At 69.5% G+C, this 41746-nt stretch carries 35 protein-coding genes; 22 read left to right on the forward strand and 13 right to left on the reverse strand.

Annotated features, from left to right (window positions below; translation table 11 throughout):
- The first annotated feature begins 465 nt into the window (after positions 1-465).
- The 10 genes from ACFWY9_RS27550 (at position 466) to ACFWY9_RS27595 (ending at position 14523) form a co-directional block, all read left to right on the forward strand.
- Positions 466-1014, forward strand: coding sequence for a (2Fe-2S)-binding protein (locus tag ACFWY9_RS27550; protein ID WP_378329108.1), 549 nt, complete (start codon positions 466-468; stop codon positions 1012-1014).
- Positions 1014-3383, forward strand: a complete 2370-nt coding sequence (locus ACFWY9_RS27555) for a xanthine dehydrogenase family protein molybdopterin-binding subunit (RefSeq protein WP_378329109.1) — start codon at positions 1014-1016, stop codon at positions 3381-3383. Before ACFWY9_RS27550 ends, ACFWY9_RS27555 begins: the two co-directional genes overlap by 1 nt.
- Positions 3380-4231, forward strand: coding sequence for an FAD binding domain-containing protein (locus tag ACFWY9_RS27560; protein ID WP_378329110.1), 852 nt, complete (start codon positions 3380-3382; stop codon positions 4229-4231). The genes ACFWY9_RS27555 and ACFWY9_RS27560 overlap by 4 nt, the downstream gene beginning before the upstream one ends.
- Before the next feature lie 79 nt (positions 4232-4310).
- Positions 4311-5057: an SRPBCC domain-containing protein gene (locus tag ACFWY9_RS27565; RefSeq protein ID WP_378329111.1), complete on the forward strand. Its 747-nt coding sequence runs from the start codon at positions 4311-4313 to the stop codon at positions 5055-5057.
- A gap of 175 nt (positions 5058-5232) precedes the next feature.
- A complete protein-coding gene (locus tag ACFWY9_RS27570) occupies positions 5233-6456 on the forward strand; it encodes a diguanylate cyclase (RefSeq protein ID WP_378329142.1) in 1224 nt (407 codons plus the stop codon).
- 56 nt (positions 6457-6512) lie between these two features.
- Positions 6513-7598, forward strand: coding sequence for an NAD(P)-binding domain-containing protein (locus tag ACFWY9_RS27575; protein ID WP_378329112.1), 1086 nt, complete (start codon positions 6513-6515; stop codon positions 7596-7598).
- A 132-nt stretch (positions 7599-7730) separates the two neighbouring features.
- Positions 7731-10409: a beta-N-acetylglucosaminidase domain-containing protein gene (locus ACFWY9_RS27580; protein WP_378329113.1), complete on the forward strand. Its 2679-nt coding sequence runs from the start codon at positions 7731-7733 to the stop codon at positions 10407-10409.
- Positions 10410-10618: 209 nt separating this feature from the next.
- Positions 10619-12238: a discoidin domain-containing protein gene (locus ACFWY9_RS27585; protein ID WP_378329114.1), complete on the forward strand. Its 1620-nt coding sequence runs from the start codon at positions 10619-10621 to the stop codon at positions 12236-12238.
- 12 nt (positions 12239-12250) lie between these two features.
- Positions 12251-13540 carry an MFS transporter gene (locus ACFWY9_RS27590; protein ID WP_378329115.1) on the forward strand — a complete coding sequence of 430 codons (1290 nt, stop codon included), beginning with the start codon at positions 12251-12253 and terminating at the stop codon, positions 13538-13540.
- Positions 13537-14523 carry a hypothetical protein gene (locus ACFWY9_RS27595; RefSeq protein ID WP_378329116.1) on the forward strand — a complete coding sequence of 329 codons (987 nt, stop codon included), beginning with the start codon at positions 13537-13539 and terminating at the stop codon, positions 14521-14523. The genes ACFWY9_RS27590 and ACFWY9_RS27595 overlap by 4 nt, the downstream gene beginning before the upstream one ends.
- Positions 14524-14581: 58 nt before the next feature.
- On the opposite strand, the gene iolD is transcribed toward ACFWY9_RS27595, so the two are convergent.
- From iolD to ACFWY9_RS27635, 8 genes are read right to left on the reverse strand one after another with little or no spacing between them, the layout of a single operon-like run.
- Positions 14582-16423, reverse strand: a complete 1842-nt coding sequence (gene iolD, locus ACFWY9_RS27600; RefSeq protein ID WP_378329117.1) for a 3D-(3,5/4)-trihydroxycyclohexane-1,2-dione acylhydrolase (decyclizing) — start codon at positions 16421-16423, stop codon at positions 14582-14584.
- Positions 16420-17310 (reverse strand): 5-deoxy-glucuronate isomerase, encoded by an 891-nt coding sequence (iolB, locus tag ACFWY9_RS27605; protein WP_378329118.1) that lies wholly within the window; start codon positions 17308-17310, stop codon positions 16420-16422. The genes iolD and iolB overlap by 4 nt, the downstream gene beginning before the upstream one ends.
- On the reverse strand, positions 17307-18197 hold the full coding sequence (locus ACFWY9_RS27610; protein WP_378329143.1) for an aldolase: 891 nt from the start codon (positions 18195-18197) through the stop codon (positions 17307-17309). The genes iolB and ACFWY9_RS27610 overlap by 4 nt, the downstream gene beginning before the upstream one ends.
- Positions 18198-18244: 47 nt before the next feature.
- Positions 18245-19177: a 5-dehydro-2-deoxygluconokinase gene (gene iolC / locus ACFWY9_RS27615; RefSeq protein ID WP_378329119.1), complete on the reverse strand. Its 933-nt coding sequence runs from the start codon at positions 19175-19177 to the stop codon at positions 18245-18247.
- Complete coding sequence (locus ACFWY9_RS27620) at positions 19174-19953, reverse strand: ATP-binding cassette domain-containing protein (protein ID WP_378329120.1); 780 nt, start codon at positions 19951-19953, stop codon at positions 19174-19176. The genes iolC and ACFWY9_RS27620 overlap by 4 nt, the downstream gene beginning before the upstream one ends.
- Positions 19950-20984, reverse strand: a complete 1035-nt coding sequence (locus ACFWY9_RS27625; protein WP_378329121.1) for an ABC transporter permease — start codon at positions 20982-20984, stop codon at positions 19950-19952. The genes ACFWY9_RS27620 and ACFWY9_RS27625 overlap by 4 nt, the downstream gene beginning before the upstream one ends.
- The gene (locus ACFWY9_RS27630) at positions 20981-21964 is read right to left on the reverse strand and encodes a substrate-binding domain-containing protein (protein ID WP_378329122.1); all 984 of its coding nucleotides are present in this window, start codon (positions 21962-21964) and stop codon (positions 20981-20983) included. The genes ACFWY9_RS27625 and ACFWY9_RS27630 overlap by 4 nt, the downstream gene beginning before the upstream one ends.
- 26 nt (positions 21965-21990) lie before the next feature.
- Entirely contained in the window at positions 21991-22902 is a 912-nt protein-coding gene (locus ACFWY9_RS27635) for a sugar phosphate isomerase/epimerase family protein (protein ID WP_378329123.1), read from the reverse strand.
- Positions 22903-23007: 105 nt separating this feature from the next.
- Here ACFWY9_RS27635 and ACFWY9_RS27640 point away from each other — a divergent pair, with 105 nt between their 5' ends.
- From ACFWY9_RS27640 to ACFWY9_RS27655, 4 genes are all read left to right on the forward strand, one after another.
- Entirely contained in the window at positions 23008-24021 is a 1014-nt protein-coding gene (locus ACFWY9_RS27640) for a LacI family DNA-binding transcriptional regulator (protein ID WP_378329124.1), read from the forward strand.
- Positions 24018-25511, forward strand: a complete 1494-nt coding sequence (locus tag ACFWY9_RS27645; RefSeq protein ID WP_378329125.1) for a CoA-acylating methylmalonate-semialdehyde dehydrogenase — start codon at positions 24018-24020, stop codon at positions 25509-25511. Before ACFWY9_RS27640 ends, ACFWY9_RS27645 begins: the two co-directional genes overlap by 4 nt.
- Before the next feature lie 38 nt (positions 25512-25549).
- On the forward strand, positions 25550-26551 hold the full coding sequence (locus tag ACFWY9_RS27650; RefSeq protein WP_378329126.1) for a Gfo/Idh/MocA family oxidoreductase: 1002 nt from the start codon (positions 25550-25552) through the stop codon (positions 26549-26551).
- 70 nt (positions 26552-26621) lie between these two features.
- Entirely contained in the window at positions 26622-27248 is a 627-nt protein-coding gene (locus ACFWY9_RS27655) for a hypothetical protein (RefSeq protein ID WP_378329127.1), read from the forward strand.
- Here ACFWY9_RS27655 and ACFWY9_RS27660 read toward each other — a convergent pair.
- The gene (locus ACFWY9_RS27660) at positions 27245-27826 is read right to left on the reverse strand and encodes a TetR/AcrR family transcriptional regulator (protein ID WP_378329128.1); all 582 of its coding nucleotides are present in this window, start codon (positions 27824-27826) and stop codon (positions 27245-27247) included. The two genes, ACFWY9_RS27655 and ACFWY9_RS27660, sit on opposite strands and share 4 nt — an antisense overlap.
- 61 nt (positions 27827-27887) lie before the next feature.
- Here ACFWY9_RS27660 and ACFWY9_RS27665 point away from each other — a divergent pair, with 61 nt between their 5' ends.
- Both ACFWY9_RS27665 and ACFWY9_RS27670 read left to right on the forward strand, forming a co-directional pair.
- Positions 27888-28421, forward strand: a complete 534-nt coding sequence (locus ACFWY9_RS27665; protein WP_378329129.1) for an SRPBCC family protein — start codon at positions 27888-27890, stop codon at positions 28419-28421.
- Positions 28418-28894, forward strand: coding sequence for a GNAT family N-acetyltransferase (locus tag ACFWY9_RS27670; protein ID WP_378329131.1), 477 nt, complete (start codon positions 28418-28420; stop codon positions 28892-28894). The genes ACFWY9_RS27665 and ACFWY9_RS27670 overlap by 4 nt, the downstream gene beginning before the upstream one ends.
- Here the strand turns inward: ACFWY9_RS27670 and ACFWY9_RS27675 are convergent.
- The 4 genes from ACFWY9_RS27675 to asnB all read right to left on the reverse strand — a co-directional run bounded on the left by ACFWY9_RS27675 (position 28891) and on the right by asnB (position 33520).
- Positions 28891-29181: a hypothetical protein gene (locus ACFWY9_RS27675; protein WP_378329132.1), complete on the reverse strand. Its 291-nt coding sequence runs from the start codon at positions 29179-29181 to the stop codon at positions 28891-28893. The genes ACFWY9_RS27670 and ACFWY9_RS27675 overlap by 4 nt on opposite strands.
- 84 nt (positions 29182-29265) lie before the next feature.
- The gene (locus ACFWY9_RS27680; RefSeq protein ID WP_378329133.1) at positions 29266-29772 is read right to left on the reverse strand and encodes a hypothetical protein; all 507 of its coding nucleotides are present in this window, start codon (positions 29770-29772) and stop codon (positions 29266-29268) included.
- 71 nt (positions 29773-29843) lie between these two features.
- Complete coding sequence (locus tag ACFWY9_RS27685; protein ID WP_378329134.1) at positions 29844-31103, reverse strand: DUF222 domain-containing protein; 1260 nt, start codon at positions 31101-31103, stop codon at positions 29844-29846.
- 575 nt (positions 31104-31678) lie between these two features.
- Positions 31679-33520 carry an asparagine synthase (glutamine-hydrolyzing) gene (asnB, locus tag ACFWY9_RS27690; RefSeq protein WP_378329135.1) on the reverse strand — a complete coding sequence of 614 codons (1842 nt, stop codon included), beginning with the start codon at positions 33518-33520 and terminating at the stop codon, positions 31679-31681.
- A 364-nt stretch (positions 33521-33884) separates the two neighbouring features.
- Here asnB and kdpF point away from each other — a divergent pair, with 364 nt between their 5' ends.
- The 6 genes from kdpF to ACFWY9_RS27720 are packed head-to-tail and all read left to right on the forward strand — an operon-like array spanning position 33885 to position 41695.
- Positions 33885-33986, forward strand: a complete 102-nt coding sequence (kdpF, locus tag ACFWY9_RS27695) for a K(+)-transporting ATPase subunit F (RefSeq protein ID WP_345389302.1) — start codon at positions 33885-33887, stop codon at positions 33984-33986.
- 36 nt (positions 33987-34022) lie between these two features.
- Positions 34023-35684 carry a potassium-transporting ATPase subunit KdpA gene (kdpA, locus tag ACFWY9_RS27700; protein WP_378329136.1) on the forward strand — a complete coding sequence of 554 codons (1662 nt, stop codon included), beginning with the start codon at positions 34023-34025 and terminating at the stop codon, positions 35682-35684.
- On the forward strand, positions 35681-37783 hold the full coding sequence (gene kdpB / locus ACFWY9_RS27705) for a potassium-transporting ATPase subunit KdpB (RefSeq protein ID WP_378329137.1): 2103 nt from the start codon (positions 35681-35683) through the stop codon (positions 37781-37783). The genes kdpA and kdpB overlap by 4 nt, the downstream gene beginning before the upstream one ends.
- A gap of 5 nt (positions 37784-37788) precedes the next feature.
- Positions 37789-38400 carry a potassium-transporting ATPase subunit C gene (locus ACFWY9_RS27710; protein WP_378329138.1) on the forward strand — a complete coding sequence of 204 codons (612 nt, stop codon included), beginning with the start codon at positions 37789-37791 and terminating at the stop codon, positions 38398-38400.
- 5 nt (positions 38401-38405) lie between these two features.
- Entirely contained in the window at positions 38406-41003 is a 2598-nt protein-coding gene (locus ACFWY9_RS27715) for a DUF4118 domain-containing protein (RefSeq protein ID WP_378329139.1), read from the forward strand.
- Positions 41000-41695 (forward strand): response regulator, encoded by a 696-nt coding sequence (locus tag ACFWY9_RS27720; protein WP_378329140.1) that lies wholly within the window; start codon positions 41000-41002, stop codon positions 41693-41695. The genes ACFWY9_RS27715 and ACFWY9_RS27720 overlap by 4 nt, the downstream gene beginning before the upstream one ends.
- Positions 41696-41746: the final 51 nt, after the last annotated feature.

Below are 41746 nucleotides of genomic sequence, written 5' to 3' on the forward strand. Positions count from 1 at the left end.
CGCTCCGATGCCGACGATGAACGTCCCGAACGGAGCGTTCGCGACACGCGCCCCGGGCCCACCGCATGCCGTGAAGGCCCCCTTCACCGCGCTCAACGCCGCGAAGGACCCCTTCACCACACCATCAAGCCCCGGGGAAAAGACCCACCAGCAAAGCCGCACCTCCGCACCTACCGAGAAAACCTCATTAGGGCGCATGAGCCACCCGCGGCCAGTAGCGTCGGGTCCTGACCCTATCCGGCGAACTCGCCCGGATCTTGAGCCGCGAATGCGGTTCTACAGCTTGAGTTTTCGCGCATGTGCGGAAATGGCTTCACTGCTGAAGAGTTCGGGACTTGTCCCCGCGCAGACGGCGTAGCACGCTCACGTGTGAGCCCGATCACCAGCGTGTGTGGCCGGACTTGGCCGTTCCCGAACCGGCCCGCCAGCCTCGCGCCCCGGCGGGCATTTTCTCTTGGAGGCCTGATGCGCATCACCGTCCATGTCGACGGCACGAGCTACACCGACGACGTCGAGCCACGCACCCTGCTCGTACATCACCTGCGTGAACGGCTCGGCAAGGTAGGGACCGTGGTCGGCTGCGACACCAGCAACTGCGGCGCCTGCACCGTCCATCTCGACGGGCACAGCGTGAAGTCCTGTTCGGTGCTCGCGGTCCAGGCGGACGGCTGCGAGGTCACCACCATCGAAGGACTGGCCCGTGACGGGCAGCTGCACCCGGTCCAGCAGGCGTTCCACGACAACCACGCCCTGCAGTGCGGGTTCTGCACGCCCGGCATGATCATGCAGTCGATCGACCTGCTCGCCGACAATCCCGACCCCGACGAGAAAGCCGTCCGCGAAGGCCTCGAAGGCAACCTCTGCCGTTGCACCGGTTACCAGAACATCGTCCGCGCGGTCCGCGACGCCGCCCACCACATGCGGCCCGGTGCCGGGCCGGAGGCCGAGCAGATCGCCGACGAGGCCGCACAGAGCGAAAAGTCCGCTCCGCACGTCGGCGTCGGTGGTGAATGATGACCGCCACGATCGAACCCGAGGTAGGAAAAGCGCGCCGCCGCAAGGAGGACGAGCGGCTCATCACCGGACGTACCCGCTGGACCGACAACATCACGCTGCCCGGCCTGCTGCACCTCGCCGTGCTGCGCAGCCCGCTGGCTCACGCGAGGATCGTCTCCATCGACACGTCCGAGGCGAAGAACTCTTCGGGCGTCATCGCCGTGTACACCGCGAAGGACCTGGACCCGGACGGCACGATCGGCATGCCCTGCGCGTGGCCGATCACCCCGGACATGGCCACTCCGCGGCGTCCGGTCCTGGCCGATGGCCAGGTGAACTTCGCCGGTGAAGGCGTCGCGGTCGTCGTCGCGCGCAGCGCCGCCGAAGCACGCGACGCGCTCGAGAAGATCGACGTCGACTACGACGAATTACCGGTCGTGCTCGACATGGAGGCCGCGCTCGCCGAGGGCGCTCCGCTCGTCCACGAGGATCTCGGCAGCAACCGCAACGCCGTCTGGGTCTTCGACTCGGCCGAGGCCGGCACCGGTGGCGACGTCGAGGAAGCACTGTCCACTTCGGACGTCGTGCTGAAGCGCCGGTTCCGCCAGCAACGCCTCGTCCCGGCGTTCATGGAACCCCGCGCGTGCGTGGTCGACCCGACCGGCCCGCACATCACGATGTGGTCGGCGACCCAGATCCCGCACATCCTCAAGACGATGTCGGCGCTGACGCTGGGCTTGCCCGAGCACAAGCTGCGGGTCATCGCCCCCGACGTCGGCGGCGGGTTCGGCGGCAAGATCGGCGTGCTGCCCGAAGAGATGATGGCCCTGCTCATCGCGAACAAGCTCGGGAAACCGGTGAAGTGGAACGAAACCCGGTCCGAGACGATGCTGGCCGCGCACCACGGCCGCGACCAGATCCAGGACATCACGATCAGCGCGAAGTCCGACGGCACCGTCACCGGGCTCAAGGTCGAGCTGCTCGCCGATCTCGGCGCGTACAACGGGCTCGTCGGGCCCGGCGTGCCGATCCTCGGCGCGTTCATGTTCAACGCGATCTACAAGATCCCGGCCTACCACTTCGCCTGCACCAACGTGTACACGAACACGACGCTGACCGACGCCTACCGCGGTGCCGGGCGGCCGGAGGCGACCTTCGCCATCGAGCGGATGATGGACGAGCTGGCCGCCGAACTGCGCATGGATCCCCTCGCCATCAGGGAAAAGAACTGGATCACCCACGAGGAGTTCCCGTACACCACGGTCGCCGGGCTGACCTACGATTCCGGTGACTACGAGGCCGCCACCGCGAAGGCGAAGGAGCTGTTCGACTACGACGGCCTGCGCGCCGAGCAGGAAAAGCGCCGTGCGGCAGGGGAAACCGTGCAGCTCGGCATCGGGATCTCGACGTTCACCGAGATGTGCGGGCTCGCGCCGTCCCGGGTGCTCGGCTCGCTGTCCTACGGGGCGGGCGGCTGGGAGCACGCGGCCATCCGGATGCTGCCCACCGGCAAGGTCGAGGTCATCACCGGCGCGTCCGCGCACGGCCAGGGGCACGAGACGGCGTGGAGCCAGATCGTCGCCGACCAGCTGGGCGTGGCGTTCGAGGACGTCGAGGTCGTGCACGGGGACACCCAGTCCTCGCACAAGGGTCTCGACACCTACGGTTCGCGGTCGCTGGTCGTCGGCGGGATCGCGATCGTCAAGGCCGCCGAGAAGGTGATCGCCAAGGCCCGGCCGGTCGCGGCGCACCTGCTCGAATGCGCCGAGGACGACCTCGAGTTCGCCGCGGGCAAGTTCACCGTGAAGGGCACGGACACCTCGACGTCCATTCAGGACATCGCGCTCGCCGTGTTCGCCGCGCACAATCTGCCCGACGGTATGGAACCTTCGCTCGACGCGGACGCGACGTTCGATCCGGAGAACTTCTCGTTCCCGCACGGGACCCACCTGTGCGCGGCCGAGGTGGACACCGAGACCGGGCAGGTCCGGCTGCGTTCCTACGTCTGCGTCGACGACGTCGGCGTCGCGGTCAACCCGCTGATCGTCGAAGGCCAGGTGCACGGCGGGCTCGCGCAGGGCATCGCCCAGGCGCTGTTCGAGGAGGCCGTGCACGACGAGGGCGGCACGCTCACCACCGGCACGTTCGCCGACTACCTGCTGCCATCGGCGGCGGACCTGCCCTCGTTCACCACCGCGCGGACCGAAACACCGTCGACGACGAATCCCTTGGGCGCCAAGGGGGTCGGCGAGGCGGGCACGATCGCCTCGACCCCGGCGGTGGTCAACGCCGTGGTCGACGCGGTGCGCCACCTCGGAGTGACCGACGTCGAAATGCCCATGAGCCCGATGCGGGTGTGGAGTGCCATCCAGGGAGGTGCCCAGTGATCCCGGCCCCGTTCGACTACGTCGCTCCGTCCACTGTGGATGAAGCGATCCGTGCCCTGTCCGAAGCGGGCGAGGACGCCAAGGTGCTGGCGGGCGGGCAGAGCCTGCTGCCGGTGCTGCGGATGCGGCTGGCCGCACCGTCCACAGTGGTCGATCTCGGGAAGATCGCCGAGCTCCGGGGAGTCCGTGAGGACGGCGGCTCACTCGTGGTCGGCGCCATGACCACGCACTACGACGTGCAGCGCGATCACCTGATCGCCGAGCACGCCGCGCTGGTCAAGGCCGCGACCGACACCGTCGCCGATCCGCAGATCCGGCACCGCGGCACGTTCGGCGGCGCGATCGCGCACGCCGATCCGGCGGGGGACCTGCTCGCCCCGGTGCTCGCGCTGGACTGCGAACTCGTCATCGCCGGTCCGAACGGGCGGCGGACGGTGCCCGCGGGCGAGTTCTTCCAGGACCTGTTCACCACCGCGCTGGCCCCGGACGAACTGCTCGTCGAGGTCCGCGTGCCCAAGCACACCGGCTGGCACGCGCACTACGCGAAGTTCAACCGGGTCGCGCAGGCCTGGTCGATGGTCGCGGTGGCGGTCACCGTCCGTGTCGACGGCGGCGGCATCGCCGAGGCCAGGGTGGCGCTCACCAACATGGGCGCGACCCCGGTGCGGGCCACCGCGGTCGAAGCGGCGCTCGTCGGCTCTCCGGCGACCGCCGACACGTTCCGGGCGGCGGCCGAGCACGCGGCCGAAGGCACGAACCCGGCATCGGACGGCAACGCCGACGCCGAGTTCCGGCGGCATCTCGCCCGCGTCCTGACCGGCCGGGCACTGGCCGCCGCGGTCGGCTGATGACGCACGTCGGGGCCACCTGCCCGTAAGGTGGCCTCGACGGCTCATCACAGCGGAACACGCAGAAGGAGGTCGGCTCGTGCGGCTCGACCACGAGTTCACCGTCCCGGCACCGATCGGGGAGGTCTGGCAGGCGGTCGTCGACCCGGAGCGGGTCGCCCCGTGCATGCCCGGCGCGACGCTCACGAAGGTCGAAGGGGACACCTTCAGCGGCACGGTGAAGGTCAAGCTCGGCCCGATCTCCTTGCTGTACAAGGGGACCGGCGAGTTCCTGGAGAAGGACGAGGCCGCGCGCAAGGTGGTCATCAAGGCCTCCGGCAAGGACTCCCGCGGCGCGGGCACGGCGGCCGCGACGGTCACGCTCACCCTCACCGAGGCCGAGGGCGGCACACACGGCGCCGTCGCCACCGACCTGGCCATCACCGGGAAGCCCGCGCAGTTCGGCCGCGGCATGATCGCCGAGGTCGGCGGCAAGATCCTGGACACCTTCGCCGGTTGTCTCGCGGAGAAGCTGGCCCCGGCCGCCGGGGACGCGGCCGAGAAGCCCGAAATCAAGGCCGTCCCCGATCCGGTGGCCGACCCCAAGACCGACGGCGCCAAGGCGGAGGCGCCGAAATCCGAGGCCCCGAAGGCCGCCACGGCCACCGCCGAGAAGCCGAAGCTGCACAGCGTCCCGCCCGCCGCCGAGACCGAGGCCATCGACCTGCTCGACTACGCGGGCCAGTCGGTGCTGAAGCGGCTCGCGCCGGTGCTCGCGGCCGTGGTGGCGTTCGTCGGGGTGTTCGCGATCGTGCGGCGCCTGCGGCGAAAGTCATCGTCTCGGTAGGTCTATACCCGCCGCCGATTCGGACACTTCACCCGTACCGGCGACGCTCCCGACATCGACCGGCTACGCTGGGCGACCTCGCCGGCCTATCTTGCGCAGGGGGAGCGTCGCGATGCAGGGAGCCGTCTCCCAGGGAACGCGGTCCGCGTGGCCCGGCTGGCCAGGCCGGTGGGCGATGTGGTCGGCCGCGCGGCCCCGCTGGATCGCCTACGCGGTGACCTGCGAAACCGTGGCCGCGGGCGCGATGGTGCTCGCGCTGGTGACCGGATTCGGCGGTGCGGTCCGGCCGGTGTGGTTCGCGGCGCTGGTGGCGCTCGGGATCGCGCAGGCGGAGATGTCCCGCCGGATCGAGCGGCTGCGCCGGTGGATGAGCGGCCAGACGCACATCAACGTGACCTCCGTCTGGTACCTCGCCGGCGCGGTACTGCTCCCGCCCGGCTGGGTCGCGTTGCTGGCCGTGGCGCTGTACGTGCACTTGTGGCTGCGGGTGTGGCGGCACGTACGCAGCCGCCCGGCGCATCGGTTCGCGGCCAGCACGGCGTGGGCGATGCTGTCGTGCTTCGCCGCCTCCGCCTCGTTGACGGTGACCGGACTCGACAGCGCACCGCTGGAAACCTGGCGAGGCGTCGGCGCGCTCGTGCTCGCGGCCGTGGTGTTCGAGCTCGTCAACATCGCGCTGGTGGCGGCGGGCATCTACCTCTACACCAGCAAACCGTCGCTGGCCGATCTCATCGGCACTCGCGAGGACAACGCCTTCGAGCTCGCGACGCTGTGCCTCGGCGGGCTCGTCGCGCTCGCGCTCGTCGTGCAGCCCGTGCTGATCGTGTGCGCCATCGCCCCGCTGCTGTTGCTGCACCGGTATCTGCTGCTCAAACAACAGCTTCAGGTCGCCGCGGTCACCGACGAGAAGACCGGCCTGCTGAACACGGCGGGCTGGCACAAACGTGCCACCCGTGAGTTCGCCAGGGCCCGGCGGCGCGGGGCGAGCGGGGGTTTCGCGGTCCTCATGATCGATCTGGACCACTTCAAACGGATCAACGACACCTACGGCCACCTCACCGGGGACGACGTCCTCGCCGAGGTGGCCGTCGCGATCACGGGATCGGTGCGGGCGAGCGACACCGTCGGCCGTTTCGGTGGCGAGGAGTTCGTCGTGTTGCTGCCCGCGGTCGGCGGCGTCGACGTGCTCGGCATCGCCGAACGGATACGGGCCACCATTGGCGCGCTGAACGTGGTGATCTCCAGCGGCGCCGGGACGATCCACATCGGCGAGCTGTCCGTCTCCGTCGGCGTCGCCTACTATCCCGGCGCCGGGGACACGCTCGACTGCGTCCTCCGCGCCGCCGACGAAGCGCTCTACCGGGCCAAAGACGCGGGCCGCAACCGCGTCGCCCTCTGACCGCCGGTGTGACCCCCGACTCGAAATACCGCGCGATCCCGGCCGTTGAACCGGATATGACGGAGCACGAGACGGACGTGGTGGTCATCGGGGCCGGACAGGCCGGGCTTTCCGCCGCGTATCACCTCCATCGCTCCGGATTCCGCAACGAGAGCGGGTTCGTCGTCCTCGACCACGGCGACCGCGCGGGCGGTGCCTGGCAGTACCGCTGGCCGTCGCTCGTTCTCGGCAAGGTGCACGGCCTCTACGACCTGCCGGGCATGACGCTCGGCGTCCCGGATCGCTCGCGGCCCGCGTCCGAGGTCGTGTCCGAGTACTTCGAGCGTTTCGAGAAGACCTTCGATCTGCCCGTGCGGCGCCCCGTCGACGTCCAGTCGGTGACCCGGGACCGCGAACGGCTCGTCGTCGCCAGTGCCACCGAGACCTGGGCCGCCCGTGCCGTCATCAACGCGACCGGCACCTGGGACAAGCCGTTCTGGCCGCACTATCCGGGCCAGGAGACGTTCGCCGGGCGTCAGCTGCACACCGCGGACTACACCGGCGCCGAGGACTTCCGTGGCAAGCGGGCGCTCGTCGTCGGCGGTGGGGCCTCGGCCGTCCAGCTGCTCATGGAGATCGCCCCGGTCGCCGCCGCGACGCGCTGGGTTACGCGGCGTCCGCCAGTGTGGCGGGACGAACCGTTCAGCGAGGATTGGGGCCGCAACGCCGTTGCCAAGGTCGAACACCGCGTGCGGGCCGGGTTGCCACCGGAGAGCGTCGTCAGCGTGACCGACCTGGCGCTCACCCCCGAGGTCCGCCAGGCGCAGGCTGACGGAATCCTCGACCGGCATCCGATGTTCGACCATCTCACGCCCGGCGGCGCGGTCTGGGCGGACGGCACCCGCTTCGACGCCGACGTCATCCTCTGGGCCACCGGTTTCCGTGCCGCGCTCGACCATCTCGCCCCGTTGCACCTGCGTGCGCCCGGCGGCGGGATCGAGGTCGAGGGCACCCGCGTGGTCGTGGAACCGCGGCTGCATCTGGTCGGGTACGGGCCGTCGGCGAGCACCGTCGGGGCCAACCGCGCGGGCCGCGCGGCTGTCCGCGAAGTGCGGGCGTTACTCGGCCAATCAGCGGTGCCGTCGTTGACACGCAGTGCGTGAAGCTGCGCGAAGACCACCCGTAATGGTCTGTTCCACTCACTGCATTCGGTGTTAACTGGCTCACACAACGTCGTCGATCGACGCATAGGGGGCCAGATGCCGTCCTTCAGATGGGTTATCAGACTCTTTCCGGTGACATCGCTCGCGGTGGCTGCCGCGATGGTCGTGCCCACCCCGGCGGGCGCCGCCGGGGCCGCCGCGGGCCTGGCGAAGGTGTGGCCGACTCCCCAGCAGGTGACGTCGCGGCCGGGCCAGGTCACCATCCCGCGCACCGTCGTCGAGGTCACCGGCCGGGACACCGATCCTTCCGCGCTCGCGGTGGTGGAACAGGTGCTCCGCTCGGCGGGCGCGAGCACCTTCGTCAAGATCACCGACGGTGACCAGGCCGCCCAGACGGCACGCGAGCGCGGCGGGCTCGTGGTGTTCGTCGGCGGTCCCACCGAGAGCAAGGCGACCGCGCAGGCGCTCGCCGCGCTCAAGGTGGACGGGCCGGAAGGCCTGCCGCGCGGGGGCTACGTCCTCGCCGCGGACCGCGGTGTCATCGCACTGTCCGGTGTGGACACCACTGGAACGTTCTACGCCGCGCAGTCGATGCGTCAGCTCTTCGCCGGTGGCAAGAGCGGCGCGTTCACCATGCGGGACTGGCCGGCGGCGCCACTGCGCGGTGTCATCGAGGGCTTCTACGGCGCGCCGTGGTCGCACAACGATCGCTTGGCACAGCTGGATTTCTACGGCCGCACCAAGCAGAACATCTACGTCTACTCGCCCAAGGACGACCCGTATCTGCGGGCCCGCTGGCGTGACCAGTACCCGCCCGACCAGCTCGCCCTGATCTCGCAGCTGGTCTCCCGCGCCACCGCGAACCACGTCGAGTTCACCTACGCGCTCTCGCCGGGGCTCTCGGTGTGTTACTCCTCGGACGCCGACGCGGCGGCGCTCGTCTCGAAATTCCAGTCCCTGTGGGACATCGGGGTCCGCTCGTTCTCGATCCCGCTCGACGACATCTCCTACACGCGCTGGAACTGCGACGCCGACGCCGCGAAGTTCGGCACCGGCGGCGCGGCCGCGGGCGCCGCGCAGTCGTTCCTGCTCAACCGCGTGCAGAAGGACTTCATCGCCACGCATCCCGGCGTCGAGCGGCTGCAGATGGTCCCGACCGAGTACTACGACGTCGACGACTCGCCGTACAAGACCGCGTTGCGTACCCAGCTCGACCCGGCCGTGCTCGTCGAGTGGACCGGGGTCGGCGTGGTCGCCAGCCAGATCACCGAAAAGCAGGCACAGCAGGCGAAAGCGGTGTTCGGGCACGACATCCTGATCTGGGACAACTACCCGGTCAACGACTACATCACCGAGCGGCTGCTCCTCGGCCCGTACATCGGGCGTGAGCCCGGCGTCGCGAAGCTCATGTCCGGCATCACCGCGAACCCGATGGTGCAGGCGGAGGCCTCGAAGATCGCCGAGTTCACCTCGGGGAACTTCCTGTGGAATCCGGCGAGATACGATCCCGACGCCTCGTGGGCGGCGGCCGTCGCCGATCTCGGCGGAGCGGCGGCACCGGCGCTGAAAGTGTTCGCGGAGAACAACTTCTCGAGCCTGCTGGCCCGTCTCGACACCGGGAAACCGGATCTGGACTCGCCGGTGCTGCGCCCGCTGCTGAGCGCGTTCTGGACGGCGCTGGACAACAAGAACCCGTGGGACGCGGCGGCGAAACTCGACCGCTACCTCGCCCTGATGACGGCCAACCCGGCCGATCTGCGGCGCGGGATGGCGTCGAATCCGAAGTTCCTCGCCGAGGTCGGGCCCTGGCTCGACCAGGTCGGGTTCTACGGCCAGGCAGGGCAGCACGCGGTGAAGATGCTGATGGCGCAGTACGTCGGGGACGGCCAGAAGGCGTGGGCCGAACGCGGCGAGCTGGTCGCGGCGCTGCAGAAGGCGCGGGACATCCGCGTCCAGACCGCGCGCGGCCCGCGGAACCCGAGTTCCTGCACCGCGGTGTGCGTCCCGTTCCTGAACTCCGCGCTGGCCGCCGCGGACCGCTGGTTCGGGCTGCCCGGCGTTCGGCCGCTGCCGGTGACGACGCTCGGTACCTACACCGACAACGGGCCCGAGCGCATGGTCGACGGTGACCCCGACACGTACTACTGGAGTGACGGGCCGCCGGGGCTCAACGACGCGGTCGGCGTCGATCTCGGTGCCGCGCAGCCGGTGTCCCATGTGGACGTTCTGATGGGCAAGCCCACCAGTCCCGCCGACTTCGTCCACAGTGGAGTGCTGGAGTACTCGTCCGACGGTGAGCACTGGACGGTGTTGCAGGTCGTCGCGCAGCCGACGCTCTCGGCCGACTTCCCGGCCGGGGCCAAGGCCCGCTTCGTGCGGGTGCGCTCGACCGGGACGCAGATCAACTGGGTTGTGACCCGGGAGTTCACCGTTTCCGTCCCCGGCACGCCGAAGTACACGGTGTCCGGCACCCCGGCGGGGACGAAACTCGAAGCGGCGGCCGACAACAACGCGGATTCGGTGTACACGGCGGGCTCCGCGCCAGTCGCCGGTGACGCGCTCGTGGTCACCGCCGCCTCGGCGAAACCGCTCGTCAAGGTCGTCGTGCTGGCCGTCGAATCCGGCGCCGGTGCGGACGTGCAGGTCGCCGACGCGGCGGCGCCGGGCGGCTGGCGCACGATCGGCAGGCTCGACGGGCGCTACGCCGAACTGCCCGCCCGTGGTGCCGTGACCGACCGGGTCCGTCTCTTGTGGACACCGGGCACGGTCGCCCCGAAGATCGCGGAGGTGGTTCCCGTCTTCGCACGTTAGCCACTTCTTGGCGCTGCTCCCCGCTCATCGGAACATCGATGGGCGGGGAGTCCTGTATACGGAGCGTATCTGGACCGTTTCACCTTCGTTCGCCGGTTGCCAATGTCCGGTAATGACCATTAAGGTTCCGTTTTAGTTAGGAAACTTTCCTAACAGTAAACGCCGCAGGTCCTATCCGCCCAGCTCGTCCGGTATTCCAGGAGCGCGACGTGTCCTCTTCCCGATCCCGAACCCTGCTCAGGCTGGCGCCCGCGGCTGCCGCGGTCGTGCTCGTGCCCGCCGCCCTGAGCGCCACCACCTCGTCAGCGGCCGCGGCCGACACCCTGCTCACCAAGGGAAAGCCGACAGCCACCTCCACCATCGAGAGTGCGTCGTACTCCGGCGACAAGGCCGTGGACGGCGACACCAAGACCCGGTGGGCGAGCGTCGAGAGCGCCGATCCGCAGTGGCTGCGCATCGACCTCGGTCAGCCGTCCACAGTGCACCGCGTGCGGTTGAACTGGGAGGCCGCGTACGCGAAGAAGTACCGCATCGAGATGTCCGACGACGGTACGAACTTCCGCACCGTGGCCACGATCGACAACGGCGACGGCAAGATCGACGATCTGCCGGGGCTCACCGGGCACGGCCGTTACCTGCGCTTCGTCGGTGTCCAGCGGGCGACCAGCTACGGCTACTCGCTCTGGGAACTCGAGGCCTTCGGCACTCCGGACTCCACCGGTGACACCCAGGCGCCGAGTACCCCGGCCGGGCTGACCGCGGGGGAGGTCACCACCTCCAGTGCGGCGCTGAATTGGACCGCGTCGACCGACAACGTGGGCGTCGCCGGCTACGACATCCTCCGCGACGGCAAGGTCGTCGCCAGCTCGGAGACCACGTCGTACAACGACACCGGCCTGACACCCGACACGTCCTACACCTACTCCGTGCGGGCACGCGACGCCGCGGGCAACACCTCGGCGGCGAGCGCCGGCGTCACGGTGCGGACGAAGACGGGCAGCGCGTCGGGATTCGTCCTCGCCGCGGCGGGCGACATCGCCGAGCAGTGCACCGCGTCGAGTTCGAGCTGTGTGCACCCGAAGACCGCCAAGCTGGTCGAGCAGATGAACCCGGCCGCGGTGATCACCATGGGCGACAACCAGTACGACGACGCGCACCTGTCGGACTTCCAGAACTACTTCGACAAGACCTGGGGCAGGTTCAAGGACAAGATCCACCCGATCCCGGGCAACCACGAGGGCTACGACAGCCCGAAGAACCAGGGCTACAAGGACTACTTCGGCAAGATCGCGACCCCGAACGGCAAGACGTACTACAGCTGGGAAATGGGGAACTGGCACTTCATCGCGCTGGACTCCAACGAGTTCGCCCCGCCGGACGATCTCGCGGCCAACGCGGAGTCCGCGCAGCTGACCTGGCTCAAGCAGGATCTGGCCAAGAACACCAAGGGCTGCGTCGCCGCGTACTACCACCACCCGCGGTTCAGCTCGGGTGACCACGGTGACCAGAAGGGCAGCGCGGAGCTGTGGAAGCTCCTGGCGGCCAACAAGGTCGACCTGGTGCTCAACGGCCACGACCACCACTACGAGCGGTTCAACCCGCAGAACGCGGACGGCAAGGCCGACCCGGCCGGTCCGGTGGAGATCCTCGGCGGCATGGGCGGGGCGCACCTCTACCCGATCCACTCCGCGCACCCGACCACGGCGAAGCTGATCGGCGGCACCTACGGCGTGCTGAAGCTTTCGATGACCGACACCAGCTTCCAGAGCCAGCTTCTTGGCGTGGACGGCAAGGTCCTCGACAGCAGCCCGACCTACACCTGCCACTGATCGGGGCCGCGGATGTACATCGCGACAAGCCGTAGTTCGGACGCCGCTTCGGGTGTCACCGCCGAGGCCGGCCGCACGCCCGCGCTGCGCAGGGTGTCCGCCAACGTGGTGGCGCTCGGCATGGTCAGCCTGGTCACCGACATCTCCTCGGAGATGGTCACCGCGGTGCTGCCGCTGTACCTGGTGCTCGGGCTCGGGCTCAACCCGCTGCAGTTCGGGTTGCTCGACGGCCTCTACGCCGGGGCGACCGCGGTGGTGCGGTTGCTCGGCGGGCACGTCGCCGACCGATGGCGGCGGCTCAAGGCGGTGGCCGGGTTCGGCTACGGCTTGTCCGCGGTGTGCAAGCTCGGCCTGCTGGCGGCCGGTTCGTCGGTGGCCGCGATCGGCGCGGTGCTGGCCGCGGACCGCACCGGCAAGGGCCTGCGGACGGCACCGAGGGACGCGCTGATCTCACTGAGCAGTGACCCGGCGACGCTGGGCCGGTCGTTCGGGGTGCACCGGGCGATGGACACGGTCGGGGCGTTCCTCGGGCCGCTGGTCGCGATGGCGGTGCTGTGGTTGTCGCTCGGCAACTACCAGGCGGTGTTCTTCACCAGCTTCTGCATCGCCGCCATCGCGGTGCTGCTGCTCGGGTTGTTCGTCCGGGATCGGAAGAGCCCGCCCGAGGTACTCCCTACCGCCGAGGGCACATCAGCGCAGTCCGAGCGGGTCCGTACCTCGGTGCGGGCCGCGTTCGGCCTGCTGCGGGACGCGCCGTTCCGGCGGATCTCGATCTGGGCGGCGCTGCTGGGCCTGGTCACGATCGGCGACTCGTTCGTGTACCTGGTCCTGCAGCGCCGGTGGTCGGTCGAGCCGCAGCTGTTCCCATTGCTGCCGCTGGGCACCGCCGGGGTCTTCCTGCTGCTGGCGGTGCCACTGGGCAGGCTCGCCGACCGGGTCGGCCGGTGGGCGGTGTTCCTGGCCGGGCACGTCGCGCTGGGCGCGGCGTTGCTGATCCTCGCCGGGCCGACCGGCGGGATCTGGATCGCCGTGTGCGCGCTCGCCCTGCACGGCGCGTTCTACGCGGCGACCGACGGGGTGCTGATGGCCGCCGCCGGCCCGTTGTTGCCCACCGGGCTGCGGGCGACCGGGATGGCGGTGATCCAGACCGGGCAGGCGGTGGCCAGGATGGCCTCGTCCGTCCTTTTCGGACTGGCGTGGACGGTGTGGGACCTGCGGCCGGCGGTGTTCGTCGCGGCCGGGGTGTTGCTCGTGGCGGTGCTCGCCGCCGCGGTGGTCAAGCCATGGGCGGTGCGCGCGTGAAGAAGATCCTCCTCGCCGTGGTGGGTGTGCTGGTCCTGGCCGGTGCCGCGGTCGTGTTCGTGGTGAACGCCAGGGCGGGCGACGGCGGCACGAACGCCGTGCCGGTGGTGACCGGCCAGCCGATGACGTTGTCGCCGGGACGGCTGTTGTTCCGCAACACCGCGCCCGGCCCCGACTCGGGGAAGCTGGCGTCGGTACCGCTCGCGACGCCGGACGCGCCTCGTCAGGTCGGTGACCTGCGCTGCGACCGCGTCGCCGTGGCGGCGGGGACCGGCGTGTGCCTCGCCGTGCACCCCGACGTGCTCCCGGCGGTGAGCGACGTGATCGTGCTCGACGACAAACTCGGCGTCAAGCACAAGGAGACGCTGCCGGGCACGCCGAGCCGGGCCCGGGTGTCGCCGGACGGCAAGTTCGTCTACTGGACCCTGTTCGTCACCGGTGACTCCTATGCCGCGCAAGGGTTTTCCACCCGCGCCGGGGTGTACGAGGTCGAGACCGGAACCCTGGTGAAGACGATCGAAGAGCTCGCGGTGTTCGTCGGCGGCCAGCGCTATCTCGCCGCGGACGTCAACTACTGGGGCATCACGTTCGCCCCGGACGGGAACCGGTTCTACGCGACGCTCGGATCCAAGGGGCAGACTCACCTGATCGAGGGCGACTACCAGCGCTATCGCGGGAAGTCGTTGCGGGACAACGTCGAATGCCCATCCCTTTCGCCGGACGGTAAGCGGATCGCGTTCAAGAAGAAGGTGTCCGAAGGCGTATGGCGGCTTTCGGTGCTCGACCTCGCGAGCATGCGGGAGACACCGCTGGCCGAAACCCGCAGCGTCGACGACCAGGCGCTGTGGCAGGACTCCTCGACCATCCTTTATGGACTCGCCAAGCCGGACGGCGGTTCGGACATCTGGTCCGTGCCCGCCGACGGCTCGGGCGCGCCCCGGTTGCTGGTGGCGGGCGGGGCCTCGCCCGCCGTGGTGAGCTGACGGCGAACTCGCGTGATCAGCCGCGTATCTCGCGTGATTGCGTGGAGATCTCGCGTGATCAGGGGCGGAGGTAGCGGATCTGGGCGTCCTTGCCGACGTCGCGGGTGGGGCGGCCGGTGAGGTGGGACGGGACGCCGACCTCCCACCAGGCGCCCGCTTCGGTCCATTTCCGTGGCTGGGTCTTGACCACGACGACGGCGGGGCGTTGCCCGGCGACGGCGGCCTCGCGGGCTTTCGCGTAGGCCGAGCGGACGTCGTCGAGCGAGACCGCCGGGAAGACCGCGCAGCCCAGTGCGGCGGCGTGCGCGGCGAAGTCCACTCGCGGTGGTGCCTCGGCCGAAGACCGGCAGTCGGCGTAGAAGTTGTTGAACGGGGCTCCGCCCTGTCCTTCCTGGAGGCGCGCGATGACGGCGTACCCGTCGTTGTCGCAGACGACGGCGACCAGCGGATGGCCCGCGAACGCGGCCGAGAACAGCTCGGAGTTCAGCATCAGGTACGACCCGTCCCCGAGCAGGGTCGTCACCAGCCCGCCGGTGTGCCCGATCGCGGCGCCCCAGGCGCCGGACAGTTCGTAGCCCATGCACGAGAACCCGTATTCGACGTCCATGCTGACGGTGCCGGATCCGCGCCACCCGCCGATCAGCTCGCCCGGTAACCCGCCGGACGCCGTCATCACGTAGTCCGACGGCGCGGACAGCTCGTTCACCGTGCCGACCACCTGGGCGTAGCTCGGCGCGCCGTCGCCGTCCGGAGTTCGCAGCGTGTCGATGTGCGCGTCCCAGCGTGCGCGTTCCTCCGCCGCCCGCGCTGTCCACTGTGGATCGACCTGCCAGCTTTCCAGCTGCGCCGCCAGATCCGCGAGCCCGGCGTCGGCGTCACCGACGACGGCCAGCGCGCCGTGCTTGACCGCGTCGAACCTCGCCGCGTTCACGGTGATCAGCCGGACGTCGGGGGAGAACAACGTCCACGACGCCGTCGTGAAGTCCTGCAACCGGGTACCCACGGCGAGCACGACGTCGGCTTCGGCCGCGAGGGCGTTCGCCGAAGCCGAGCCGGTGATCCCCAGCGGTCCGGCGTGCAGCGGATGATCGTGCGGGACGAGCGTGCGCCCGGCCGTCGTCTCGGTGACGGGAATGCCGTGCCGCTCGGCGAAGTCCAGTGCCCGCTTCCCGGCGCCGGAGTACCGGACGCCGCCGCCCAGCACCAGCAGCGGCCGCCGGGCCGCGCGCAGTGTCGCGGCGGCGGAGGTGAGGGACCGCCGGTCCGGCCGGGGCCGCAGCGGCCGATGGGTGACCGGTTCGAACAGCGCCTCCGGGAAGTCGTAGGTCTCCGCCTGGACGTCCTGCGGCAGCGCGAGCGTCACCGGACCGCAGTCGGCAGGATCGGTGAGGATCCGCGCGACCTGTGGCAGTGTCGAGAGCAACTGTTCGGGCCGGATGATCCGGTCGAAGTACCGGCTCACCGCGCGGAACGCGTCGTTGACGGTCGCCCCGGGATCGCCGAAGTGCTCGACCTGCTGCAGCACCGGGTCCGGGGCGCGGCTGACGAACGTGTCGCCCGGCAGCAGCAGCAACGGCAGCCGGTTGGCGTGCGCGACCCCCGCCGCGGTGACCATGTTCAGTGCCCCCGGCCCGATCGACGACGTCGCGACGCCGACCTGGCGCCGATGCGTCGCCTTCGCGTAGCCGACCGCAGCGAGCGCCATGCCCTGCTCGTTGTGCCCGCGCCAGATGGGGATCTCGTCGCGATGCTCCTCCAGCGCGGTTCCGAGCCCGAGCACGTTGCCGTGCCCGAAGATCGCGAACACGCCGCCGAACAGCGGAACTTCGCGCCCGTCCAGGGTTTCCGAACGTTGCGCGAGCATCCAGCGCACGAGTGCCTGTGCTGTCGTGAGTTTCACCGGACGATCCCTTCGTGGCTCGTCACCGGGCACCGCGGGTCGAGGTCCTGCGCCGCCCAGGTGTCGCGGACCCAGCCGTGCGCCGGGTCGTCGCAGAACGCCATCGACCGCTCCTCGGCCGGGCCCGCCAGGACGTTCAGGTAGTACATCGGATAGCCCGGCGCGGCGACGCAGGGCCCGTGGTAGCCGCGGGGGATGAGGAAGACGTCGCCGTCGCGCACCGCGACGTCCTCGTCCAGCGCACCGTCCGAAGTGTACGTCCGGTGCAGCCCGAACCCTTCCCGCGAAGGAGTGACCCCGTCCCGCCCAGCGATGCGGAAGTAGTAGATCTCCTCGTTCAGGACCTCGCATTCGGTGGCCTCGTCGTGCTTGTGCGGTGGATACGAGGACCAGTTCCCGCCGGGCGTGATCAGTTCGCACGCGTTGAGCTTGTCCGCGTGCTCCCAGACGCCGGGAACGCCGAAGTTGGTGACCTGCCGCGTCGCCTGCCCCGCCCCGCGGACCTCGACCGGTACGTCCTCCGCCGGGCCGTATCGCGGGGTGAGACGCCGGGTGCACCGAGCCATCGGCAGCGCGACCTCCAATCCGTCTACACTGGACAGCCTTACCTCGGCATCCCGTGGTACGTAAGCGAAATCCGTGACGCGGGTGAATACCGAGTCGCGTCCGGCCAGCTCGAACACCTCGCCGTCGACCCGGACCGTGCCCGAGCCCGCCAGCGGGAGGACGAACGCCTCGAACTCACCGGTGTGCACCACGCGTGACTCACCAGGAGCGAGCGCGAGCACGCGCAGCCCGGTATAGGTCCAGCCCGCCGAATCCGGGGTCAGCCGGACCTGGTCGGCGCCGTCCGAGAGGGTCCCCATCCGGCGGTGGAGTTTGCTCACTTCGCGGCCTCCAAGAGTTTCGCGGCGGCCGCCACGGCGGCGCCGACATCACCATCGGGCGGGTAGAGCAGCGTGCGGCCCACGACGAGACCGCGGACGACCTCGTGCCGCACCGTCCGGCCCCAGGCCGCGAGATCCTCGGCAGGGTCGGGCGAGGGCGCGCCGCCGAGCACGACCACCGGCAGCGTCGTCGCGCCGAGCACCGCGGGGTCGTCGGTCGAGGGCAGCTTCAGCCAGGTGTAGGCCGAGGTCACCCCGATCCCGGACGCCACTGTCACCGCGCGGGCCAGCGACGCGGTGTCGGTCTGCAGCACCAGCCTCCCGGTGTCGCTCTGGCTGTAGGGGAGCGGCTCGACCATGGCCATCAGCCCGTAGGCGGCGAGTTCGGTGACCGCCTCGGCGCAGGCCTGCAGTGTCGGCACGGTGCCGCGGTCGGAATCGACGAGGCGCAGCAGCATCTTGCCGCCGTCGAGCCGGGAGTCCATGAGCGACCGCGCGTCGTACCCGGTGAACCGGTCGTCGATCTCCCATTCCGCGCCCGCCAGTCCGCCCCGGTTCATCGAGCCGATCACGATCTTGTCGTGCAGTGCGCCGAGCAGCAGCAGTTCTTCGACGATGTCCGGGGTGCCGAGGATCCCGTCGACCGCCGGGTTCTCGAGCGCGACGAGCAGGCGTTCCAGCAGCGACCGCCGATCGGCCATCGCGGTGGGGTCACCGCCGACGCCGAGCGCACCGCGCGCCGGGTGATCGGCCGCGACCAGGAACAACGTGCCCCGCTCGGACAGCAGGTTCGGCCGTTTCCGCCGGGCCGCGTACGCCTGGCGTACCGCCTCGGGATCGGTGGCCCGCGTCCGCAGCAGCTCACGCCAGCGTTCGTCGGTCAGCACGGACTCCGCCGACGTACTCCCTTCCGCGGAGGCGGCATCAGAAACAGTCACGACAACAACTCCTCGATCTCGTGCGCGGTAGGCATCGCGTCGGCGCAGGCCAGCCGGGAGGCGACCAGCGCGCCCGCCGCGTTGGCGTAGGTCGCGATACGCACCGGATCCCAGCCGGACAGCAGTCCGTGGATCACCGCCCCGCCGAACCCGTCCCCGGCGCCGAGGCCGCACACGACCTCGACTCGCTGGGGCGGCACGGTCCACCGGCCCTCCGCGGTCGCCACCAGAACCCCGTCGGCACCCTTCTTGATCACCGCCAGCGTGACACCCCTGGCCAGCATGCGCGAGGCCGCTTCGTCGGGGTCGGCGGTCCCGACGGCGACCTCGGCCTCGGCGCGGTTCCCGACCGCGACGCTCACGTGGCTCAGCATCCACCCGATCTCGGCCCGCGCGGTTTCGACGTCGGGCCAGAACATCGGCCGGTAGTCCAGATCCAGCACGGTGTGCTCGCGACGCCCGCGGTGCTCCAGCATCTTGCGCTGCGTCGTCCGCGCCGGTTCGGTGGAGACGCCCGTCCCGGTGACCCACAGCAGCGGCACCGACTCGACGACCTCCCAGGGCACCTCGTCCTCGGTGATCGTGAGATCGGGCGCGATCGGGGAACGGTAGAACAGCAGCGGTGGATCGGCGGGCGGGTTCAGTTCGCAGAACACCACCGGTGTCTGCAGTTCCGGCGACGTCCCGACGTACTCGGGTGAGACGCCGAAACCGGACAACGCTTCTCGCACGTAGCCGCCGAAGCCGTCCGGCCCGACCTTGGTGAGCACGGCGGTGCGGCGGCCGAGCCGGGCGGCCGCGACCGCGACGTTGGTCGCGGTGCCGCCGAGCGACTTGGCGAACGTCGACACCCCCGTCAGCGGCACCCCGCTCTGCTCGGGGTAGAGGTCCACCCCGACCCGGCCGACGGTCAGCGCCTCCAGTCTCATGTGGACTCCACCTGCCGCAGTTCGTGTTCCAGCGCTTCGAGTTCCGCGCCGCCCGCCATCTGCCGCGTCAGCTCCGGCAGGGTGATATCGGCTTTTTCGTACGAACCCAGCGCCGCGCCCCGCTTGAGCAGGAGGAACCGATCGCCGACCGGATAGGCGTGGTGCGGGTTGTGCGTGATCAGCACGACGCCGAGGCCGCGGTCCCGTGCCTGCGCGACGTACTTGAGCACGACCCCGGCCTGTTTGACGCCGAGCGCGGCGGTCGGCTCGTCGAGGATCAGGACCTTCGCGCCGAAGTACACCGCACGGGCGATCGCGACGCACTGCCGTTCGCCGCCGGAGAGCGTGCCCACCGGCTGCTCGACGTCCCGCAGATCGATGCCCATGTCGGCCAGCGCCTTCTTCGTCGTCTCGCGGCCCTTCCTCCGGTCCAGCGCCCGGAACGGGCCGAAGCCGACGGTCGGTTCCGAGCCGAGGAAGAAGTTCCGCCAGACGCTCATCAGCGGGACGACGGCGAGGTCCTGGTAGACCGTCGCGATGCCCCGGTCCAGCGCCTCGCGCGGGGAGGCGAACCGGACCGGCCGGCCCTCCACTGTGTACTCGCCGTGGTCGTGCTGGTGCACCCCGGCGAGGATCTTGATCAGCGTCGACTTGCCGGCGCCGTTGTCGCCGAGCACGCAGGTGACCTCGCCCGCATTGACCACAGTGGACACGTCACGCAGCGCGATGACGCTGCCATAGGTCTTGCCGACGTCGGTGACTTTGATGAGATTCATCGCCGTACCCTCTCCGCGCGACGCCGGAAGGCGTTGTTGACCAGGACCGCGGCGAGCAGCATCACGCCGAGGAAGAGCATGAACCAGTCGCTGTCCCAGCGGGCGAACACGATGCCCTGCCGGGCCATGCCGAAGATCAGCGCGCCGATCGCGGCGCCGATCGCCGAGCCGAAGCCGCCGGTGAGCAGGCAGCCACCGATCACCGCGGCGATGATGTACTGGAACTCCAGCCCGATGCCCTGGTTGGCCTGGACGCTGGCGAAGCGCAGGATGTTGATCGAGCCGACCAGCCAGGCCGCGAGCGCGGTGGTCATGAACAACAGGATCTTCGTGCGCACCACGGGCACGCCGACCGCGCGCGCACTGGCCGCCGACCCGCCGACCGCGAAGATCCAGTTCCCGAACCGGGTGCGGACCAGCAGCCACGCGGCCACCAGCGCGAACCCGATCCACCACACGATGGAGATCTGGAACGGTGTACCGCCGATGTCCACAGTGGACGCGAAGACGAAACCGGAGGACGCGTAGCCGTCGGCCGAGCGCATTCCCGACACCTGCACGGTGCCGGTGACCAGCCGGGTCACGCCGAGGTTGAGGCCCTGCAGGGCGAGGAAAGTGCCGAGCGTGACGATGAAGCTCGGCAGGCCGGTCTTCAGCACCAGCCAGCCGTTGAACGCGCCGACGCCGAGCGCGAACACCAGCGAGACCAGCAGTGCGAGCCAGACGTTCCAGCCCGCCTGCGTCGCGAGGATCGCGGTGACCAGCGAGGTGGACGCCGTCATCACGCCCGCGGACAGGTCGAACTCGCCGCCGACCATGAGCAGCGACACCGCGACGGCCATGATGCCGAGCGTCGACGCGTCGTCGAGCCAGGTCGCTACGCCGCTCGCGCTGAAGAACTGGTCCGTGACGAGCGTGAAGAACAGGAAGACGACGACGGCGCCGAGCAGCGCGCCGATCTCCGGGCGGATCACGAGCCGATCCAGCAGACGTGGCCTGGCCACGCGTTCGTCGAGTGTTGTCGTGGTCATCGGGTGCCCCTTTGCACGTACCGGCCGACCTTGTCCACAGTGGATTTGTCGACCAGGTCGGGGCCGGTGAGCACCGGCTTCCCGCCGCCGACGACATTGGCGTTGTCCCGGTACAGCTTCAGGTACGTCACCGGCAGATAGCCCTGTTCGTACTGCTGCTGGTCGACCGCGAACTGGACCTCGCCCGCCTTGATCGCTGCCACCACGTCGGAGTTGAGGTCGAACGTGCCGACCTGCGCCTTCGAGCCCGCCGACTTGATCGCGCTCACCGCGCGGGCCGCGACCTGGGAGTTCAGCGTGAGCACCGCGTCGAGCGCGGAGTCCGTCTGGACCGCGCCACGGATGCGGGATTCGGCGTCGGCCGGGTTGCTGATGTCCACCTGCAACGTCTGGACGTCGCCGCCGAAGCCGGCTTTCGCGCCGTCACAGCGCTGCGCCTGGCCGACGTTGCCCGCCTCGTGGATCACGCACAGCAGCTTCTTCTTGCCGAGCGCCTTGAACTTCTTCCCCGCCTCCTGCCCGGCGATCGCCTCGTTCTGCCCGACGTGCGTCAGCGCGCCGTAGCCCGCGCTCCTGTCCTCGCCGGAGTTGATGGTGATCACCGGGATGCCCGCGCGCACGGCGGCCTCGATGGACGGCTTGAGCGCCTCGGGGTTGGCCATCGATACCACCAGCCCGCCGACGTGCTGGGCGACCGCGTTGTCGATCAGCTTGGCCTGGTTGCCGGGATCGCCGTCGGAGTTGTATTCGACGCCGACGTTCAGGTCCTTGCCCGCCTGCTCGGCGCCGTTCTTGACCACGTTCCAGAACGCGTCGCCCGCGGTGCCGTGCGTGATGACCGCGACGCGCAGCGGCCCGGTGTCGGCGGGCGCGGGCGCGCCTGTGGCGGCCTTGGGCTCGGCCGCCGGGCCGGTGCAGGCCGACAGCAGCAGCAAACCCGCTGCCGCCATCAGTCCCGCGATGAAGCGATGGGACCTCATCGTCTCTCCTCGCTCTGCTGTCTTCGCTATACCGCTGTCCGGCGGCTGATCACCGCACGCAGGTACGCCAGGCTCGTGGCCACGTCCCGTTTCGGAAGATCCACCGGGCTTTCCTCGCTCAACGCGGTGTCCTGTTCCAGGACGTACCACCCGTCGTAGCCCGCCTCGTGAACGAACCCGACCATCGCGTCGATGTCTACGTCTCCTTCACCGAGCGGAACATACAACCCGGCACCGACAGCTTCGGTGTAGCCGACCCGTCCGGCACGCACGTCCTCGGCGAGTTTTCCGTTGACATCCTTGAGATGCAGGTGCCCGACACGGTCCGGATGACGTTTCGCGAGTTTCACCGGATCGGTGCCTCCGATGAGCAGATGCCCGGTGTCCAGGCACAGCGGAAGATCCGAATCGGCGAGGAACCGTTCGACCTCGCGCTCGGTCTCCACCTGAGTGCCGACGTGCGGATGCAACACGGTCGTGAGGCCGTGTTCCGTTGCGACGTCACGGATTTTCGCGGTGGTGTCGATCAGTGTCGCCCACTCGTCGCCGGACAGCGGTGGCCGTTCGTCGTAGCCCTCGAGCCCGGTCGCGGCGGCGAGCACGAGGACTTCCGCGCCACACGCGGCGAACAACGCGGCGGACTCCTCGGCCTCGGCCAGCGCGGCATCGGCGTCCGCGTGCAGGACGACGGCGAGGAACCCGCCGATGAGGTTCAGCTCGTACTCGCAGAGCAGGGCGCGGAGATCGCCGGGTTCACGAGGAAGGTAGCCGGGCGGGCCGAGCTCGGTGGCACGGATGCCCAGCTCCGCCATCTCGCCCAGCACGGTCGGCGCGTCGAGTACCCGGCCCCAGCCGGGCACTTCGCACACGCCCCACGAGATGGGCGCGGCGGCGATGCGGATCCCGGGCGACGTGGCGGGCATGGACGGCACTGTCATCGACTCTCCAGCCGGTCGGGGTTAGAGCGCTCTATTGATTAGAGCGCTCTAATCTTGTAGCGTCCGTCACAGCGAAGTCAAGGGCCGATTCGGAAGGGGGCGCCGATGACCCGGCCGACCATGGAGGACGTTGCCGAGCGGGCGGGTGTCTCGCGCGCTCTCGTCTCGCTCGTGATGCGGAATTCTCCCAAGGTCTCCGATCAGCGCCGTGCCGCCGTGCTCAAGGCGGCCGAGGAGCTGGGATATCAGCCGCACGTGATGGCGCGGTCACTGGCCAGCCGGACCTCGACCGTGGTCGGCGTGATGGTTTCCGATCTCCGCAACGCCTTCTTCGCCGACGTGGTGGAGGGGCTCGACGCCGCGGCGCAGGCGGCGGGCTTCGACCTGATCCTCAACACCGGCGGCCGCAGCCCGTCCCGTGAACGCGCCGCGCTACGTAGTCTTCTCTCCTTTCGTCCGGCCGGTGTCGTGCTGCTTTCGCCGGTCGCGCCCGCGTCCGCGATCGACGCGGCGGCCGGGCAGTGCCCGGTAGTGCTGGTTTCACGCACCTCCCGCGCATCGGGAGTGGACACCGTGAACGACGACGGCGAGGCGGGCGCCGCGATGGCCGTCGAACATCTCGTCGCACTGGGCCACCGGCGGATCGCGCATCTCGACGGCGGGGGCGCGGCGGGTGCCGCGGCCCGGCGCAAGGGATTCGGCCAGGCCATGCGCGCGCACGGCCTGGAGCCGATCGTCGTACGCAGCGAGCACACCGACACCGCGGGTGAGAAGGCGGTACGGGAGCTGTTGTGCCGGTACCCGAGGGCCGAACTGCCGACGGCGTTGCTGGCGGGCAACGACTTCAACGCGGTCGGCGCGATTTCGGCGCTGGAGGAGGCCGGGTTCACCGTACCGGGGGACGTCTCCGTCGTCGGCTACGACAACACTTCACTCGCCGCGCTCCGGCACGTCTCACTGACCACTGTGGACCAGCCGAGAACCGAAATGGGCAGGCTGGCCTTCGAAGCCCTGCTGGAGCGGGTCCGCGGCGAACGCGCCGAACCGGTCCGGCACCAGCTGCATCCCCGCCTGGTGGTCCGGTCGACCACCACGAGCCCGCAAGGAGAAACCCCGTGACCGAACTCGTCCCGCACTGGATCGACGGCGCCCGCACCCCGGGGGTGTCCACCCGCCGCGGCGAGGTCTTCCAGCCCGCGACCGGGGCCGTCGCCCGCCAGGTCGCGCTGGCCGATGTGTCCGATGTGGACACCGCGGTCGCCTCGGCGGTCAAGGCCGCGCAGGACTGGGCGGAGACGTCGCTGACCACGCGGACCCGGATCCTGTTCAAGTTCCGCGAGCTGGTCGACGCGCACCGCGACGAACTGGCCCGTTTGATCACCGCCGAGCACGGCAAGGTGCTCGCCGACGCGGCGGGCGAGGTCCAGCGCGGCCTCGAAGTCGTCGAGTTCGCCTGCGGTATCGCGCATCTGCTCAAGGGCGAGCATTCCGAGCAGGTCTCGCGCGGCGTCGACGCGTACTCGATCCGCCAGCCGCTCGGCGTCGTCGCCGGGATCACGCCGTTCAACTTCCCGGTCATGGTCCCGATGTGGATGTTCCCGATCGCCATCGCGTGCGGGAACACGTTCGTGCTCAAGCCTTCCGACCGCGATCCGTCGGCGTCGCTGCGGCTGGCCGAGTTGTTCACCGAAGCGGGCCTGCCGCCGGGCGTGCTCAACGTCGTCCAAGGCGACGCCGAGGCGGTGAACGCGCTGCTGGCGCACCCGGACATCGCCGGGGTGTCGTTCGTGGGCTCGACACCGATCGCCCGGCACGTCTACGAGACCGGCACGCGCCACGGCAAGCGGGTCCAAGCGCTGGGCGGGGCGAAGAACCACATGATCGTGCTGCCGGACGCGGACATCGCGGGCGCGGCCGACGCGGCGGTGTCGGCGGGTTACGGCAGCGCGGGCGAGCGTTGCATGGCGATCTCCGTCGTGGTCGCGGTGGGGCGCACCGGCGACGAGCTGGTCGAGGCGATCGCCGAACGCACCCGCGCGCTCACCACCGGCCCCGGCGTCGACGAGGATTCGCAGATGGGCCCGGTGGTCACCGGCGCCGCCCGTGACCGCATTCTGTCCTATGTGGACGCCGGGGAACGGGCGGGCGCGGCACTCGTGGTCGACGGCAGGGGCCTCGCACCGGAAGGCCACGAGGACGGCTTCTGGATCGGACCGACGTTGTTCGACCACGTCACCCCGGAGATGTCCGTCTACACCGACGAAATCTTCGGGCCGGTGCTCGCCGTGGTGCGCGCGGAGTCGTTCGAGGCCGCGCTGGAACTGGTCAACGCCAACCCATATGGCAACGGCACCGCGATCTTCACCACTGACGGCCTTGCCGCGCGGGAGTTCGAGCGCCGCGTCACGGCCGGGATGGTCGGCATCAACGTGCCCATCCCGGTTCCCATGGCGTACTACTCCTTCGGCGGCTGGAAGGACTCGCTCTTCGGTGACACGCACGTCCACGGCGCCGAAGGCGTGCGGTTCTACACCCGGGCCAAGGCGGTCACCTCGCGGTGGCCGCGGCAGGCACACGGCGTCGACCTCGGATTCCCCACACACCGCTGAGCAGCGACTTCAGAACAGTGACTTCAAGGAGGGCAGCAATGAAGCTGGGACTGGCGGGCACCGGCCGGATCGGCACGTCGCACGCGGAAACGTTGAAGGGCTTCGACGAGGTCAGTGAGGTCGTCGTCGCCGATGTCGACGCCGGGCGCGCGCGGGCTGCCGCCGCGAAGCTCGGAGTCACCGCTGTGGAGAGCATCGACGCACTCTTCGGGGCCGGGCTCGACGGCTTGGTCGTCACGGCGGCGACCGATGCGCATCCCGCGCTGATCACCCGGGCCGTCGACGCGGGTCTCCCGGTGTTCTGCGAAAAGCCGGTGGCCGTGGACCTCTCGGGCACGCTGGCCGTAATCGAGCACATCACCGGCTCCGATGTACCGGTGCAGATCGGTTTCCAGCGGCGCTTCGACGCGGGGTACACCGCGGCGCGGGCCGCGGTGGCTTCGGGGGAATTGGGCTGGTTGCACACGGTACGGGCGACGACGCTCGACGCCGCGCCTCCGCCCGCGGAGTACGTTCCGCATTCCGGCGGGTTGTTCCGCGACTGCGGGGTGCACGACTTCGACATCATCCGCTGGGTCACCGGCCGCGCGGTGACGGAGGTGTACGCGCGAGGAGCCAACCGGGGCGAGCGGTTCTTCGCCGACGCGGGAGACGTCGACACCGGCGCGGCGACGTTGACGCTGGACGACGGCACGCTCGTCACGGTGTCGCTGAGCCGGTACAACGGCGCGGGCCACGACGTGCGGCTCGAAGTGCTGGGCTCGGTGGCGAACGTCGTGGTCGGGCTGGACGACCGGGTGCCGTTGCGCTCGGTCGAACCCGGCGTGCCCGCGCTGCCGGGCCCGGTCTATCCGGGGTTCATGGAGCGCTTCCGGCCCGCGTACACCAGCGAGCTGAAGACATTCCTCGACGTCGTCGCACGGCGCGCCGAAAGCCCGTGCGGGGTCCTCGACGCGTTGGAGGCGTTCTACATCGCCGAAGCCTGCGAGCTTTCGCGTCGCGAACGCCGTCCGGTCACCGTGGCCGAAGTCCGCCGTTAGCCTCCCGCGGCGGACGCCGGACTGACAGACTCGGGTGCTGCCGTTCGAGCACTGTCAAGGAGGACCCGGTTTGACGTTCGCCGTGGGCATTTTCGACCTGTTCCTCTACGCGGTCCCCGGCGCGTGCCAGCTCGCGTTCCTGGTCTATCTGGGAGCGCGGCTGCACGTCGTCGACGTCGCCCGCCTGTCCTCGCTGCCCGCCGTGCTGCTGCTGGTGGCCGTCGTGGTCGTCAGTTACGTCCTGGGGCACCTCGTCAACGCGCTGTGGGCGGTGGTGAGCCGGGTGCTGCCGATGCGGAGCGGGCGGCAGACGGCCAAGGAGTCCTTCCTCGCGCGGAACCCGCAGGTCCGGGAGCGTGCCTACATCCACGCCGACCCGGCGTTGCTGCGGCAGGGGGTGGCGGTGCAGGACAAGGAGGCCGCCGCGCAGATCGACCGGCTGATGTCCCAGGGCCTGATGGTGCGGAACCTGACCCTGCCGCTCTCGTTCGGGTTCGTGGCCGCCGTGGTCGAGCTGATCGCCGGCGGGCACCGGATCCTGGCCGCCTGCTGCGCGGTGCTGCTGGCGGCCGCGGTGGCCGGGGCGTACCGGGAAGGGCGCAAACTGGTGCGCTGGGCCGATCTGCGGACCTGGGAGACCTGTTTCTGGATGCCGGAGCTGGACACCGTGCTCGATCCCGCCGACGACGCGAGCTAGGGCCGGAGCAGCTTGCGGACAGTGCGGGCGACGAGATCGGCCGCACGCGGCGGGGGAGTGCGGCCGGCGGACAGATAACGGTGGACCACGGCGCGCGGAATTTCGACCAGCGCCAGCACCACCTCCTCGTCACTGCTTCCGGTGATCCCTGGCAGTTTCGACGTCGCCTTTTTCAACGCCGCCTTGAGTTCTTCGTCCGCCTTGACGGTTTCGGCGACGGCGGTCGCCGACCAGTCCGCCGGGCCGAAGGTGTGCTTGCCCGCGTCCAGCACCCGCGCGGCCGCCGGGTTCTTGCGGCACCACAGGACGACGCCCGAGGCCGCTTCGGCTGCTGCGTCCACGGACTCCGCGTCGCCGAGCGCGGTGACGAACGTGCTCTGGAAGTCGCGCAGCGTGCGGAGCCAGAGTTCGGACAGCAGGGCCGGGCGGTCGGGGAACCGGTGGTAGACCGAGCCGCTCGGCGCGCCGGTGGCCTTCGCGACGGCCGCCATGGTCACCGCGCGGACACCCCCTTCGGCGAACAACGCCGCCGCGGCGTCGAGGAACTGCGCGCTGGTGTGAGTCGGGGGCCTGCCCATGTTGTAGAGACTATGCTCTAATACGTTCTAGAGGAAAGTCTCTAGAACGGAGTTTGCTGCCATGGCGGTCTACAACGTGCATTCCCGGCGGTTCGACGTCCCCGCGGCCCGGGCGGGGAAGCTGCTGGACACCCTGGCCTCCGCGGACGACCGGCTGTGGCCGATCGAGGACTGGCCGCCGATCCGGTTCGACGGCCCGCTCGTGCCCGGGGCGAGGGGTGGGCATTCGTCGGTCCGGTACTTCGTGGAGTCGGCCGTTCCGGGCAGCGCCGTGCGGTTCCGGTTCACCGCGCCACGGGGACTCGACGGCTTCCACGAGTTCGTCGTCCTGCCCCGTGGTGAGGATGCCTGCGAACTGCGGCACGTCCTCGCCGGACGGCTTTCCGGCTCGGCGCTGGTGACCTGGCCGCTGTTCTGGCGCCCGATGCACGACGCCGTTCTGGAGCAGTTGCTGGACAACGCCGAACGGGCGCTGACCGGCGGGATCGCGCGCCCGTCGGTGTGGTCGCCCTACGTCCGCTTCCTGCGGTCGCTCGCGCGCGCGGCTCAAATCCGTTCGCCGCGTTCTTCGCCGGATGCGAAGCTCGGGGTGTGACCGACGTACGCCTGACCCCGCTGGACGAGGAGTCCCTCGCGAGGCTGCTCGACGCGGCCGTGACCGACGCGGACCCGCTGGAGGTGATGTCGCCGATCGAGGGCCCGCCCGGGTGGACCGCCGAGCGGCGTGCCGCGTTCCTCGCCTTCCACCGGCGACGGTCCCTCGACCCGGCCACCGCCGTGGAGACCACCTGGGTGATCGATGTCGACGGCCGCGCCGTGGGGGCCGCCCGGCTGGAGCCGGCGGGCGACGCCGTCGAAGCCGGGATCTGGCTGGGCCGATCAGCCCGGGGCCAGGGCGTCGGACGGCAGGTTGTGACCGCACTGCTCGACGCCGCGCGTACCGGTGGCGCTACCCGCTTCGTCGCCTCGACGACCACGGGCAACGCCGCCGCGCGGCGCCTCCTCACGAACGCGGGCGCCGACCTCGCCGTCCACGGCGGCGACGTCGATGCCACGTTGGACCTCTAGAGCCGGGGAATGACCTCGGCGCGGACATACTCGTCGGCGTCCCGGTCGCCGATGTGCGGGCCCTGGACGATGGTGACGCCCTTGGCGTTTGCGGCGGCCAGCAGCTTCTCTCGCGAGGGCGGTTCGACGCCGCCGCCGAGGATGAGCGCCGAGACATCACCCTCGGCGATGCGGGCCAGCGCGGCCTCGTCGGTGGTCATTCCCTCGGCGGAGTGACCGGCGGCCGAGATCGCCGCCACCACCTTGGTCACGATCCGCGGGTTCCGGCCGAGCAGCAGTACGGTCATGGTTGCCTCCTCTCTACCAGTCTGGGACCTCGAGTTATCTGGAGGTCAAGTCCGGCGCCGCGGGTGCGCTGGTGGCCGCGGGCGTCAGGCGAATCCTTCGTCGCGCATGCGGATCGTGCTGGTGGGGCCGTCGGGGCCGTGGACGCCGAAGTACCACCAGTGTCCGGCGGGCGCGGGTGGGTACTTCCTCTGGATGATCTTCACCAGCGCCTCACCGAGGGTGATGATCGGTGTGGTGCTCAGCTGTTCATGACCGCGCCAGATCACCGTGCGGCCGTCGAGCAGGCGCCGGCCTGATGCTTCCTCGGCGGTGACTGCCATCCGCGCGGCCAGTCGTTCGCAAGCCTTCTCGATCAGGCTGATGAACTCGTTCTCGTGCCCGTCGGCCCACTCGTCGAGGGGAAGCCCGTGCTCGGCTCCGACTATCGCGTGGATGCGCAACTCGCGTGTGAGCGCCGTCAGCCAGCTGTCCGTGTCCTGCGGGGCCGGCTCTTCGGCGGCCTTGGCCATCTCGGCGAGCAGAATCGAAGAACTGACGTCGCAGGCCCAGAAATCGAAGCCGTTGTACTCACCGGCCACTGTGCTGCTCATGCGAACACCTTCTCAGGTGAGCACTCCGACTGTCATCTGAGTTGGGGATCTCATCTTCGGGAGTATTCGGCTTAGGTTCGTAGGTGGATGGTGTTGCGGCGTGGTGTGCGGGTGGCGTCCAGCCAGGTGGGCGGTACGAACTCGGGTAGTCCGTCGGTGGTGATGCGGACTTCCCATTGGGAGTGGTGGATGAGCTTGTGGTGGATGGAACAGAGGAGGACGAGATTGTCTACTTTGGTCTCGCCGTGGTGTGCCCAGTAGGTCACGTGGTGTGGTGTGCAACGGTAGGTGGGGGCATCGCAGCCGGGGAAGGCGCAGCCGCCGTCGCGGCGGGTGAGGGCGCGGCGGATGGCGGGGGTGGCGAGGCGTTGGGCTCGGCCGACGTCGAGGGGTTCGCCGTGCGTGCCCAGGACCATGGGGATGATTTTGGCGTCGCAGGCGAGGCGTCGTGCTTCGGATGCGGTGATCTCGCCGAGCAGATCAAGAGTGGCCTGTCCGATCCCGGTTCGTAGTTCTTTGAGTCCGATGGTGACGACGATGTGGGTGGCTTCTCCGGCCTGCGTGGGCAGGTCGGGATGTTCGGCCCACATCCGCACCAGCTCCGAGAACGCGCACCCGCGTCGTTCCCACTGGGTTCGGGTATCGCGCCCCTCCTCTTCGGTAGCCGGACGGGGTTTCGCCAGGGGATCCAGCATCGCCTGAAGCCGGGCGGAGGTCTCGTCGTCCACCCGGGCCTTGATCTGATGCCCGCCATCCCGATGTGGAGCGATCGAGAACTCCGGCTGGAAGGGTTTCGGTTCCCGGGTTTTGGGTTCGCGTCCGTCGGGATCGAGTTGGGCGAGCAGGCGTCGTCCGGCGGCACGGATTTCTCGGGGTCCGGCGGCGCGGGCGAGTTCGGCGAGGATCTTCTCGGCCTGCTCCCGCTGATCCGCCGGGGCTGTTTTGGGGAGTTTGTCGAGGACGCGGAGGATTTCGTCGATCTGGGCGGCGCCGATCGCGCCCTCGGCGGCGGCCTGCGCAGTGGCAGGCGCGTCAGGTGGCTGTTCGCCGGTGGTGAGATCGCGGGTGCCGTTCAACGCGAGCGCCCGTGCTGCGCGTGCTTTCGCTTCGGCGTAGGGGATGTTCAGCGTCTCCTGCAACAGTCGCACCAGACTCCCGTACCCGGTGGTGTCGCGGATACCGCGTCGTTCCAGCTCGGCCATCACCTCACCCTGCACAGCAGCCTCGCGCCGCTGCACCGACTCGGACTCCAAGAGCCGTGTCAGCAGGCAGCCGACATCGACGCGCCACCACTCGGTGCGCGTTGCGGAGATGTTGCTGTCGACTGCCACAACATCAACGATACGCCGCCCGATCGAACATGTGTGCTATCGATCGGGTGAACCTGTGGGATGTTGTTTTCTTTGTGCAGCAACGAAAACAAGCGATACTCGCTGTGAGCTAACACTGACGCTTCGATCGCGGTGAACATGCGGGTGCCGTGCGCGCCGCATTCTTCGAGATGCGTCGAAGGTAGTGAAGGGAGGGGCCCTTGAGGGCGCTGAGCCCTGAACACGCCGATCGGGGACACGTCCGGAGGGCGTTCTTCGTGCATAGCGAGTCGAAAGTTGGATCCAGGCTGAGTGTTGTGAAGGTTCCCTCGAGGGCCTTCGGCCAACTCGGAATGTGGTGCTCACGGGCTCGCTGTGATGTGGGAGCTGTGGCGGTGACAAGGCGGTAGCGCCGTGATGGATCAGTGTCCATAGAGGACAAACGAGCCCGCCCGGCGCGAAGAAGCCGCTGGGGCGGACATTCCCGCGCTTCGCCTTCGGCGTAAGGCGGCCAACGGCGGCGGCGCAAAGATTCGTGGGTGTCTCCTTGAGGGGCCCAGAGTCCCTCAAGGAGACACCCACGGACCGTCAGCCCCTCAGGAAGCCTGGATTTCCGGGCGATACATGTCGATCCAGTGATACAGGTCGAGCGTGCGGTCGACACCGGCGCGTACGGCCGGGTCCATCGTCGCCGCGTCCAGTTCGGACACTCGCCGCAGCCAGCCGCGGTCCACCAGGTCGAACACCTGGTGTCCCGGCTCGGCGAGCACCTCCTTGGCCTGCTGCTGCAACGCGATCGCGTAGCCGGGGTCCTGTGTGGACGGATACGGGCTCTTCACCCTGTCCCGCACCGAATCCGGCAGGACGTGCTTGGTCGCGTGCCGCAGCAGGCTCTTTTCCCTGCCGTCGAAGGTCTTGAGCGACCACGGCGTGTTGTAGACGTACTCGACCAGCCGGTGGTCGCAGAACGGGACGCGGACCTCCAGCCCGACGGCCATCGACGCGCGGTCCTTGCGGTCGAGCAGCAGTCGCACGAAGCGGGTCAGGTGCAGATGGCAGATCGTGCGCATCCGCGCTTCCTGCTCCGTCTCGCCGTCGAGGTGCTCGACGTTCCCGACCGCGCTCGCGTACTGGTCGGCGATGTAGGCAGGCACGTCCAGTTTCGCCGCGAGGCCCTGATCGAGCATCTGGGTCCGCTCGCTCATCAGCGCGTTCCGGAAGGCCAGCCACGGGAACGTTCCCGACCGTACCGCGGTTTCGTCGTGGAACCAGCGGTAGCCGCCGAACACCTCGTCCGCCGACTCACCGGACAGCGCCACCGTCGACTCGCCGCGGATGGCCTTGAACAACAGGTACAGCGACATGTCGAGGTCGCCCATGCCCGACGGGATGTCCCGCGCGGTGAGCACCGCGCGGCGGATCGCGGGGTCGCTCAGCTCGGCCGGGTTGAGCATGACGTCCTGGTGCGCGGAGCCGACCAGCTTGGCGACATCCCGGATGAAGGGCGAGTCCGGGGTGTCGCGCATCTCGTCCGGCTTGAAGTTCTCCTCCTGGCCGAAGAAGTCGACCGAGAACGTCCGCAGCTGCTCGCCCTGTTCGGCCAGCCGGGCGGCGGCCAGACCGGTGACGGCGCTGGAGTCGAGCCCGCCGGACAGCAGCACGCAGCGCGGGACGTCCGCGACGAGCTGCCGGTTGACGATGTCGGTCATCAGCTCCCGTACGCGGGCGACCGTGGTCTCCTGGTCGTCGGTGTGCGGCCTCGCGTCGAGCTTCCAATACGTCCGCGTGCGCACGCCCTCACGGGAAACCGTGACGATCGTGCCCGGTTCGACCTCGCTCATGCCCTTCCACAGCGACCAGCCGGGTTGCTTGGTGACGCCCATCAGCTCGCGCAGGCCGTCGAGGTCGACGACGCGCGCTGCCAGCGAGTTCGCCAGGATCGCCTTCGGCTCGGAGCCGAACAGCACGCCGTCGCGGGTGGGGTAGAAGTAGAACGGCTTGATGCCCATCCGGTCGCGGATCATCACGAGCTTGTCGTCGCGTTCGTCCCAGATCGCGAAGGCGTACATGCCGTTGAGGTGCTCGGCCACCGCGTCGCCCCACTGCAGGTAGCCGTGCAGGACGACCTCGGTGTCGCTGTCGGTCTCGAAGGTGTGGCCGAGTCCGCTCAGTTCCTCGCGCAGTTCGGTGAAGTTGTAGGCCTCACCGCTGTACACCATGGCCACCGTGCCGTTCGGGGTGGCGACGCTCATCGGCTGCTTCCCGCCGGGGAGGTCGATGATCGCCAGCCGCCGGTGCCCCAGCGCGACGTGCGTGCGGACCCAGGTGCCGGAGTCGTCCGGACCCCGGCAGGACATGGTCTCGGTCATGGCGTCGATGTCGGCCTGGCGCCGGGTCAGGTCGGCGTCGTAGGCGACCCAGCCAGCGATACCGCACATGTGCTACCTCCTACAGTTGCTTAGTAAAGACAACTATTCGTAATGTCGTTGTAACACCCCTCGTGCCGCTTGTCTGCCCGTTATGTCCGCACCGCTGAGAGATCACTCGGTTGCTGACCGTCACTTCGGCTCGTGGCGGCCGTCACGAGCCGTCAAGGGCGCGTAAATGCCCACTTCCGGGGCGTCAAGGAGGCGTCAGGCGGTGTCGATTACCTCCCGCGACGGCCGCACAGTTGCGGCGTCCACTGGTCACCCGCTGGGTGACCTGTCCTGAGAGGTGCCTCGTGGCCGACTTGCTCTACGCCCTTCTGCTGATCGGCGTTTTCGGAGTGCTCGCGCTGACCCTGCGCGGTTTGGAGAAGCTGTGAACGGCGTGGGCGTGGCCGCCAACGTGATCGGCGGGGTGCTCGCACTGGGGTTGATCGTTTATCTCTTCATCGCGCTGATCAAGCCGGAGAAGTTCTGATGCGCTTCGTCGCACGTTGTCCCGCGGAGGAGCGGAATGAGTGACACAGCGGCCGGCTTCCTGCAAGTCGGCCTTCTTCTTGTCGCCTTGGCAGTGGTCTACAAACCACTCGGCGACTACATGGCCAAGGTCTTCTCGACGGAGAAGCACCTGAAGGTCGAAAAAGGCCTCTACAAGGTGGCCCGCGTCGACCCGGACACCGAGCAGCACTGGAAGACCTACGCCTCGGGCGTGCTCGGGTTCTCGTTCGTCGCGATCATCCTGCTGTACCTGCTGCAGCGGCTGCAGTCGATCCTGCCGTGGAACTTCGACCGGGGCGCGGTGTCGCCCGGCGTCGCGTTCAACACGGCCATCAGCTTCGTCACCAACACGAACTGGCAGTCCTACACGCCCGAGTCGACCATGGGCCACTTCGTCCAGATGGCCGGGCTCACGGTGCAGAACTTCCTGTCCGCCGCGGTCGGCCTCGCCGTCGCGATCGCGGTGACCCGCGGGTTCATCCGCTCGAAGACCGATCGGATCGGCAACTTCTGGGTGGACCTGACCCGCGGTACCGTCCGGATCCTGCTGCCGATGGCGTTCGTCTTCGCGATCGTGCTGATCGCACTCGGCGTGGTGCAGAGCCTCAAGTCCGGCATCGACGTCGTCAACCCGGACGGCAGCTCCAGCAGGATCGCGCTGGCCCCGGCCGCGAGCCAGGAGGTCATCAAGGAACTCGGCACCAACGGTGGCGGTGTCTTCAACGGCAACTCCGCGCACCCGTTCGAGAACCCCAACGCGTGGACCAACCTGATCGAGATCTTCCTGATCCTGGTCATCCCGGTCTCGCTGACCCGCACCTTCGGCAAGCTCGTCGGCAAGACGAAGCAGGGCTACGTCCTGCTGAGCGTCATGGGCGCGCTGTGGGGCCTGATGCTCGTCGGGATCTGGTGCGCCGAGGCCTTCACGAAGAGCCCGGCCGCGCTGGCCGCCGGAGCGAACATGGAGGGCAAGGAACAGCGCTTCGGGATCGGCCTGACGTCGATCTTCGCGGACACCACCACCGGGACGTCCACCGGCGCGGTCAACGGCATGCACGACAGCCTGTCCGGCGCGGGCGGCGGTGGCACGTTGCTGAACATGCTGCTCGGCGAGGTCTCGCCGGGTGGTGTCGGCACCGGCCTCTACGGCATCCTGGTGATGGCCGTCATCGCGATGTTCCTGGCCGGGTTGATGGTCGGCCGGACCCCGGAGTACCTGGGCAAGAAGCTCGGCAAGCGCGAGGTCACCTGCGCGGCGATCTCCATGCTGGCGATGCCGACCGTGATGTTGCTCGGCTCGGCGATCGCCCTGCTGCTGCCCGGAACGTCGGGCGCGATGTCCAACAGCGGCCCGCACGGGCTGTCGGAGGTCCTCTACGCCTACGCGTCGGCGAGCAACAACAACGGAAGCGCTTTCGGCGGTCTCACCGTGACCAACGACTGGTTCCAGGCCTCGCTGGGCGTGTGCATGACCCTCGGCAGGTTCATCCCGATCGTCGCCGTGCTGTGCCTGGCCGGATCCCTTGCCGCGCAACGGAAGGTGCCCGAGACCGCGGGCACGCTGCCCACCACCGGGCCGCTCTTCGGCACGATGCTGGCCGGCACCATCGTCCTCGTCGCGGCCCTCACGTTCATCCCGGCGCTCGCGCTCGGGCCCATCGCGGAGGCGTTGGCATGACCACCACAACGGAAACACCCCGGCGGACCCCGGAGGAGGAGACCCAGCACCACGTCGAGAACGCGGGCCGGGTCGGCGCCGGGATCTTCAACCCGCGCCAGCTCTGGACGTCCCTGCCGGACGCCCTGCGCAAGCTGAACCCGAAGCACCAGCTCCGCAACCCGGTGATGTTCGTGGTGTGGGTGGGCTCGGTGCTGGTCACCGTGTTCGCCATCACCGATCCGAGCGTGTTCACCATCCTCATCGCGATCTGGCTGTGGTTCACGGTCCTGTTCGCGAACCTCGCCGAGGCGGTGGCCGAGGGCCGCGGCAAGGCGCAGGCGGAAACGCTGCGCAAGGCCAAGAAGGAAACCGTCGCGCGGCGCCTGAACGAGGACGGCTCCGAGGAGTCCGTCCCCGGCGTGGAGCTGCGCATCGGCGACCTCGTCGTGGTCGAGGCCGGACAGGTGATCCCCGGCGACGGCGACGTCGTCGAGGGCATCGCGACGGTCGACGAATCGGCCATCACCGGTGAGTCGGCCCCGGTCATCCGCGAGTCGGGTGGCGACCGGTGCGCGGTCACCGGCGGCACCACGGTGCTGAGCGACCGGATCGTCGTCAAGGTCACGACCAAGCCCGGCGAGTCCTTTGTGGACCGCATGATCGCGTTGGTGGAAGGCGCTTCCCGGCAGAAGACGCCGAACGAGATCGCGCTGACGATCCTGCTCTCGACGCTGACCATCATCTTCCTGCTCGCCGTCGTGGCGCTGCAGCCGATGGCGGGTTACTCGGGCAGCCAGCAGTCGGTGATCGTGCTGACGGCGTTGCTCGTCTGCCTGATCCCGACGACGATCGGCGCGCTGCTCTCGGCGATCGGTATCGCCGGTATGGACCGGCTGGTGCAGCGCAACGTGCTGGCCACCTCCGGCCGCGCGGTCGAAGCGGCGGGCGACGTCAGCACCCTGCTGCTGGACAAGACCGGCACGATCACCTTCGGCAACCGGCGCGCGACCGAGCTGATCCCGGTCGGTGAATCCACTGTGGACGATCTGGCCGCGGCGGCCCGGCTCTCCAGTCTCGCCGACGGAACGCCCGAGGGACGCAGCATTCTCGAACTCATCGAGGAACGGCACGGGCTCCCGCAGGTCGCGAACGAGGACGAGAAGCTCGGCGAGTTCGTCCCCTTCACCGCGCAGACCCGGATGAGCGGCATCACCTTCGGCGAGCGCGAGGTTCGCAAGGGCGCCACCGGTTCGGTGCGCGAATGGGTGCGCGAGCGCGGCGGCGACATGCCGGACGAGACCGAACGCGTCGTCGACGAGATCTCCCAGCAGGGCGGGACCCCGCTGGTGGTCGCGGAGACGACGGGCGGGAAAGCGTTCGTGCGCGGTGTGATCCGGCTGTCCGATGTGGTCAAGCCGGGGATGAAGGAGCGCTTCGAAGAGCTGCGCGCGATGGGCATCAAGACGGTGATGATCACCGGCGACAACCCGCTCACCGCGAAGGCCATCGCAGAGGACGCGGGCGTCGACGACTACCTCGCCGAGGCCAAGCCCGAGGACAAGATGGCGCTCATCAAGAAGGAGCAGGAGGGCGGTCGCCTGGTCGCGATGACCGGTGACGGCACCAACGACGCTCCCGCACTGGCGCAGTCCGACGTCGGCGTCGCGATGAACACCGGTACCTCCGCCGCGAAGGAGGCGGGGAACATGGTGGACCTCGACTCCGACCCGACGAAGCTGATCGAGATCGTGGAGATCGGCAAGCAGCTGCTGATCACCCGCGGCGCGCTGACGACGTTCAGCGTCGCCAACGACCTCGCGAAGTACTTCGCCATCCTGCCCGCGATGTTCACCGGCATCTTCGCGCAGCTGGGCGCGCTCAACATCATGCACCTGGCGACACCGAAGTCGGCGATCCTCTCGGCGGTCATCTTCAACGCGCTCGTCATCGTCGCGCTGATCCCGCTGGCGCTGCGCGGCGTCCGGTACCGCCCGTCCACCGCGTCCGCGCTGCTGCGGCGCAACCTGCTGATCTACGGCCTCGGCGGCATCGTCACCCCGTTCCTCGGGATCTGGGTGATCGACCTGCTGGTGCGGCTCATTCCCGGGATTGGTTGATTGTCATGAAGGCTCTTCTCAAGCAGACCGGTGCCGGGCTGCGCGTCCTGATCGTGATGACGGTGCTGCTCGGCGTCATCTACCCGCTCGCGGTGTGGGCGGTGTCCCGGATCCCGGGGCTGCAGGACAACGCCGAAGGCTCGGTCGTCACGCAGAACGGCCAGGCGGTCGGCTCCTCGCTCATCGGGATCGACCCGGTGGCCAAGGATCCGGCGAACGACCCGTGGTTCCACACCCGGCCGTCGGCCACCGCGAAGGACGTGCTCGGCCCCGGCGACCCGTCGACCTCCGGCGCGTCCAACAAGGGCCCGTACAACCAGGACCTGGTGGACGCGATCACCAAGCGGAAGGACCTCATCGCCCAGCGAGAGGGCGTCAAACCCGATCAGGTGCCCGCCGACGCGGTGACCGCGGACGCCGCCGGTGTCGACCCGACGATCAGCGTCGCCTACGCGGACCTGCAGATCGCCAGGGTGGCGCGGGTTACAAGGCTGCCCGAGGCGAAGGTCCGCGAGCTGGTCGAACAGAACACCGGCGGTGCCGGGATCGGCGTCCCCGGGGTCAATGTGCTGAAGGTCAACCTGGCCGTGCGGGCCGCGGCCGGAGGGGCACACTGACAGTCGTGGACAACGACAGCACACGCCCGAAGCCGCGCCGGGGAGAACTGCGGATCTACCTCGGCGCGGCGCCGGGCGTCGGCAAGACCTTCGCGATGCTCGGCGAGGCGCGACGGCGGCTCGACCGCGGCACCGACGTCGTCATCGGGCTGGTGGAAACCCACGGCCGCAAGAAGACCGCGGAGCTGATCGAAGGACTGGAACTCGTGCCGCGGCGGCGGTTCACCCACCGCGGGCACGAGTTCACCGAGATGGACGTCGACACGTTGCTGGCGCGCAAGCCCGAGGTCGCCGTCGTCGACGAACTCGCGCACACCAACGTGCCCGGTTCGCGCAACGAGAAGCGCTGGCAGGACATCGAGGAACTCCTCGAGGCCGGGATCGACGTGCTGTCCACGGTCAACGTGCAGCATCTGCAGAGCCTCAACGACGTCGTCCAGCGCATCACCGGCGTGCCCCAGCAGGAAACCGTGCCGGACGAGGTGGTGCGGCGCGCCGAGCAGCTCGAACTGGTCGACATCACGCCCGAGGCGCTGCGACGCCGTCTTGCGCACGGGAACATCTACTCGGCCGAGCGGATCGACGCGGCGCTGGGCAACTACTTCCGGCCGGGCAACCTCACCGCGCTGCGCGAGCTGGCCCTGCTGTGGGTCGCCGACCAGGTCGACGTCGCGCTCCAGCGCTACCGCGCCGAGCAGCGGATCACCGACACCTGGGAAACCCGCGAACGGGTGGTCGTGTCGATCACCGGTGGCCCGGAGAGCGAGACGCTGATCCGGCGCGCGAGCCGGATCGCCACCCGCGCCGGTGCCGAACTCCAGGTCGTGCACATCCTGCGCGGGGACGGGCTGCGCGGGATCAGCCCGACCGCGATGGCCCGCTGCCGCAAGCTGACCGAGGAGGTCGGCGCCACCTTCCACACTGTCGTCGGCGACGACGTGCCGGACGCGCTGCTCGACTTCGCGCGCGGCGTCAACGCCACGCAGCTCGTGATCGGCACGTCCCGGCGATCGCGGGTGGCGCGGCTGTTCGACGAGGGCATCGGCGCCGCGGTGGTCCGGGATTCCGGGCCGATCGACGTGCACATGGTCACGCACGAGGAGGCGGGCGGGAAGCTGCCCGCGCGGCTGGGCAAGAGCCCGCTCAGGCCGACCCGCCGCGTCATGGGCTGGGTGCTTTCGGTGCTCCTGCCCGCGGTCGTGACCTTCGCCGGCGTCCAGTTCCAGCAGGCGCTGGAGTATCCCACGAACGTGATGGACTACGTGCTCGCCACGGTCGTCGTCGCGCTGGTCGGCGGGCTCGGTCCGGCGCTCGTGGCCGCGGTGCTCGGCGCCGGGCTGCTCAACTTCTTCTTCACCCCGCCGCTGTACACGCTCAACGTGCACACGCCGGAAAACGTGGTGACGCTCATTTCGATGATGGTCGTCGCGGTGCTGGTCGCGATCGTCGTCGACTCGGCCGCGCGCCGGGCCACGCAGGCGGCGCAGGCTCGGACCGAGGCGTCGCTGCTCGCCTCGTACGCGCGCACCGTGATGACCCATGCGAACCCGATCGAGCGACTGCTGGAGAAGGTGAAGGAGAACTTCGGCCTGACGTCGGTGACGCTGCTGGAGAAGCAGAAGGGGGAGTGGACGAAGGTCGCGTGCTCGGGCGGCGATCCGTGCAAGGACCCCGACGACGCCGACATCGACATCGCGGTCACCGCGGACGTCCACCTGACGCTGGTGGGCCGGGTGCTGCCCGCCTCGGACCGCCGGGTGCTGGAGGCCGTGGCGGGGCAGTCGCTGCTCGCGCTGCGCCAGCAGCGGACGGCGGCCGCGGCGGCCAAGGCCGAGCGCAAGGCGGCCGCGACCGAGCTGCGCACGACGTTGCTCTCGGCGGTCGGGCACGATCTGCGGACCCCGCTCACCTCGATCAAGGCGTCCATCGGCAGCCTTCGCGCGCCAGACCTGTCACTGTCCGAAGAGGACAACGCGGAGCTGCTGGAGACCATCGAGGAGTCGGCGGACCGGCTGGCCGGGCTGATCGACAACCTGCTCGACTCGTCCCGGCTGGCCACCGGCGCGGTGCGTCCGCATCTGCGGCCGGTCGGCTTCGACGAGGTCGTCAGCCACGCACTGACCAATGTGGACGGTTCGGGCTCGGTGGTCGTCGCTGTCGACGACGCGCGGCTGCCGTCGGTGCTCGCCGATCCGGGGCTGCTGGAGCGGGTAGTGGCGAACGTGCTGGACAACGCGTTGCGCCATGGCGCGAATCCTGCCGGGGAACCGGTCGCGGCCCGGGCCAGCGCGCATTCCGATCACGTCGAGCTGCGCATCGTCGACCACGGCAGGGGGCTGCGGAAGGGCACGGCCGAGTCCGCGTTCGCACCCTTCCAGCGGCTCGGCGGCGACCGTGATTCCACGCCGGGCGTGGGGCTGGGACTGTCGGTGGCGAAGGGGTTCACCGAGGCGATGGGCGGCTCGATCCGCGCCGAGGACACCCCGGGCGGCGGGCTGACCGTGATCATTTCCCTGCCCGCCTACCGCGGACAGGATCCGGAGAAGGACCTCCTCGCACGCGATCATGAGCTCGAGGACGACGACAGGGAGACGGTGCGATGAGCCCGGACAACGCGACGGTGCTGGTCGTCGACGACGAGCCGCAGATCGTGCGGGCGCTGCGGATCAACCTGTCCGCGCGCGGCTACAAGGTGATCACCGCGCACGACGGCACCGCCGCGCTCAAGGCGGTCGCCGAGACGAAACCGGACGTCGTCGTGCTCGACCTCGGCCTGCCGGACCTGGACGGCACCGAGGTGATCGCCGGGCTGCGCGGCTGGACGACGGTGCCGATCATCGTGCTGTCCGCGCGCTCCGACTCGGCCGACAAGGTGCACGCGCTGGACGCCGGCGCCGACGACTACGTCACCAAGCCGTTCGGGATGGACGAGCTGCTCGCGCGGCTGCGTGCCGCCGTCCGGCGTTCCGCCGTGTCCGGTGTGGACGGTGTGGAAGCCGTGGTGGACACCGGTTCCTTCACCATCGACCTCGCGGCGAAGAAGGTGCGGCGCGAGGGCAAGGAAGTCCATCTCACCAAGACGGAGTGGGGCGTGCTGGAGCTGCTGGTGCGCAACCGGGGGCGGCTGGTGGCGCAGAAGCAGCTGCTGCACGAGGTGTGGGGCCCGTCGTACGAGACGGAATCGCACTACCTGCGCGTGTATCTCGCGCAGCTGCGGCGGAAGCTGGAGCCGGAACCCTCGCGCCCGCGCCACCTGCTCACCGAACCGGGCATGGGCTACCGCTTCGAGGTCTGAGCCACGCACTTGCCGTTAAGGCCACCTTACGGGCGTCAGACGCCCGTAAGG

It is taken from the genome of Amycolatopsis sp. NPDC059027 (assembly GCF_042739735.1).
In the GTDB taxonomy this organism is placed as follows: Bacteria; Actinomycetota; Actinomycetes; order Mycobacteriales; family Pseudonocardiaceae; genus Amycolatopsis.

Coding starts and splice junctions, on each gene's coding strand:
- ACFWY9_RS27550 (WP_378329108.1), top strand. CDS start 466: ATGCGCATCACCGTCCATGTCGACGGCACGAGCTACACCGACGACGTC.
- ACFWY9_RS27555 (WP_378329109.1), top strand. CDS start 1,014: ATGACCGCCACGATCGAACCCGAGGTAGGAAAAGCGCGCCGCCGCAAG.
- ACFWY9_RS27570 (WP_378329142.1), top strand. CDS start 5,233: ATGTGGTCGGCCGCGCGGCCCCGCTGGATCGCCTACGCGGTGACCTGC.
- ACFWY9_RS27575 (WP_378329112.1), top strand. CDS start 6,513: ATGACGGAGCACGAGACGGACGTGGTGGTCATCGGGGCCGGACAGGCC.
- ACFWY9_RS27590 (WP_378329115.1), top strand. CDS start 12,251: ATGTACATCGCGACAAGCCGTAGTTCGGACGCCGCTTCGGGTGTCACC.
- iolC (WP_378329119.1), bottom strand. CDS start 19,177: ATGAGACTGGAGGCGCTGACCGTCGGCCGGGTCGGGGTGGACCTCTAC.
- ACFWY9_RS27620 (WP_378329120.1), bottom strand. CDS start 19,953: ATGAATCTCATCAAAGTCACCGACGTCGGCAAGACCTATGGCAGCGTC.
- ACFWY9_RS27625 (WP_378329121.1), bottom strand. CDS start 20,984: ATGACCACGACAACACTCGACGAACGCGTGGCCAGGCCACGTCTGCTG.
- ACFWY9_RS27630 (WP_378329122.1), bottom strand. CDS start 21,964: ATGAGGTCCCATCGCTTCATCGCGGGACTGATGGCGGCAGCGGGTTTG.
- ACFWY9_RS27635 (WP_378329123.1), bottom strand. CDS start 22,902: ATGACAGTGCCGTCCATGCCCGCCACGTCGCCCGGGATCCGCATCGCC.
- ACFWY9_RS27640 (WP_378329124.1), top strand. CDS start 23,008: ATGACCCGGCCGACCATGGAGGACGTTGCCGAGCGGGCGGGTGTCTCG.
- ACFWY9_RS27650 (WP_378329126.1), top strand. CDS start 25,550: ATGAAGCTGGGACTGGCGGGCACCGGCCGGATCGGCACGTCGCACGCG.
- ACFWY9_RS27660 (WP_378329128.1), bottom strand. CDS start 27,826: ATGGGCAGGCCCCCGACTCACACCAGCGCGCAGTTCCTCGACGCCGCG.
- ACFWY9_RS27665 (WP_378329129.1), top strand. CDS start 27,888: ATGGCGGTCTACAACGTGCATTCCCGGCGGTTCGACGTCCCCGCGGCC.
- ACFWY9_RS27675 (WP_378329132.1), bottom strand. CDS start 29,181: ATGACCGTACTGCTGCTCGGCCGGAACCCGCGGATCGTGACCAAGGTG.
- ACFWY9_RS27680 (WP_378329133.1), bottom strand. CDS start 29,772: ATGAGCAGCACAGTGGCCGGTGAGTACAACGGCTTCGATTTCTGGGCC.
- asnB (WP_378329135.1), bottom strand. CDS start 33,520: ATGTGCGGTATCGCTGGCTGGGTCGCCTACGACGCCGACCTGACCCGG.
- kdpA (WP_378329136.1), top strand. CDS start 34,023: ATGAGTGACACAGCGGCCGGCTTCCTGCAAGTCGGCCTTCTTCTTGTC.
- kdpB (WP_378329137.1), top strand. CDS start 35,681: ATGACCACCACAACGGAAACACCCCGGCGGACCCCGGAGGAGGAGACC.
- ACFWY9_RS27710 (WP_378329138.1), top strand. CDS start 37,789: ATGAAGGCTCTTCTCAAGCAGACCGGTGCCGGGCTGCGCGTCCTGATC.
- ACFWY9_RS27720 (WP_378329140.1), top strand. CDS start 41,000: ATGAGCCCGGACAACGCGACGGTGCTGGTCGTCGACGACGAGCCGCAG.